The sequence below is a fragment of the Uliginosibacterium paludis genome (genome assembly GCF_039631355.1).
In the GTDB taxonomy this organism is placed as follows: domain Bacteria; phylum Pseudomonadota; class Gammaproteobacteria; order Burkholderiales; family Rhodocyclaceae; genus Uliginosibacterium; species Uliginosibacterium paludis.
Window position 1 is genome coordinate 1 of sequence record NZ_JBDIVF010000006.1, and the last position, 57171, is coordinate 57171.

General features: G+C 64.9%; 47 protein-coding genes (1 of these 47 only partly in view). 17 read left to right on the forward strand and 30 right to left on the reverse strand.

The window, feature by feature from the left end:
- The first annotated feature begins 90 nt into the window (after positions 1-90).
- Entirely contained in the window at positions 91-1335 is a 1245-nt protein-coding gene (lysA, locus tag ABDB87_RS14500; RefSeq protein WP_345928298.1) for a diaminopimelate decarboxylase, read from the forward strand.
- A gap of 245 nt (positions 1336-1580) precedes the next feature.
- On the opposite strand, the gene ABDB87_RS14505 is transcribed toward lysA, so the two are convergent.
- From ABDB87_RS14505 to ABDB87_RS14580, 16 genes are all read right to left on the reverse strand, one after another.
- Entirely contained in the window at positions 1581-2537 is a 957-nt protein-coding gene (locus ABDB87_RS14505; RefSeq protein WP_345928300.1) for an NAD(P)H-dependent flavin oxidoreductase, read from the reverse strand.
- The gene (locus tag ABDB87_RS14510; RefSeq protein ID WP_345928302.1) at positions 2534-4201 is read right to left on the reverse strand and encodes an AMP-binding protein; all 1668 of its coding nucleotides are present in this window, start codon (positions 4199-4201) and stop codon (positions 2534-2536) included. The genes ABDB87_RS14505 and ABDB87_RS14510 overlap by 4 nt, the downstream gene beginning before the upstream one ends.
- 167 nt (positions 4202-4368) lie before the next feature.
- Positions 4369-4950 (reverse strand): chalcone isomerase family protein, encoded by a 582-nt coding sequence (locus ABDB87_RS14515; protein WP_345928304.1) that lies wholly within the window; start codon positions 4948-4950, stop codon positions 4369-4371.
- Entirely contained in the window at positions 4947-5465 is a 519-nt protein-coding gene (locus ABDB87_RS14520; protein WP_345928306.1) for a DUF4442 domain-containing protein, read from the reverse strand. The genes ABDB87_RS14515 and ABDB87_RS14520 overlap by 4 nt, the downstream gene beginning before the upstream one ends.
- Before the next feature lie 2 nt (positions 5466-5467).
- Positions 5468-6670 carry an acetyl-CoA C-acyltransferase gene (locus ABDB87_RS14525; protein ID WP_345928308.1) on the reverse strand — a complete coding sequence of 401 codons (1203 nt, stop codon included), beginning with the start codon at positions 6668-6670 and terminating at the stop codon, positions 5468-5470.
- Positions 6671-6731: 61 nt separating this feature from the next.
- Complete coding sequence (locus ABDB87_RS14530; protein ID WP_345928310.1) at positions 6732-9116, reverse strand: 3-hydroxyacyl-CoA dehydrogenase/enoyl-CoA hydratase family protein; 2385 nt, start codon at positions 9114-9116, stop codon at positions 6732-6734.
- 101 nt (positions 9117-9217) lie between these two features.
- Positions 9218-10507, reverse strand: a complete 1290-nt coding sequence (locus tag ABDB87_RS14535; RefSeq protein ID WP_345928312.1) for an OmpP1/FadL family transporter — start codon at positions 10505-10507, stop codon at positions 9218-9220.
- Between the two features lie 29 nt (positions 10508-10536).
- A complete protein-coding gene (locus ABDB87_RS14540; RefSeq protein ID WP_345928315.1) occupies positions 10537-10935 on the reverse strand; it encodes an acyl-CoA thioesterase in 399 nt (132 codons plus the stop codon).
- Complete coding sequence (locus ABDB87_RS14545; RefSeq protein WP_385917219.1) at positions 10932-12875, reverse strand: 3-hydroxyacyl-CoA dehydrogenase NAD-binding domain-containing protein; 1944 nt, start codon at positions 12873-12875, stop codon at positions 10932-10934. The genes ABDB87_RS14540 and ABDB87_RS14545 overlap by 4 nt, the downstream gene beginning before the upstream one ends.
- Positions 12875-14161 carry an acetyl-CoA C-acetyltransferase gene (locus ABDB87_RS14550; RefSeq protein ID WP_345928609.1) on the reverse strand — a complete coding sequence of 429 codons (1287 nt, stop codon included), beginning with the start codon at positions 14159-14161 and terminating at the stop codon, positions 12875-12877. Before ABDB87_RS14550 ends, ABDB87_RS14545 begins: the two co-directional genes overlap by 1 nt.
- Complete coding sequence (locus ABDB87_RS14555) at positions 14161-16533, reverse strand: acyl-CoA dehydrogenase (protein ID WP_345928317.1); 2373 nt, start codon at positions 16531-16533, stop codon at positions 14161-14163. The genes ABDB87_RS14550 and ABDB87_RS14555 overlap by 1 nt, the downstream gene beginning before the upstream one ends.
- Before the next feature lie 31 nt (positions 16534-16564).
- A complete protein-coding gene (locus ABDB87_RS14560) occupies positions 16565-17248 on the reverse strand; it encodes a TetR/AcrR family transcriptional regulator (RefSeq protein WP_345928319.1) in 684 nt (227 codons plus the stop codon).
- 553 nt (positions 17249-17801) lie between these two features.
- Positions 17802-18749: a CapA family protein gene (locus ABDB87_RS14565; protein ID WP_345928321.1), complete on the reverse strand. Its 948-nt coding sequence runs from the start codon at positions 18747-18749 to the stop codon at positions 17802-17804.
- Positions 18746-19126, reverse strand: a complete 381-nt coding sequence (locus ABDB87_RS14570) for a hypothetical protein (protein ID WP_345928323.1) — start codon at positions 19124-19126, stop codon at positions 18746-18748. The genes ABDB87_RS14565 and ABDB87_RS14570 overlap by 4 nt, the downstream gene beginning before the upstream one ends.
- The gene (locus tag ABDB87_RS14575) at positions 19123-19593 is read right to left on the reverse strand and encodes a cyanophycin metabolism-associated DUF1854 family protein (protein WP_345928325.1); all 471 of its coding nucleotides are present in this window, start codon (positions 19591-19593) and stop codon (positions 19123-19125) included. Before ABDB87_RS14575 ends, ABDB87_RS14570 begins: the two co-directional genes overlap by 4 nt.
- Entirely contained in the window at positions 19590-21839 is a 2250-nt protein-coding gene (locus ABDB87_RS14580; RefSeq protein WP_345928327.1) for a cyanophycin metabolism-associated ABC transporter, read from the reverse strand. Before ABDB87_RS14580 ends, ABDB87_RS14575 begins: the two co-directional genes overlap by 4 nt.
- A gap of 274 nt (positions 21840-22113) precedes the next feature.
- On the opposite strand from ABDB87_RS14580, the gene ABDB87_RS14585 reads away from it, so the two are divergent.
- Together ABDB87_RS14585 and cphA are read left to right on the forward strand one after the other, a co-directional pair.
- Positions 22114-24264: a cyanophycin synthetase gene (locus ABDB87_RS14585; protein ID WP_345928329.1), complete on the forward strand. Its 2151-nt coding sequence runs from the start codon at positions 22114-22116 to the stop codon at positions 24262-24264.
- A 29-nt stretch (positions 24265-24293) separates the two neighbouring features.
- The gene (gene cphA / locus ABDB87_RS14590; protein WP_345928331.1) at positions 24294-26864 is read left to right on the forward strand and encodes a cyanophycin synthetase; all 2571 of its coding nucleotides are present in this window, start codon (positions 24294-24296) and stop codon (positions 26862-26864) included.
- Between the two features lie 59 nt (positions 26865-26923).
- On the opposite strand, the gene ABDB87_RS14595 is transcribed toward cphA, so the two are convergent.
- Positions 26924-27376: a reverse transcriptase-like protein gene (locus ABDB87_RS14595; protein ID WP_345928333.1), complete on the reverse strand. Its 453-nt coding sequence runs from the start codon at positions 27374-27376 to the stop codon at positions 26924-26926.
- Between the two features lie 56 nt (positions 27377-27432).
- On the opposite strand from ABDB87_RS14595, the gene ABDB87_RS14600 reads away from it, so the two are divergent.
- Entirely contained in the window at positions 27433-27957 is a 525-nt protein-coding gene (locus tag ABDB87_RS14600; RefSeq protein ID WP_345928336.1) for a PIN domain-containing protein, read from the forward strand.
- A gap of 73 nt (positions 27958-28030) precedes the next feature.
- On the opposite strand, the gene ABDB87_RS14605 is transcribed toward ABDB87_RS14600, so the two are convergent.
- Positions 28031-28537, reverse strand: a complete 507-nt coding sequence (locus tag ABDB87_RS14605; protein ID WP_345928338.1) for a flavin reductase family protein — start codon at positions 28535-28537, stop codon at positions 28031-28033.
- Positions 28538-28672: 135 nt separating this feature from the next.
- Between ABDB87_RS14605 and mutY the strand changes: the two genes are divergently transcribed.
- Entirely contained in the window at positions 28673-29704 is a 1032-nt protein-coding gene (mutY, locus tag ABDB87_RS14610) for an A/G-specific adenine glycosylase (RefSeq protein ID WP_345928340.1), read from the forward strand.
- A gap of 3 nt (positions 29705-29707) precedes the next feature.
- Here the strand turns inward: mutY and ABDB87_RS14615 are convergent, their stop codons facing one another.
- Positions 29708-30310, reverse strand: a complete 603-nt coding sequence (locus tag ABDB87_RS14615) for an LON peptidase substrate-binding domain-containing protein (protein ID WP_345928341.1) — start codon at positions 30308-30310, stop codon at positions 29708-29710.
- Positions 30311-30407: 97 nt separating this feature from the next.
- On the opposite strand from ABDB87_RS14615, the gene ABDB87_RS14620 reads away from it, so the two are divergent.
- The gene (locus tag ABDB87_RS14620) at positions 30408-31574 is read left to right on the forward strand and encodes a class I SAM-dependent methyltransferase (RefSeq protein ID WP_345928343.1); all 1167 of its coding nucleotides are present in this window, start codon (positions 30408-30410) and stop codon (positions 31572-31574) included.
- Between the two features lie 37 nt (positions 31575-31611).
- Here ABDB87_RS14620 and ABDB87_RS14625 read toward each other — a convergent pair whose 3' ends face one another.
- The 7 genes from ABDB87_RS14625 to ABDB87_RS14655 all read right to left on the reverse strand — a co-directional run bounded on the left by ABDB87_RS14625 (position 31612) and on the right by ABDB87_RS14655 (position 37170).
- Complete coding sequence (locus ABDB87_RS14625; RefSeq protein WP_345928345.1) at positions 31612-31800, reverse strand: hypothetical protein; 189 nt, start codon at positions 31798-31800, stop codon at positions 31612-31614.
- Between the two features lie 251 nt (positions 31801-32051).
- Positions 32052-33038 carry an asparaginase gene (locus ABDB87_RS14630; protein ID WP_345928347.1) on the reverse strand — a complete coding sequence of 329 codons (987 nt, stop codon included), beginning with the start codon at positions 33036-33038 and terminating at the stop codon, positions 32052-32054.
- Between the two features lie 69 nt (positions 33039-33107).
- Positions 33108-33836, reverse strand: a complete 729-nt coding sequence (locus ABDB87_RS14635) for an amino acid ABC transporter ATP-binding protein (RefSeq protein ID WP_345928349.1) — start codon at positions 33834-33836, stop codon at positions 33108-33110.
- 6 nt (positions 33837-33842) lie between these two features.
- Complete coding sequence (locus ABDB87_RS14640; protein ID WP_345928351.1) at positions 33843-34508, reverse strand: amino acid ABC transporter permease; 666 nt, start codon at positions 34506-34508, stop codon at positions 33843-33845.
- Positions 34509-34517: 9 nt separating this feature from the next.
- Entirely contained in the window at positions 34518-35255 is a 738-nt protein-coding gene (locus ABDB87_RS14645; protein ID WP_345928353.1) for an amino acid ABC transporter permease, read from the reverse strand.
- A 97-nt stretch (positions 35256-35352) separates the two neighbouring features.
- The gene (locus ABDB87_RS14650) at positions 35353-36258 is read right to left on the reverse strand and encodes a transporter substrate-binding domain-containing protein (protein ID WP_345928355.1); all 906 of its coding nucleotides are present in this window, start codon (positions 36256-36258) and stop codon (positions 35353-35355) included.
- Positions 36259-36429: 171 nt separating this feature from the next.
- Positions 36430-37170, reverse strand: a complete 741-nt coding sequence (locus ABDB87_RS14655) for a TetR family transcriptional regulator (RefSeq protein ID WP_345928357.1) — start codon at positions 37168-37170, stop codon at positions 36430-36432.
- An 82-nt stretch (positions 37171-37252) separates the two neighbouring features.
- On the opposite strand from ABDB87_RS14655, the gene ABDB87_RS14660 reads away from it, so the two are divergent.
- From ABDB87_RS14660 to ABDB87_RS14700, 9 genes are all read left to right on the forward strand, one after another.
- Positions 37253-38437 carry an efflux RND transporter periplasmic adaptor subunit gene (locus ABDB87_RS14660; RefSeq protein ID WP_345928359.1) on the forward strand — a complete coding sequence of 395 codons (1185 nt, stop codon included), beginning with the start codon at positions 37253-37255 and terminating at the stop codon, positions 38435-38437.
- A gap of 14 nt (positions 38438-38451) precedes the next feature.
- A complete protein-coding gene (locus ABDB87_RS14665; protein WP_345928362.1) occupies positions 38452-41595 on the forward strand; it encodes an efflux RND transporter permease subunit in 3144 nt (1047 codons plus the stop codon).
- Positions 41592-42989, forward strand: a complete 1398-nt coding sequence (locus tag ABDB87_RS14670; RefSeq protein ID WP_345928364.1) for an efflux transporter outer membrane subunit — start codon at positions 41592-41594, stop codon at positions 42987-42989. The genes ABDB87_RS14665 and ABDB87_RS14670 overlap by 4 nt, the downstream gene beginning before the upstream one ends.
- Before the next feature lie 316 nt (positions 42990-43305).
- On the forward strand, positions 43306-43902 hold the full coding sequence (gene msrA, locus ABDB87_RS14675) for a peptide-methionine (S)-S-oxide reductase MsrA (protein ID WP_385917202.1): 597 nt from the start codon (positions 43306-43308) through the stop codon (positions 43900-43902).
- A 279-nt stretch (positions 43903-44181) separates the two neighbouring features.
- Complete coding sequence (locus tag ABDB87_RS14680; protein WP_345928366.1) at positions 44182-44946, forward strand: tRNA threonylcarbamoyladenosine dehydratase; 765 nt, start codon at positions 44182-44184, stop codon at positions 44944-44946.
- Positions 44939-45316, forward strand: a complete 378-nt coding sequence (locus ABDB87_RS14685; RefSeq protein ID WP_345928368.1) for a sirohydrochlorin chelatase — start codon at positions 44939-44941, stop codon at positions 45314-45316. Before ABDB87_RS14680 ends, ABDB87_RS14685 begins: the two co-directional genes overlap by 8 nt.
- A 79-nt stretch (positions 45317-45395) precedes the next feature.
- Positions 45396-48986, forward strand: coding sequence for a PAS domain-containing protein (locus ABDB87_RS14690; RefSeq protein WP_345928370.1), 3591 nt, complete (start codon positions 45396-45398; stop codon positions 48984-48986).
- Entirely contained in the window at positions 48983-49888 is a 906-nt protein-coding gene (locus ABDB87_RS14695) for a response regulator (RefSeq protein WP_345928371.1), read from the forward strand. Before ABDB87_RS14690 ends, ABDB87_RS14695 begins: the two co-directional genes overlap by 4 nt.
- Entirely contained in the window at positions 49885-51450 is a 1566-nt protein-coding gene (locus ABDB87_RS14700) for a SpoIIE family protein phosphatase (protein ID WP_345928373.1), read from the forward strand. The genes ABDB87_RS14695 and ABDB87_RS14700 overlap by 4 nt, the downstream gene beginning before the upstream one ends.
- Before the next feature lie 23 nt (positions 51451-51473).
- Here the strand turns inward: ABDB87_RS14700 and ABDB87_RS14705 are convergent, their stop codons facing one another.
- The 4 genes from ABDB87_RS14705 to clpS all read right to left on the reverse strand — a co-directional run bounded on the left by ABDB87_RS14705 (position 51474) and on the right by clpS (position 56255).
- Positions 51474-51863: a SpoIIAA family protein gene (locus tag ABDB87_RS14705; RefSeq protein ID WP_345928375.1), complete on the reverse strand. Its 390-nt coding sequence runs from the start codon at positions 51861-51863 to the stop codon at positions 51474-51476.
- Positions 51864-52067: 204 nt separating this feature from the next.
- A complete protein-coding gene (gene aceA / locus ABDB87_RS14710) occupies positions 52068-53369 on the reverse strand; it encodes an isocitrate lyase (RefSeq protein ID WP_345928377.1) in 1302 nt (433 codons plus the stop codon).
- A 291-nt stretch (positions 53370-53660) separates the two neighbouring features.
- Positions 53661-55946, reverse strand: a complete 2286-nt coding sequence (gene clpA / locus ABDB87_RS14715; protein WP_345928379.1) for an ATP-dependent Clp protease ATP-binding subunit ClpA — start codon at positions 55944-55946, stop codon at positions 53661-53663.
- Entirely contained in the window at positions 55947-56255 is a 309-nt protein-coding gene (gene clpS, locus ABDB87_RS14720; protein ID WP_345928382.1) for an ATP-dependent Clp protease adapter ClpS, read from the reverse strand.
- Between the two features lie 397 nt (positions 56256-56652).
- On the opposite strand from clpS, the gene ABDB87_RS14725 reads away from it, so the two are divergent.
- Both ABDB87_RS14725 and ABDB87_RS14730 read left to right on the forward strand, forming a co-directional pair.
- The gene (locus tag ABDB87_RS14725; RefSeq protein ID WP_345928613.1) at positions 56653-56859 is read left to right on the forward strand and encodes a cold-shock protein; all 207 of its coding nucleotides are present in this window, start codon (positions 56653-56655) and stop codon (positions 56857-56859) included.
- Between the two features lie 69 nt (positions 56860-56928).
- Positions 56929-57171, forward strand: the 5' portion of a protein-coding gene (locus ABDB87_RS14730; protein WP_345928384.1) for a pseudouridine synthase. 294 nt of this gene lie beyond the right edge of the window; 243 of the gene's 537 nt are visible here — the first part of the coding sequence; the start codon lies at positions 56929-56931; its stop codon lies beyond the right edge, outside the window.

The window sequence follows — 57171 nt, forward strand, 5'->3', positions numbered from 1 at the left end:
CAGCACCCAGCACCCAGCACCCAGCACCCAGCACCCAGCACCCAGCACCCAGCACCCAGCACCCAGCACCCAGCACCGGAAATCGTCATCATGCAAAAGCCCCTCGACACCGCCCGCCTGACCCGCCTCGCCGACCGCTTCGGCACCCCGCTCTGGTGTTACGACGCTGCGGTGATTCGCGAGCGTATCGCCGCCTTGCGCAGCTTCGACCACATCCGCTTCGCCCAGAAGGCCTGCTCCAACACGCACCTCCTGCGCCTGATGCGTGAGGAGGGCGTGGTGGTGGACGCCGTTTCACCGGGCGAGATCGCCCGTGCCCTGGCGGCGGGCTACAGCTCGCGGGGCGGCAGGGACGAAATTGTCTTCACCGCGGATCTCGCTACCGAAGAAACGCTGGATGTCGTCGTGCGCGAAGAGATTCCGATGAATGCCGGCTCCATCGACATGCTTCGCCAGCTGGGCGAACGCGCGCCGGGGCATCGCGTATGGCTGCGCATCAACCCCGGTTTCGGCCATGGTCACAGCAACAAGACCAACACCGGCGGCGAGCACAGCAAGCACGGCATCTGGCATACCGACCTGCCGGCCGCGCTGGCGGTAATCGCGCAGTACGACCTGCATCTGGTAGGGCTGCACATGCACATCGGGTCCGGCGTGGATTACGGCCACCTGCAGCAGGTCTGCGGCGCGATGGTGCAACTGGTGAAGGACTCTGGTCAGGACATCGAGGCCATTTCGGCGGGCGGTGGTCTGTCGATTCCCTATCGTGAAAACGATGCGCAGATCGATACCGCGCACTACTTCGGCCTGTGGGACGCCGCGCGCAAGGAAGTCGAGGCGCATCTGGGCCACACGGTGAAGCTCGAAATCGAACCGGGCCGCTATCTGGTGGCCGAATCCGGCCTGCTGCTCAGCCGCGTACGCGCCAGCAAGGATGCCGGCCGCAATCACTTCGTGCTGGTCGATGCCGGCTTTTCGGATCTGATGCGCCCGTCCATGTACGGCAGCTACCATGCCATCAGCATTCTTCCGGCAGATGGCAGTGAATCAGGTGCCCGTCCCCTGCGAGACACGGTCGTGGCCGGTCCGCTGTGCGAGTCGGGCGATGTGTTCACGCAGGGCGATGGCGGTGTGGTCCAGCCGCGCAGCCTGCCGGCCGCCGAAGTGGGCGACCTGCTGGTCCTGCATGACACCGGCGCCTACGGCGCCTCGATGTCATCGAACTACAACAGCCGCCCGCTGATCGCCGAGGTGATGATCGATGGCGATCAGGAACGCCTCATTCGCCGCCGCCAGACCATCGAGGAATTGCTGGCGCTGGAAGCGGGGCTCTGAGGGCTCGCCGGGGGGCATCCGCTCGCGCTTGCCGCACCGTAGGGCGCCGTGAGCGCAGCGAACCGCGCCGAACCCGATTGTGGGGACGTTGCTTGTGCAGGGGGCTGTTCGTGCAGCGGGGGCGGGTTGTGCGAGGCGTCTGCGGCGCGCTTCGCTTCGCTCAGGGCGCCCTACGAGCGAGTATCCTCTTGCGCACCCAGCGCCCAGCACCCAGCACCCAGCACCCAGCACCCAGCACCCAGCACTCAGCACCCGGCACTCAGTTTCTCCCTCGCCGCACGGTATTCCTGCTCGAGCCGGTCGACGATCGTGGCGACCGGCGGGGCGTCGTGGATGTTGCCGACGCCCTGGCCTGCACCCCAGATATCACGCCAGGCCTTGGCATCTTTCTTCGTGAGGCTCAGTCCTCCGGCTTCGGGGGCGGGCAGGGCATCCGGATCCAGGCCGGCGGCGCGCACGCTGGCCTTCAGATAGTTGCCGGGAATGCCGGTGAAATAGGGCGTATAGACTATGTCGCCGGCATGGCTGGCGAGGATGCAGGCCTTGTATTCATCGCTGGCGGCGGCTTCGCGACTGGCGATGAAGCGCGTGCCCATGTAGGCGAAGTCCGCACCCATCGCACGGGCGGCGAGGATGTCCTCACCGCGTGAAATCGCGCCGGCCAGCGCGACCGGTCCGTCATAGAAGCGACGGATCTCGCCCAGCAGCGCGAAAGGCGAGAGCGTACCGGCATGACCGCCGGCTCCCGCGCAGACCAGAATCAGCCCGTCCACGCCGGCCTCCAGCGCTTTCTCCGCATGCCGCACGCTGATCACGTCATGCAGCACCTTGCCGCCATAGGCGTGCACCTTGGGCACGATGGCGCCGGGCGCGTGCAGGCTGGTGATGATCAGCGGCACGCGGTGCCGGATGCAGCTTTCCATGTCCTGCTCCAGCCGGCCATTGGTGGGATGCACGATCTGGTTCACCGCGAAGGGCGCGATGCGACGCGAGGGGTCGGCCGCACGGGCGGCTTCCAGAGCCGTGCCGATCTCGGTCAGCCATCCATCCAGCATTTCCTGCGGGCGAGCATTGAGTGCCGGAAAGCTGCCGGCGAGGCCAGCGAGGCACTGCGCGATCACCAGCTCCGGGCGCGAGAGGATGAACATCGGCGCACAGATCACCGGCAGGCGCAGCGGGTGATCGAACAGGGGGCGGCTCATTGCGTGCTCTCCTCCTTCAGGGCGCGGCGCAGGATCTTGCCGACGTTGGTGCGGGGCAGGTCGTCGCGGAACTCTACCCGGTGCGGCACCTTGTAGGCGGTGAGCTGGGTGCGGCAATGGTCGATGATCATCTGTGCGGTGAGGCGCGGATCCTTGCGTACGACGAAGATCTTCACCGCTTCGCCGGTGCGCTCATCCGGCACGCCGATGCAGGCTACGTCCTGCACCGCCGGGATCATCGCGACTGCCGCCTCCACTTCGTTGGGATACACGTTGAAGCCGGAGACCAGGATCATGTCCTTCTTGCGGTCGACCAGATACACATAGCCGCGCTCGTCAACACGGGCGACGTCTCCGGTCATCAGGAAGCCATCGGCATGGAAGACATGCGCGGTCTCATCCGGCCGGCCGTAGTAGCCCGCCATCACCTGCGGCCCGCGCACGCACAGCTCGCCCGGCTCGCCGAGCGGGAGTTCATTGCCGTCCGCATCGCGGATCGAGATCTCGGTGGAGGAGATCGGCAGGCCGATGGAACCGTTGAAATCGCTGTTGTCGAAGGGGTTGATGCAGACTGCGGGCGACGTCTCGGTGAGGCCGTAGGCCTGCACCAGCGGCACGCCGGTGACTTCCTTCCAGCGCCGTGCCACCGGCTCCATCACCGCCATGCCGCCGCCCAGCGTGAGGCGAAGTTCGGCGAAGTCGAGCTTGCCGAATTCCGGGTTGTTCAGCAGCGCATTGAAGAGCGTATTCACGCCGGTGATGGCCGAGAAACGATGGCGCGAGAGCGTCTTGATGAAGCCGGGAATGTCGCGCGGATTGACGATCAGCAGATTGGTCGCGCCGAGCCGCAGGAAGGTCAGGCAGTTCGCGGTGAGCGCGAACACATGGTAGAGCGGCAGCGCGGTGACGATCACTTCGTCGCCGCTGCGGGTGACCGGCCCGATCCAGGCATCGGCCTGCAGCACGTTGGAGACGATGTTGCGGTGAGTCAGCATGGCGCCCTTCGACACACCGGTGGTGCCACCGGTGTATTGCAGGAAGGCAATGTCTTCATGGCCGAGTGCAATCCGCTTGAAGCCGTAGCGATGACCGGTGGCCAGCGCCTTGCCGAGGCGGATCGCGCCGGGCAGCGACCATGCCGGGATCATTTTCTTCACATGCCGCAGGGCGAAGTCGACCAGCGAGCCCTTGAGCGCGCCGAGCATCTCGCCGATGGAAGTCACGACGACATGCTTCACCGCCGTGCCGGGGAGCGCTTCCTGCAGCGTGTGCGCGAAATTCTCGACGATCACGACGACTTCGGCACCGCTGTCGGCGAGCTGGTGCTGCAGTTCGCGCGGCGTGTAGAGCGGATTGCAGCTCACCACCGTGCAGCCAGCGCGGAGGATGCCGAAGAGGCAGACCGGATACTGCAGCAGGTTGGGCATCATCAGCGCCACCCGCGTGCCGCGGGCGAGGCCCAGGCTCTGCAGCCAGCCGGCGAAGTCCGCGCTGTGGCGCTCCAGCTCATGGAAGCTGAGGCTCGCCTCCATGCAGAGGTAGGCGGTCTTGCGTGCAAAGCGGCTGCAGCTTTCCTCGAAGATATCGACCAGCGATGCGTAGTCCGCCGGGTTGATGTCCGCCGGCACTTCGGGCGGATAGTGCTTGAGCCAGATCCTGTCCATGCTTGTTCTCCTCGGGCTGCGCGTTGTTCTGATCCTGCTGCTCGCGCTTGGTTGGGTGCTGCGGATGCTGCGGTTCCGGAACGTGCTGCGGAAAGCCGCCGGTTCTGCTCTGACAGGCTCCGGCGGACTTCATTCCGTGTCGTGCCCTTTCATGCCGCCTGCGCGGGCTACTGGCCGAGCAGGGCGGACTTCAGCGAGGCTTCGGCGGGCTTTTCTCCCAGCCACACCCGCAACAGGCCCCGGCCCAGCGCCTCGCTGGCGATCTGGCCGCGCGGTGTGCCATTTACCGCGATCGCCAGGCCGGCCTGGCTGATGTCGAGCTGGATGATGTCGCCCTCGCGCGCCTTGCCCAGTGCCTTGAAGACTTCCGAGAGCCGGGCCAGCGGTGCCTTGATGGCATCAAGTTCGGCGCTGCCAAGGTTGTTGCGCAGGCCTTCGTCGAGCGCCTCATGCAGCGTGTCGCCATCGACGTTGCGCATCATGCGCAGCACCATGCGGCGGGGCCCCTTGCCCTGCAGGATCGCGCTGGCATTGCTTTCCTTCTGCGGCAGGTAGAGCGCGGCCACATAGACCTTGAACACGATCTTCGTGCGCAGGCCCGCGCCATTGAGCAGGAGCTCGCCCTGCTCGCTGCGCACCGTGTCTTCGACCTTCACGCCGGCCACTTCGGCGCAGAGGGCGGCCGGGGCGGTGAAGGCCAGGGCAAGTGCCAGCGCGCTGGCGGCCCGGGTATGACGAGGGGATTTCATGCCTTGTTCCTTTCAACTTTCTTCTGCTTGTAGTGCGCCTTGTGCGCGATGTAGAGCGTGCGTTCGACCTGCGCGTGCACCACGCCTTCCTCGTCCCGCAGCTCCACCAGATAGGTGCAGTCCAGTTCGGGTTGTGTCTCGAGCGTGCGGCGGATCCGGGCGACCTCTTCGGGTGGTACGCGAAAATCGGCGAACAGGGTGCCATATCCCGGCTTGCGGTAGCGGATGGCGGCGGACTTGTCCCACACGATGTAATCCGGCCCGAGGGCATGGATCAGCATGGCCGGATGCGGGCCGTCGGTCACGGCAAACAGCGAGCCGCCGAAGATCGAGCCGACCATGTTGCGCGTGCGACGCGAGAGCGAGAGCCGCACGCGGATGTGGTCGATGCCTGGCGACACATGGATGACGCGCCCACCCGTGCCGCGCCAGGCCGGGTGATGGTTGAAGCCCCAGCGCACGATGCGTGCCTGCCATGACGGCGGGATGCGGGCGAACCAGTCCGAACGCATCATGCTCAGACCCGCTCGAAGAGGCCGGCCGCACCCATGCCGGTGCCGATGCACATGGTGACCATGCCGTACTTCACCGCCGGGTCGCGCTGCATGGCGCTCATCAGTGTCGCTACGCGGATCGCGCCGGTGGCCCCCAGCGGATGGCCCAGCGCAATCGCACCGCCTTGCGGATTGACCTTGGCCGGATCCAGCCCCAGCGTGCGCATCACGGCCAGCGCCTGGGCTGCGAAGGCTTCATTGAGCTCGATCCAGTCCAGCGCATCCTGGCTCACGCCGGCGCGTTGCAGCACTTTCGGAATCGCCGCGATCGGGCCGATGCCCATCACTTCCGGCGGCACGCCGGCCACCTCGAAGCCGCTGTATTTCGCGATCGGCGTCAGCTTGTAGCGCTTGAGCGCGGTTTCGCTCATCAGCAGCACCGCACCCGCGCCATCCGACATCTGCGAGCTGTTGCCGGCCGTCACGCTGCCCTTGGCGGCGAAGACCGGGCGCAGCTTGGCCAGGCCTTCGAGCGAGCTGTCCGGCCGCGGGCCTTCGTCCTGCTCGACGAGCTTCTCGACGATGCGCACGGTGTTGCTGGCCAGATCGGGCTGATGCTCGCGCACCAGGTAAGGCGTGATTTCAGCGGCAAAATGTCCGGCGGCGATCGCGGCGCAGGCCTTCTGGTGCGAGGCCATCGCGAAGGCGTCCTGATCGTCACGCGAGATGCCGTATTGCTGCGCGACCTTTTCGGCGGTGAGGCCCATGCCATAGGCGATGCCGAGGTTCTCGTCGCGCTCGAAGATGGCGGGGTTCATCGAGATCTTGTTGCCCATCATCTGCGGCATCACGCTCATCGATTCGGTGCCGGCGCCGATCATCACATCGCATTCGCCGAGCTGGATGCGGCGGGCGGCGTCCGCCACCGCATTCACGCCGGAGGAGCAGAAGCGGTTGATGGTGATGCCCGGCACCGTGTCAGGGAAGCCTGCCAGCAGCAGGCCGATGCGGGCCACGTTCATGCCCTGTTCCGCTTCCGGCATGGCGCAGCCCACGACCACGTCGCCGATGTCGGCGAGTTCGAGGCCGGGGGCTTTGGCGACCACCGCGCGCAGCACATGGGCCAGCATGTCATCGGGCCGCACATTGCGGAAAGCCCCCTTGCGCTTGGCGACCGGTGTGCGGGTGGCGGCGACGATGTAGGCGTCCTGGATCTGTCTGTTCATGTCTTGTCTCCTTGTCGGGGCGGGCACGCTGCGTGGCGCAGCGTGCCACGCCTTACGGGTGTCAGTTGCGCAGCGGCTTGCCGTTTTCGACCATGTGGACCAGGCGTGCGCGGGTCGCGTCGGTGCGCAGCAGATCGACGAAGAGCGCGCGCTCCACATCGAGCAACCACTGCTCGCTGACCTTGCTGCCGGCATCAATCTCGCCACCGCAGAGCGCGGTCGCCACGCATTTCGACACGCGGTAGTCGTGTGCCGAAATCATGCCGCCCTCGCGCATGTTCACCAGCATCATCTCCAGCGTGGCAATGCCGTTGCGGCCCGCCACCGGAATGCCGACCGGGGCGAGCGGTGGCCGGTAGCCGGCGTTGGCGATGGCGCGTGCCGTGCGGCGGGCCACATGCAGCAGCTCGTTCGGATTCATGATGACTTCGTCATGCTCGCGGAGCAGGCCCATTTCCTTCGCGTTGAGCGCGCTCTTGCTGACGTTACCCATCGCCAGATTCTGGAAGGCGCCCTGCAGCCAGTTCATCGGATCGTTGGTCGCGGTGCGGGCCGCCATCGCCGCACTGCGGATCGCGAATTCCTTGCAGCCGCCACCGGCCGGAATCAGTCCGACGCCGACTTCGACCAGACCGATGTAGCTCTCCAGCGCACATACCGCGCGGGTGCTGTGCATCACGATTTCGCAGCCGCCGCCGAGTGCCATGCCATTCACCGCGGCCACCACCGGCACCTGGGCGTACTTGAGCGTCTGGCTCATCTGCTGGAACTTGGCGACGATGCCTTCCAGCCCGACGAAATCGCCGGCTTCGAGCAGCGGGCGGATCTGCTTGAGATTGGCGCCGACACAGAAGGGGCCGGCCGGCTGCCAGATCACCAGGCCTTCATGCTCGCGTTCGGCACGATGCACCGCCTCGATGATGCCGTCGAGCACCACCGGGCCGACCGCGCTCATGCGGCTCTTGAAGGAGAGCACCGGCACATGGCGGCCGTCCTCGTCGTCCAGCGTCCACATCCGCACTTCGTCGTTTTCCCACAGCGTGCGGCCCTGGGTCTGCACTTCGCCGAACACGCGCTCGGGGAAGAGCTGGCGCTGGTAGACCGGCAGCGTGGAGCGGCCCACGAAACCGGCGCTGGTGGCGTCCCAGGAGCCCTCGGCGCGGTGTACGCCATCGAGTTCGAAGACCCAGGCCGGCAGTTCGGCGCCGCTCATTGCGCGGCCGGCGGCGATGTCATCGCGGATCGCTTCGGCCAGCGTTTTCCAGCCGGCGGCCTGCCAGGTCTCGAAGGGGCCCTGTGCCCAGCCGAAGCCCCAGCGCATGGCGAAATCCACATCGCGTGCGGAGTGCGCAATGCTGCCCAGATGCACCGCCACATAATGGAAAACGTCGCGGAAGATCGCCCACAGGAACTGCGCCTGCGGATGGCTGCTTTCGCGCAGGCGCGCGAAGCGGGCGGCCGGATCCTTTTCCTTCATGATCGCGGCGACTTCTTCAGCCACCTCGGCACCGCTGTCGCGGTAGTCCTGGCGGGCGAGGTCCAGCACGCGGATCTGCTTGCCCTCCTTGCGATAGATGCCGGCCTTGGTCTTCTGGCCCAGCGCACCCTTCGCGATCAAGGCCGAGAGCCAGGCCGGCGTGGCGTAGTGCGCCGCCCAGGGGTCATCCGCCAGATGGTCGGTCATGGTTTTCACGACATGGACGAGCGTATCCAGACCGACCACGTCGGCAGTGCGGTAGGTGGCGCTCTTCGGCCGGCCGATCAGCGGGCCGGTCAGCGCATCGACCTCATCGAAGCCGAGCCCCAGGCGCTGGGTGTGATGCATCACCGCGAGGATGGAGAACACGCCGACCCGGTTGGCGACGAAGTTGGGCGTGTCCTTCGCGCGGATCACGCTCTTGCCGAGCGAGGTGGTCAGGAAGCGTTCGAGCCGGTCGAGCAGCGCGCCGTGCGTGCCGCGGCAGGGAATCAGCTCCACCAGCGCCATGTAGCGCGGCGGGTTGAAGAAATGGACGCCGCAGAAACGCGGCCGCAGGGATTCGGGACAGCCTTCGGCGAGGGTGTTGATCGACAGGCCGGAGGTGTTGGTGGCGAAAATCGCATGCTCGCGCACATGCGGTGCCACGCGTTCATAGAGTGCGTGCTTCCACTCCATCTTTTCGGCAATGGCCTCGATGATGAGGTCGCATTCGCCGAGGCGGGCGAGGTCGCGGTCATAGTTCGCGACTTCGATGTGTTCAAGGCGGCTGGCGGTGGCCAGCGGTGAGGGCTCCAGCTTTCTCAGTCCATCGAGCGCACGACGCACGATGCCATCGGGATGACCTTCCTTTGCCGGCAGATCGAAGAGGATGACCGGGATGTCGGCATTGGCACAATGGGCCGCGATCTGCGCGCCCATGACCCCGGCGCCCAGCACGCCGACCTTGCGGATGATGAACTTGCTCACGACTTGTCTCCTGTTTCAGGGTGAGCCGCTCCCTCCCCGCTCTGTTGGCGGGGTATTGGTGTGAGGGAGCGGATGCCGCCCTGCCCGGGCGGCCGGGGGCATCAGAAGGCCTGCGAGTACTGCAGACCCAGGATGGCGATGCTGCCTTCATAGGTACCGGAGACACGACCACGACCCTGGCTGGTCTGGTTGTTGTCGATGTTGGTGTCCTTGATGATCAGGTAGGCGGCACCCACGTCGATGCGGGATGCCTTGTTGATTGCATAGCCGGCACCGAGCGACAGCCAGATGCGGTTGTTGTCGGGCAGCGAGGTCAGGCGTGCGGAATCGCTGCGCACCGGGGACTGGTCCCAGGCGATGCCGTAGCGCAGCTTCCACTTGTCATCCACGCGGTAGTTCGCGCCCAGGGCCACGCGCCAGGTGTCGCGGAAGTCGGCTTCCAGGGTCTGGGCGGTGGAGCCGGCGGCCGAACCGCTGGTGCGGACGATGTCGATGTTCTGGACCGAGCTCCAGCCGGTGCGCGACACGTCACCCAGCATTTCCCACTTCGGGCTGATCTGCTGTGCGACCGACAGGATCCAGGTGTCCGGCAGTTTCACGCTGGCGGAGGCCAGCACGTCGGGCGAGATGGCCTGGTTCGAGGAGGTCAGCGTGCCTTCGAGGTCATGCTTCACGGCCGAGCGGTAAGAGAGGCCGATCTTGGTATTCGCGCTGGGCTTGAAGAGCACGCCGGTGTTCCAGCCCCAGGCTTCGCTGCTGGCGCTCAGGGCGACGCGGGTGTTCTGCACGACCGGGTAGAAGGAGGCCGGCAGCGAGGACGAGGCGACGGCGGCCATGCGCTCGTACTGCGCTTCCATGCGCTGCCAGTCCAGCCCGAAGCCGAAGGACAGCTTGTCGGTCATGCGCCAGGCGATCGAGGGGTTGATGTTCATCGTCTGGATGTCGAACTTGACCGAGTGGAAGCGGCCGACCCAGTCCGGGTCATATTCCGTCTTCAGGCCGAAGGGGGCGCCGATGCCCAGGCCGAGATACCAGTCCTTGTTCAGTGCCATCGAGAAATAGGCATTGGGCAGGGTGGCGAGGTCACCCGCGTCACCGCCGTTGCCGCCGGTGGCGGCCGGTGCGACGCTGGAGCCGTTGTTCTTGAACTTGTAGCTGGGCTTGATCAGCGAGGCGCCCAGTGAGACTTCGCGGTCCTGGAGCTCGGTCATGCCGGCCGGGTTGTAGAAGATGGTGCTGGCGTTGTCGGTGGCTGCTGCGGAGCCGGCGTAGGCATTGCCCAGACCGCTCGCGTTCTGTTCGAGCAACTGGAAGCCTGAAGCACTGGCGGCTTGCGACAGGGCGAAGCAGCCAATGGTGGCAAGGCTGCGTGCGATGATGGTCTTGTGCATGTCTTTCTTATCTCCAGAAATCGGGCGGGTCATGAAGCGAGGGTGTGCAGCGGCGGCAGCGGGCGCTTCTTCCCGCTGTCGTCAATGGCAACATGGGTGAGCGTGGCCTCGGTGAGCTTGACGACCACCGGGTCGGCCGGATCACGCTCCGAGCAGACTTCGACAGATATCGCCTGCGAGGTGTTCCCCTCGCGTACGACATCGGCATGGAAACTCACGAGATCGCTCTTGAAGACGGGCTGGTGGAACATGAAGGCGTTCACCGCCACGGTCACGACCCGGCCACGCGCACGGCGGGCTGCCGGGATGGCGCCTGCCATGTCGACATGGGCCATGATCCAGCCGCCGAAAACATTGCCGGCCGCGTTGAGGTCCTTGGGCAAGGGCCGCACGCGCAGCACGGGTTCGTGATCTGGAAGGCGGGTCATGACCGGGTCGCGGCGTAGTGTAGCGGCCCGCCCGTCCAGGGCGAGAAGCCGGTGCCAAAAATCACGCCCGCGTCGGCCAGATCTGCGTCACTTACAACACTGCGATCGACGCAGCCCTGTGTCGCGGCCAGCAGCGGGCTGACCAGACGGTCAGCAAGTCCGGCCGGGGCCGGCCCTGCAGCGCCTTTCCGGACCTTGCCTTCGCTCCAGTGGTAATAGCCCTCGCCGCTCTTGCGACCCAGCTTTCCGGCGCTGACCAGCGCCTGCAGACGGGCAGGCACTTCGCTCGCGCCGGTCAGCGCGCGGCCGGTGGCCATCGCGATATCGAGGCCCACGGTGTCGGCCAGTTCGATCGGGCCCATCGGCATGCCGAAATCGGTGGCGGCGCGGTCGACCGTTTCGGGCGCGATGCCTTCTTCCACACAGCGCATCGCTTCGAGCAGATAGGGACCGAGCACGGCATTGACGAGGAAGCCCGGGGCGCTTTTCACCGGCAGCGGCAGCTTGTCGAGTTTCTGCACGAAGCTCATCGCCCGCTTCAGTTGTTGCGGATCGCTGGCTTCACCGGCCACGACCTCCACCAGCGGCATCATCGCGACCGGATTGAAGAAGTGGATGCCGACCAGGCGCTCGGGCTGGCGCAGGGCCTGTGCAATGTCTTCGAGCCTGAGGCTGGAGGTGTTGCTGGCGATCACTGCATCGGGGCGTGCGCGCTGTTCGATGTCGCGGAAGAGGGCGTGCTTGGCTTCCAGATTCTCGAAGATGGCTTCGATGATCACGTCGGCGCGGCGGATGCCGTCGCCCTTCGGGTCGGCGATCAGGCGGTCAAGCGTGAAGCGGACCTGCTTGCGGTCGCCGCGGAACTTCTTCGCATAGCTCTCGGCCGCCCGTTTGATGGCGGGTGCGATGCGTTCGATGCTCTGGTCCTGCAGCGTGACCGTCATGCCGCGCAAGGCGCACCAGGCCGCAATGTCGCCACCCATCACGCCGGCACCCACCACATGCACATGGCGCGGCGCGAAGTCGGTGGCCTCATCCTTGCCCATCGCCTTCAGGCGCTGCTGCAGGAAGAACACCCGCACCAGATTCATCGCCGTGCCCTGGCCGAGGATGTGCTCGAACGAGGCGCTGTGACCGGGCGGCACGGCCAGCGAGTTGCCACCGAAATGCTGCCAGGTGTCGATGATCGCGTAAGGCGCCGGGTAGTGCGCCGGGCTGGCCTTCCTGGCGACCTGCTTGCGTGCGCCATTGGCCACCACGGCCTTCAGCGGGCCGTTGAGCAGACGCTGCATGAAAGGCAGGCGGCGGGCCGGACGGGCGGATGCCACCAGCATGCGCGCGGCATCATCCATCACGCGGGGCGGCACGCACTCGTCGGCGAGCCCCATCTTCTTCGCGCGTTTCGCGTCGATCTGCTTGCCGGTCAGCATCATGTCGAGTGCGGCGGCCGGACCCACCACCCGCGGCAGGCGCAGCATGCCGCCCCAGCCCGGCACGATGCCCAGCATCACTTCGGGCAGGGCCAGGCGCGTGGCAGGTTCATCCACCGTGATGCGATAGCGGCAGGCCAGCGCGAGCTCCAGACCGCCACCCATGCAATGGCCGCGGATCAGCGCCAGCGTGGGGAAGGGCAGGGCCTCGATGCGATTGAAAAGATCCCAGCTGCGCTGGACCATCGCACGCGCGGCCGCGCCGTCGGCGAGCTGCGTGAATTCCTCCACGTCGGCGCCGGCGATGAATCCGGCGGCCTTGCCGGAGCGGATCACCAGGCCGGCAGGGCGGCTGCGCTCCAGGGCGTCGACATGCAGGGCCAGCTCGGTGATGACCGCGCTGCCCAAGGTGTTGGTGCTCGCGCCAGCACAGTCGAGCGTCAGCCAGGCGATGCCATCGGCATCGGTGCTGAGCGTCCAGTGCTTCGAGAGCGTTTCGTTCATCATCATCACAGGGCCTCCACCAGCATTGCGCCACCCTGACCCCCGCCGATGCAGATGCTGGCGATGCCGCGTTTGCCACCGGTGCGGCGCAGGATGTGGAGCAGGTGCAGCACGATGCGCGCGCCGCTGGCCCCGACCGGGTGGCCCATGGCCACCGCGCCGCCGTCGATGTTGAGTTTCGATTCGTCGAGCTTGCCGAGCGCGCCGTCGAGCCTGAGCTGCTCGCGGCAGTAGGCCTCGTCTTCCCAGGCGCGCTGGCAGCCGATCACCTGGGCGGCGAAGGCTTCGTTGATTTCCCAGGCATCCAGATCGTTGAGGCCCAGACCATGTCTTTGCAGGATGGGGGTGGCCGCGTGCACCGGGCCCAGCCCCATCTGCTCGGGTGCGAGGCCGGCCCACTGGCTGTCCGCGATGCGGCCGATCGGCGTGAGGCCGTACTGCTGCACGGCTTCTTCGGAAGCGAGGATCAGCCAGGTCGCGCCGTCAGTGACCTGGGAGCTGTTGCCCGGCGTGACACGGCCGAACTTGCGGTCGAAGAAGGGTTTCAGCTTGGCGAGGTTGGGCAGCGAGGAATCGCGCCGCAAGCCATCGTCATGCTGGTAGGCGTTGCCTTTCTCGTCGACCAGGGCAGTCATCTCGTCGGCGAAGTGGCCGGCGTCGTGTGCGGCCATGGTGCGCTGATGGCTGCGCACCGAGAAGCGGTCCATGTCTTCGCGGGTGATGCCGAAGCGCCAGGCGAGATTCTCGGCCGTCTGCCCCATCAGGAGCCCCACCACCGGATCGGTGAGGCCCTTGACGATGCCGATCACCGGCGCCAGCAGGCCGGGGCGGAACTTCTTCAGCATCGCGAATTTGGCGCCGGCGCCTTTGGCGGCGTACCAGCCGGAGAGCCAGCGCACCATCGCGTCGGAAAACAGCAGCGGTGCGCGCGAGAGGGCATCGACGCCACCGGCCAACACCAGTTGCGAGCGACCGGCCTGGATGTTGGTGATGGCCGAATCCAGCGCCTGCATGCCCGAGGCGCAGTTGCGCATCACCGTCCAGCCCGGCACGTCGATGCCGCAGCCCATGCGCAGCGCCACCACGCGGCCGATGTTGACCTCGTCCGGCGAAGGCGAGGCGCAACCGAGGATCACTTCGTCGAGGTCTTCCGGTGCGAAGGGCTGGCGGGCCAGCAGCGCACGGCCAGTGATCGTGGCGATGTCGGAAGCCGCGAAGGGGCCCGGCGCGTTCTTCGCCTTGAGAAAAGGCGAGCGCGCTCCGTCGATGATGTAGACCGGGCGGAAGCTCATCATGCAGCCTCGCGATGGCTGGCCGGTGCGGCGGGCACTTCTGCGGGGCGGACATGGGCCGCCGGGTTGCCGATGCCGAAGTCCTGCGGGAAGTCGTCCACCCGGATCGCTTTCTGGCGCAGCACTTCGCGGCGCTCCAGCAGGGCCTTGTCTTCAGCCGTGACGATGCCCTTGGCGAGCGCGTCGGCCAGCAGGGATTCGAAGCTGCGGCCGGCGATCTGCTTCGCTTTCTGTGCCGCACGGATGCGGGCTTCGATGCTCTCGGCCTGCATGGTGAGACCCAGCGCCATTTCGAGTGCGGCGACCGGATCTTCCTCATTGCCGAAGTCACAGAAGCTGTCGGCGATGAGGCGGTCACGCGTGGCGGACGGCGTGATCAATATGCTGGCGACCTGATGGCCCAGCTTGTCGCTCGGTGCCACGCAGGGCTTGCCGAAGGGGAAGATCAGCGCCCGCAGGCCGGCCGCGATGAGGCGGTTGGGGAAGTTCGCCAGCACGCCCTCGAAGGCATTCTGGGTGCGCAGCAGGGCGTCCTGCATGGACCAGTGCATCAGCGGTGCGTCGGCGGCCTGGCAGCCTTCGGCTTCATAGCGGCGCAGCGTGGCCGAGCACAGGTAGGTCAGTGACAGGATGTCGCCCAGGCGGGCCGAGAGTTTTTCCTTGCGCTTGAGGTCGCCGCCCATGGTCAGCATCGAGACATCGGCGAGGAAGGCGAAGGCCGCGGAGAAGCGCGAGAGCTGGCGGTAGTAGGCACGCGTTTCGGCAGCCACGCCGGCAGGCGCTGCGGCAAAGGCCGCACCGGTCAGCCCCATGCCCAGCGTGCGCAGGGCATTGCCGATCGAGAAGCGCACATGGCCGGCCAGTGCTGCGTCGAATTCGACGAGGCCGCGCGCCGCATCCGGATTCTGTGCAGCGCGCATTTCACGCAGCACGAAGGGATGGCAGCGGATCGCGCCCTGACCGAAGATGATCAGGCTGCGGGTAAGGATGTTGGCGCCTTCCACCGTGATGCCGATCGGCAATTGCTGATAGGCGCGGCCGAGGAAGTTCTGCGGGCCGAGGCAGATGCCCTTGCCGCCGAGGATGTCCATGCCGTCATTGACCGACTGGCGGCCGCGTTCGGTGACGTGGTACTTGATGATCGCGGAGACCACAGAGGGCTTCTCGCCCAGATCCAGCGCACCTGCGGTCATCACGCGGGCGGCGTCGCTCATGTAGAGATTGCCGCCGATGCGGGCCAGCGGCTCCTCGACGCCTTCGAACTTGCCGATGGCCATCTTGAACTGGGCACGCACGCGGGCATAGGCGCCAACGGCACGGGCCGTCATCTTCATCATGCCGGTGTTGCAGCCGGGCAGCGAGATCGATCGGCCGGCGGCAAGACATTCCATCAGCATGCGCCAGCCCTGACCGGCCATGGCCGGGCCGCCGATGATGAATTCCAGCGGCATGAAGACTTCCTTGCCCCAGTTCGGTCCGTTCTGGAACACGGCGTTGAGCGGGAAGTGACGACGGCCGATATTCACGCCGGGGTGGTCATGCGGCACCAGCGCACAGGTGATGCCGAGGTCTTCGGTGGCACCGAGCAGATGCTCCGGATCATAGAGGCGGAAGGCCAGGCCCAGCACCGTGCAGATCGGGCCCAGCGTGATGTAGCGCTTGTCCCAGGTCACACGCATGCCCAGCACCTCGCGGCCTTGATACAAACCCTTGCAGACGATGCCGAAATCGGGGATGGAGGCGGCGTCGGAGCCCGCCTGCGGGCTGGTCAGCGCGAAGGCCGGAATCTCTTCGCCACGGGCGAGGCGAGGCAGGTAGTGCTGCTTCTGCGCGTCGGTGCCGTAGTGCAGCAGCAGCTCGGCCGGGCCGAGCGAGTTCGGCACCATCACGCTGATCGCCGAGGCCGAGCTGCGGGTGGCGAGCTTGGTGATGACCTGGGCGTGGCCATAGGCCGAGAAGCCCTTGCCGCCGTATTCCTTCGGAATGATCATGCCGAGGAAGCCCTTCTCCTTCACATACTTCCAGGCTTCCGGAGACATGTCCTGATGCACATGGGTGGTCTGCCAGTCATCCATCAGACGGCACAGCTCATCGGTTTCGTTGTCGAGAAAGCTGCGTTCTTCGGGCGTGAGTTTCGGCCAAGCGTAGTCCAGCAGCTTCTGCCAGCGCGGCCGGCCCGAAAACAGCTCGCCTTCCCACCAGACGGTGCCGGCATCCAGCGCGGTCTTCTCGGTGTCGGACATGGCCGGCAGGATTTTCTTGTAGGTGGCAAAGAGGCTGCGCGTGATCAGCGCACGACGCAGCGGTGCGATGAGCACGGCGGCGCTCACGAGGGCCAGTGCGGCGAGGATTGCCAGGTTCAGCGTGGTCATTCTTGTCTCCGTTGTGGTCGGGGGCGAGCCGTCATTGCGGTTCGCTGTTGTGGTGCGGGGCCGGCAGGGGTGCGCGCAGGCCGCCAAGCAGAAAACTCATCAGGCGCGGGAGCAGCAGTTCGACGCTGTGCTCCTGCTCGCTTTCGCTGACCTGCCAGTCGGTGACGAGGTCCAGCGCATCGGTGCCGGCGATCGCGTAGGCCGTGGCGCCCAGCATGAAATGCAGGCGCCACACGATTTCGGCCTTCGGCACATCCGGCAAGGCGCGGTAGAGCGCGATCTTGAAACGCTCCAGCACATCGTTGTATTCCGCGGCAAACAGCGTGTGGATCATGTTGCTCGGGCTGTTGAGCGTCCGACCGAGCAGGCGCAGGAAGGTTTCACCGCCATGCTCCGGACGCGTCGCCATGCGCAGCACGGTGCCGAAGAAGGCATCCACGATCTGCGAGGGCTTGAGCGGCTGGTCGCCGGCCGCTGCTTCCATTGCGTCCAGCACGCGCAGGCGCTCGGTGTTGAGCCATTCGAGCCGCCGCTTGAACACCGCCTGCAGCAGCGCCTCCTTGCTGCCGAAGTGATAGTTCGCCGCCGCCAGATTCACATTGGCTTCGCCAGTGATCTGGCGCATCGAAGTGCCTTCGAAGCCGTGTTCGGTGAACAGGCGTTCGGCGGCATCCAGAATGCGACTGCGGGTATCGGTGGGCGCGGGTGCGTTCATCGGCTCGGGCATGTTGTTCAAACGTTTGTTTGAATCATGGGCCGACAGGCCTCCCCTCGCGATAGGGATTTACCTGAATACGGGGCGGTATGGGGCGTGCGGGGTTCGAGATCCGCCCGGGCGAAGGCGTTCAAGGGCGTGGTGCAGCGGGGTCATCCCGTGACGCTATGGACTTCGCCGGCCGGGAAGGGCATCGGAGGCGGGACGGGGGAGGATGGGGCGCGCCAGAGAGCAGGGCGCATCAAGCGATGTACAGTGCGCCGCATGACGAACGAGCCGGTTCGGCGCAGGGCGCCGTGAGCACAGCGAAGCGCGCCGCATGAGGGGGCGGGCGACGCGGGTTCCGTGAGCTTCGATACGGCTGCTCCGTCCCGATCAGGGAGGCAATTTGAGGGCGCTCCGGTGGATTTCGACTTGTTCAGGCTTCTTCTGCGCGCTTTGCTTCGCCCGGTTTCTGTGGCGTGTCTCGCTTCGTTCGACTTCTGCGGCGCGCTTCGCTTCGCTCAGGGCGCCCTACGAAAAGCATCCTCTTGCGTACCCAGCACAGCTGCGATCAGCACATTCCCGGCCGGGTGTCGCCGCGTTGGCCGCAGGGGCTCGGGCCGGGCAGGGGGTGGGGGCTGCCGTCGGCGTCCATGCGGGCGGCGCGGGTGTCCCAGTGCAGCACGCCCTGGCGGTCGAGCGTCAGGCGCAGCAGCCAGCCGGTGGTTTCGGCTTCGGTGTCGAAGCCGTCGAACACGAAGTTGCCGAGGCTGTAGATCACCGGCTTGCCGTGGATGTATTCGATGTCCTGCGTGACATGCGGATGACCACCGACGACGGCGTCGGCGCCGGCCTCGATCATCAGTCGTGCGAGCTGGCGCTGGCGGGCGCCGGCGAGGCGTTCGCGCTCCCAGCCCCAGTGCATGAAGGGAATCACCAGATCCGCGCCGGCTGATTTTGCGGCGCGGATGTCGGCCAGCACGCGGCTGTCTTCCGACCACGCACTGCCGGGCCAGTCCGGGCCGGCGGCAAAGCTGCGCGGCTTGTACTCGTTGTAGGCCAGCAGGGCGATCTTCAGGCCCTTGAGCTCGATCCAGAGCGGACGATGCGCTTCGTCGAGATTGCGGCCGCCGCCGAAATGGCGGATGCCGGCGGCATCGAGCAGGCTCATCGTCTGCAGGAAGGCTTCATGGCCGAAGTCGCCGGAGTGATTGTTGGCCAGCGCTACCGCATCGAAGCGGCCCTTGAGCACGCGCAGGCTGTCGGGCTCGGCGCGGAAACTGTAGATCTTGTTCGGATGGGCCTTGCCGACCGAGGCGACCGAGGTTTCCAGATTGCCGATGCGGTAGTCGGCGTCGCGCAGCAGGTGATCGACCGCGGCCAGCGGATCACCGCCCTGTGCGATCAGGCGGCCGGGGCCGTCGGCCAGCATCAGGTCGCCGGCGAAGAGCAGGGTGACCGTGTCGGCCGCGCGCACCGGCAATGCCAGACACAGCAGGGTCAGCAGCAGGATTTTCATGGTCGCACCTCGCACCAGTAGACCAGCTCGCTGTCGCGGATCGGCTCATAGACGCGTTGCTCGCCGGTGAAGCCGAAGCGTCCGCGCCGGGCGGTGTCTGCCGGCCAGCGGTAGCGCGCCTGGTGCAGCAGCACAGGACCGTCCGGATGGTCGGCGTAGGTGTAGAGCTTGATTTCGTCCGGCTCGAAAACCGGGCGGAACATCAGGTAGGAACCGATGTGCGTGGCAGCAATGCCGTCGGCATCCTGCACTCGCGCGAGGCGTGCCTGGCTCAGGCTGTGCGTTTCGCCGCCGTAGTCGTAATGGCAGACGAGGCGAGGCGCGGCCAGTGCGGCCGGGGCCAGGAACGCGCAGCAGAGCAGGGCGAGGGTTTTCACAGGAAGCGGTCGAGCAGCTTGCGGGAGTGGCGGTCCAGCGCGGAGAGCCTGCGGATCATGAACTGTATGCCGTGAGCATCAGAGATCAGCAGCACGCCGCCGGGCAGTCGGCGGATGTCTTCCTCGCCCTTGAGGATGAAGCGCGTCGGTCCGCGCGAGGTCTGCACTTCCCAGGCGCTCGGCGTGGCGAAACTCGATACCCGGTCGAGGCGCTGGATCTCGGGCATGAATTCGCGGCTTTCCAGTTCCTCTTCGATCAGCGCGCGCAGCCCGGCCGGCAGCGTATCGAGATGCTCGATCCAGGCGGCTTCATGACCATCGCTGCCGACCAGTGCGATGCCTTCGAGCGGCGCGGAGACCGGGTGGGCGCGCACCGGCAGCACGCCTTCATGACGCTGGCCTGCCGCGTCGATCAGGATCAGCTGGCCGAAGGCGTCGCGTTCGAGAGAAAAGGCGGCCGTGCTCATGCTTCGTTTCCTTCGAGGAGTTGTTCGGCGTTGCGCAGTTGCGCCTGATAGAGCCGCCAGTAGGCCCCTTCGCTCGCCATGAGTTCGTCATGATTGCCGACCTCCACGATTACGCCGCGATCCATGACCACGAGGCGATCCGCCTTGCGCAGGGTGGAGAGGCGGTGCGCGATCGCGATGGTGGTGCGGCCCTGCACCAGGTTGTCCAGCGCGCGCTGGATTTCCTTCTCGGTTTCGGTATCCACCGCGGAGGTAGCCTCGTCCATGATCAGGATGCGCGGGTCGATCAGCAGTGCGCGGGCGATCGAGATGCGCTGGCGCTCGCCGCCGGACAGCCCCTGGCCGCGTTCGCCGACGATGGAGTCATAGCCCTGCGGCAGCCGCAGGATGAATTCGTGCGCATGGGCCGCGCGTGCGGCGGCGATGACTTCGGCACGGGTCGCGCCCGGCTTGCCGTAGGCGATGTTCTCGGCGATCGTGCCGAAGAACAGGAAGGGCTCCTGCAGCACCAGGCCGATGTTGCGGCGGAAGTCGGCCAGCGCCACGTTGCGGATGTCGACGCCATCGATCGCGATCGAGCCGCCCGATACATCGTAGAAACGGCAGATCAGATTCACCAGCGTGCTCTTGCCGGAGCCGGAGTGGCCGACCAGACCGATCATCTCGCCGGGGCGGATGTCGAGCGAGAGGTTGCGGATGACCGAGCGGTTGCCGTAGCGGAAATCGATGTCGCGCAGGCTGATCGCGCCGCTCACGCGCGGCAGGGCGACCGGATTGGCGGGCTCCGGCACGCTGGAGACGTGGTCCAGGATGTCGAAGATGCGCTTGGCGCCGGCCGCGGCCTTCTGTGTGACGGAAACGATGCGGCTCATCGAATCGAGCCGGGTGTAGAAGCGGCCGATGTAGGCGAGGAAGGCGACCAGCACGCCGACGGTGATGTCATTGCGCGAGACCTGCCAGATGCCGAAGGCCCAGACGATCAGAAGGCCGATTTCGGTGAGCAGCGTGACGGTGGGCGAGAACAGCGACCAAGTCTTGTTGATCTTGTCATTGACTGCCAGGTTGTGGCTGTTGGCCTCGCGGAAGCGCTGGGTTTCGCGCGACTCCTGCGCAAAGGCCTTGACCACGCGGATGCCGGGAATGGTGTCGGCCAGGATGTTGGTGACTTCGCCCCAGACGCGGTCGATCTTCTCGAAGCCGGTGCGCAGGCGGTCCCGCACGGTGTGGATCATCCACATGATGATCGGCAGCGGCAGCAGGGTGACCAGCGCAAGCCACGGGTTGATCGAGAACAGGATTACCGTGGTCATGCCGATCATCAGCACGTCGGTGATGAAGTCCAGCGCATGCAGCGAGAGGAAGACGCTGATGCGGTCCGATTCCGAGCCGATGCGGGCGATCAGGTCGCCGGTGCGCTTGCCGCCGAAATACTCCAGCGAGAGCTTGATCAGGTGCTCGAAGGTGGTGGTGCGCAGGTCGGCCGAGATGCGTTCGGAAACCAGTGCGAGGATGTAGGTCTTGGCCCAGCCCAGCAGCCAGGAGAGCAGCGCCGCGCCCAGCAGGCCGGCGAGCAGCCTGATTTCAAGGGCGGTATTGATCGGCTGGCCGTTCTGGTAGGGGATCAGTACCTTGTCCATCAGCGGCATGGTCAGGTAGGGCGGCACCAGGGTGGCGGCGGTCGCGCCGGTCATCAGCGCGAAGCCCGAAATCAGCTGCCAGCGGTAGGGACGGGCGAATCGCCAGAGGCGGAACAGGGTCCAGGTGGAGGGTGCTTCATGCAGCTCGCGTGCGCAGACCGGGCATTCGTCCTCCCCCGGAGGCAGCGGCGCCTTGCAGCTGGCACAAATTTCCTCGTCGCGCAGGCGCGGGGCTTCGCCGGTCCGCAGCGCCTCGATCTGGCGTTCGAACTCGCCGATCAGGCGCAGCGCGGCCAGATTCTGATTCAGTGTGTAACGCCAGCGGGCGAGACGCCCGGCCGGCGTGACCAGCTCCAGACTGCCGACGCCGGCATGGTCGGCATGGCGCATCTCGAGTGCGGCCGCCAGCGGCCATTCCTGCCAGTCCTCGCCGGGGGCGCGGGCCAGCAGGCGGTGCGCGGTCAGTGCAACAAGACCCTTGCCGAAAGCCAGCCTGCCGTCGAGATCCAGCTCCATCCAGGCGAGCACGGTTTCGTCTTCCCGGGTGCGGGCGGCGAGTTCGGCGCCGAAGGGGGCGGGCAGCTTGTCATCGGGGGAGGGCAGGAGCATCGGTGTGTGGTGGTGGTGTGAGGGATTGTGGCGGCGGCCTTGAAGGCGACAGACGGTCGGCCGGGATCTCCGTTAAACTGCCTGCCTGGCAGGGCGGATCCGGGTGCGGCAGATGATAAACGCACCGGAGCGCTGAAGGTTTACAGCGTTCCCGCGGCATCGCTCCCGTCAGAGAACACTGCGGGCAGCGATGCCCCGGTAAACCTTTTTGTCGCCTCCATCGTTGATGGACTATCGGCGACCGCCCACAGCATCCGCCATTCCGACCGGTGACATGAGCAAAGACATCCGAATCCTGGGTACGCATTATCTGCGCGGCCCCAACATCTGGACCTATCGTCCGGCCGTCGAGGCCCTGGTAGACATCGGCGACCTCGAAGACTTTCCCTCCAATCTCATCCCCGGTTTCTACGAGCGCCTCTCGGCCTGGCTGCCCGGCCTCATCGAGCACAAGTGCAGCTACGGCGAGCGTGGCGGCTTCCTGCGCCGCGTGCAGGAAGGTACCTGGCCCGCCCATATCCTCGAACACGTCACCCTTGAGCTGCAGACCCTCTCCGGTCAGCGCACCAGCTTCGGCAAGGCCCGCAGCACCTCGCAGCGCGGCGTCTACAAGGTGGCCGTGCGCTCGCGCCACAAGGATGTGACCATTGCCTGCCTCAACGCCGCGCGTGATCTGGTCATGGCGGCGATCGAAGACAAGCCCTTCGACGTGGCCGGCACCACCGCACGCCTGCATGAGCTGGCCGACTCGCTCTGCCTCGGGCCCTCGACGGCCTGCATCGTCGATGCCGCGACCGAAGCGAACGTGCCCTCGATCCGTCTCACCGACGGCAATCTGGTGCAGCTTGGCTGGGGGCGCAACCAGCGCCGCGTGTGGACCGCGGAAACCGACCGCACCAGCGCGATTGCCGAATCGATCGCCAGCGACAAGGATCTGACCAAGAGCCTGCTGATTCCCTGCGGCGTGCCGGTGCCCGAAGGGCGCGTGGTGGCCGATGCCGACGAGGCCTGGGATGCGGCGCAGGACATCGGCCTGCCGGTGGTGGTGAAGCCCTCGGACGCCAATCATGGCCGCGGCGTGTCCCTCGAACTCATGACCGAGGAAGAAGTCCGCGCGGCCTTCCCGGTAGCGGATGCAGAAGGCAGCGACGTGATTGTCGAGCGCTACATCCGCGGCAACGAGCACCGTCTGCTGGTGGTGGGCGGCAAGGTCGTGGCCGCTGGCCGCGGCGAGAACATCGTGATCACCGGTGACGGCCGCGCCAGCGTGCGCGAGCTCATCGAGACCCAGCTCAACTCCGACCCGCGTCGCGGTGAAGCGGAAGAATTTCCGCTCGAAACCATCCGCATCGATACCGATCGCCAGATGCAGCTGCTGCTTGCGCGCCAGGGCTTCAGCGCGGATTCCGTGCCGGAAGCGGGCCGCGTCGTCACGGTGCAGCGCAACGGCAATGTGTCGATCGACTGTACCGACGAGGTTCACCCCGAAGTGGCCGCGGCCGCGTCGCTGGCCGCGCGCATCGTGGGGCTGGATATCGCCGGCATCGATCTGGTGACCGAGGACGTGTCCTATCCGCTTGAGAAAACCGGCGGCGCGATCGTTGAAGTGAATGCCGGCCCCGGCCTGCTGATGCACCTCAAGCCGGCTCAGGGCCAGCCGCGTCCGGTGGGCGAAGCCATCGTGGCCCACCTCTTCCCCGGCGAAGGCAATGACGGCCGCATTCCGGTGATCGGCGTGACCGGTTGCGACTACACCACCCGTGTTTCCCGCGTGCTCGGCTGGCTGCTCCACCTGGGCGGCTACAACGCCGGACTCGCCTGCCGCGACGGGATCTTCCACGACATGCGCGCGGTCGAGCGCCACGACTGTGCCGGCTTTGCGGCCGGGCAGCGTCTGCTGATGAACCGCACCATCGACGCGGCCGTGTTCGAAACGCCTGCCGTGTCCATCCTGAGCGAAGGCCTGCCTTATGACCGCTGCAACGTCGGTGTGGTGACCAGCCTGCGCGTGCTGCCCGAGCTCGAAGCCTTCGACGTGCGCGAAGCGGGGCAGATGTCCGGCGTGCTGCGCACACAGGTCGACGTGGTGCTGGAGACCGGTGCAGCGGTGCTCAACGCGGACGACGCCGATGTGGCGGATCTGGCCGAGCTCTGCGACGGCGAAGTCGTCTTCTATGCGCTTGAGGGCAGCAACGAGGTCATCCACCGGCATCTGGCCGCCGAAGGTCGTGCGGTCTTCATGCAGGAGGGGGCTGTCGTGCTGGCTACCGGCAATCGCTTCCAGCGCGTGGCCACCCTGCCTGGTCTCGAGGGCGAGGCGCTTGCCGCCACGCTCGCGGCCGCAGCGGCGGGCTGGGCTTTCGGCATTGCGCCGGAACTGATTGCCAGCGCCATCGAAAGCTTCGAATCCAGCCGGGCTCTCTGAGCCGGCATTTCCGTACAGGACACGAGTCAATGGAAGTCTCCCGCATCCGTGCGCTTCGCGGCCCCAATCTGTGGAGTCGCCATACGGCCATCGAGGCCGTCGTAATCTGCGAGCCGGCCGAGCGCGCACTCAGCAACATGGCCGGCTTCGATGTCCGTCTGCGCGAGCTTTTTCCGCTCATCGGCGAAGTGCGTCCAGCAGCCGGTGGCGAGGTGCTGTCGATGGCGCATGCCATCGAATTTGCCGCGCTGGGGCTGCAGGCCCAGGCCGGCTGCCCGGTCACCTTCAGCCGCACGACCGAAACCAGTGACGCCGGCGTGTATCTGGTCGTCGTCGAGTACAGCGAAGAAGCCGTGGGCCGCAAGGCTTTCGAAATCGCCGAAGCGCTGTGCCGCGCCGCCGCTGCCGGCGAAGCCTTCGACACCAATGCCGCACTGAGCGAGCTGCGCGAGCTGGATGAGGACGAGCGCCTCGGCCCGTCCACCGGCTCCATCGTCTGGGCCGCCGTCGCTCGCGGCATTCCCTATCGCCGCCTGACCTCCGGTTCCATGGTGCAGTTCGGCTGGGGAAGCAAGCAGCGTCGCATCCAGGCCGCCGAAATCGACCGCACCAGCGCGATTGCCGAATCGATTGCGCAGGACAAGGATCTGACCAAGAAGCTGCTGGACGCCGCCGGCGTGCCGGTGCCCAAGGGCCGCCCCGCGAATTCGCTGGAAGACGCCCAGGCCGCCGCGCTGGAAGTCGGTTTCCCGGTTGTGCTCAAGCCGCAGGACGGCAACCAGGGCAAGGGCGTGACGGTGAACATCACGACGCCCGAAGGCGTGGCGGCGGCCTATCGTGCGGCGACCGAGATTTCCGACGAAGTGCTGGTCGAGAAATACCTGCCGGGCCATGACTTCCGCATGCTGGTGGTGGGCGACAAGCTCGTCGCCGCGGCGCGCCGCGAGCCGCCGCTGGTGATCGGTGACGGCGTGCACACCGTGCGCGAACTCGTCGACGAAGTGAACCGCGATCCGCGTCGCGGCACCGGCCATGCGACCTCGCTGACCAAGATCCGCTTTGATGACATTGCCCTGGCACGCCTGGCCGAGCAGGGCATGAAGGCCGACAGCATTCCGGCCAAGGGTGAGCGCGTGATCCTGCGCAACAACGCCAACCTCTCCACCGGCGGCACCGCGACCGACGTGACCGATGACGTTCATCCGGATCTCGCGGCACGCGCCGTGGCGGCCGCACAGATGATCGGTCTCGACATCTGCGGCGTCGACGTGGTCTGCGAGTCGGTCCACAAGCCGCTGGAAGAGCAGTCCGGCGGCATCGTCGAGGTGAATGCCGCCCCGGGCCTGCGCATGCACCTGTCGCCCTCTTTCGGAAAGGGCCGCAATGTGGGCGAGGCGGTGATCTCGACGATGTTCGAGCCGGGCGATGACGCCCGCATTCCGGTGGTGGCGGTGACCGGCACCAACGGCAAGACCACGACCGTGCGCCTGATCGCGCACCTGCTGATGAAAGCGGGCCTGCGCACCGGCATGACGAACACTGACGGCGTGTATGTGCAGGGTCGCCAGATCGACAGCGGCGACTGCTCCGGCCCGCGCAGCGCGCGCAACGTGCTGATGAATCCGGACGTCGATGCCGCGGTGTTTGAAACCGCGCGCGGCGGCCTGCTGCGCGAGGGGCTGGCTTTCGACCGCTGCAAGGTGGCGGTCGTCACGAATATCGGCATGGGCGACCACCTGGGCCTGAACTACATCAACACGCTGGAAGACCTGGCGGTGCTCAAGCGGGTCATCGTGCAGAACGTGGCCGAAAGCGGCTATGCCGTACTCAACGCGGCGGATCCGATCGTTGCCGCGATGGCGGCAAACTGCCCGGGTCAGGTGATCTACTTTGCGGCAGACCGCAGCAACCCGGTGATGGCCACGCATCGTGCCCAGGGCAAGCGCGTGGTCTATGTCGACAATGACGCCATCGTGGCCACGGAGGGCCGCAAGTCGGTACGCATCTCGCTCGCCGGTGTGCCGATCACCCGCGATGGCACGATCAGCTTCCAGGTCGAGAACGTGATGGCTTCGGTTGCGGCCGCCTGGGGCGTGGGTCTGGAGTGGGACGTGATCCGCGCCGGTCTGGCGAGCTTTGTGAACGATTCCGACAACGCCCCCGGTCGCTTCAACGTGTTCGACTACCGCGGCGCCACGATCATTGCTGACTACGGCCACAATCCGGATGCCATGCTGGCGCTGGTCAAGGCTGTGGACGCGATACCCGGCAAACGCCGCTCGGTGGTGATTTCCGGCGCCGGCGACCGTCGCGATGAAGACATCACGATGCAGACCGAGATCCTCGGCAAGGCGTTTGACAATGTCATTCTGTATCAGGATGCCTGTCAGCGCGGCCGCGCGGATGGTGAAGTGCTGGCCCTGCTGCGGGAAGGCCTGAAGGGCGCCAGCCGAACCTCCTCCGTCGAGGAGATTCATGGCGAGTTCGTCGCCATCGACCGTGCGCTGGCGCAGCTGCAGGCGGGTGATCTGTGCCTGATCCTGATCGATCAGGTCGAGGAAGCACTGGCGCACATCGCCGCCCGCGTGAAGGAAGGCTGAGGCTTTTCTGCTCCGGGCAAGGCGGCCTGCGGGCCGCCTTTTTCATGGCCGTGTGGTGCTCAGCGCGCGTGCCGCTTGCGGCGCGGCCTGGCCGGGGCACGCGGCGGCAGGCCGAGTGCGGCACGGGCCAGTTCGTCGGCCTGGGTGTTCCGGTGCTGCGGTATCCACTTCAACTCAAGCTGCGCGAACTTCGCCATTTCGTGCCGGATGTCCGCCAGCAGCGGCGCGAGCCGCACCGCCTCCATGACGGAGGCATCCCGGGCCAGGCGTACCACCACATCACTGTCGCATGCGACCCGAAGGCAGGTCGCGCCCAGCGCGTGTGCCCGTTGCAGCGTGGCGAGCAGGGCCAGCGCCTCGGCTTCGTTGTTGCAGCCCTGTTGCGGACCGGGTTCGGAGAGCCGGTACTCCTGGCCGTCAGGTGCGCGCAGCAAGGCACCCAGTCCGATCCGGCCCGGGTTGGGGCGCGCGCAGCCATCGCACCAGGCGAGCCAGCAGACTTCGTCGCTCATGACGCAGCATCCGGTGAATGCGGTGACGTGCCCTGCGGCGCGCGTAGAATCACCTCATGAACGAAAGCGGACATTCCCTGCGCGACATCCGTCGGCTGGTGCTCGATACCAATGTGGTCATGGCCTTGTGGCATTTCCGTGATCCGGCCCTGGCGCGTTTGCGCAGTCATTGCGAAAGCGGCGAAGCGGTCCTGCTGTGCCGCGCGGACAGTCTCGACGAGTTGCGCCGCGTGCTGGCCTATCGCCAGTTCGGCGTCGAGCCGGCGCGGCAGGCGGAAATTCATGCCGGCTATGTCGCAGCAAGCCATTGTCTGCCTGATCCGGACGAGGCGTTGCGGGCGACGCTGGCGACATTGCCGCGCTGCAGTGACCGGGACGACCAGAAATTCCTCGAAATCGCCTGGGCAGGCGAGGCGGGCGTGCTGCTGACGCGCGACAAGCTCCTGCTCAAGCTGGCGCGCAAATCTCCGTTCCGCGAGGCCTTGCGCATCATGACACCCGAGAGTTTCGAGCGGTCTCTGGAGGATGCGGGCCAGAGGCCGGCTCAAGAAAACGCTGGCGAGGCCGTCAAGAATGCGTGAGCGCCTGCTGCTGGCGTTTGTCCGGCGGCGATGTCGGTGACGCTGGCGGCGGGTTGCTCGCCTGCCCGCCGCTTCAGGCGCTGGCGGGATTGCCGGCAAGACTGGCGTAGCGGCCGTTGAAAAAGATCAGCGGCTCGCGCTCCGAGCGGTCACAGCGCTCTACCTCACCCACGAAGATCACATGATCTCCACCCGGATAGCGCAAGGTGTTGCGGACCTCGAACACGGCGCAGCAACCGGCGAGCACCGGAGCTCCGCCGAGACCCGGCTCCCACTCCACATCCTTGAAGCGGTCTGCCGTCTTGCTCGCGAAGAGATTCGAGATTTCCATCTGGTCGCGCGCAAGCACGTTCACCGCGTAGTACTCGCAGGTTTCCAGTGCCTCGCGCACCGAGCTGGTATTGGCCAGACTCCAGATGATCAGCGGCGGATCCAGCGACACCGAGTTGAAGGAATTCACCGTGAGGCCGATGAGGCTGCCGTCCCGGTTGCGGGCGGTAATGACGGTGATGCCGGTGGCAAACATGCCGAGCGTGCGGCGGAAGGTGGTGGCATCGAAAGCCAGAGCGGGGGAGTTCATCGTTGTTATGGACAGCAGGCGACCGGCCGATTATCCGCCACTTGCCTGCCAAGAGGAACCGCACACCGATCAGGGCTTTGCCTGAGCCTGCAGAAGGCGGTGCGCCGCCCGCCGCGGCAATGGTAGGCTCGCGGCATGACCGATTTTGCAGACCGACTCATTGCCTGGCATCGCAGCCACGGCCGGCACGACCTGCCCTGGCAGGGCACACGGGATCCCTACCGCGTGTGGCTTTCCGAAATCATGCTGCAGCAGACGCAGGTGGATACGGTGATGCCGTATTACCGGCGTTTTCTGGCGCGTTTTCCGGATGTGGCGAGCCTGGCCGCCGCGCCGGCAGACGATGTGCTGGCGCTGTGGAGCGGGTTGGGTTACTACGCGCGGGCCCGCAATCTGCACAAGGCGGCGCAGCGCGTGATGAGCGACTTCGGCGGTGTGTTTCCGCAGTCTGCGGCTGCGCTCGAAACCCTGCCCGGTGTGGGGCGCTCCACCGCTGCAGCGATTGCCTGCTTCTGTTTTGATGAGCGAGTGCCGATTCTGGATGGCAACGTCAAGCGTGTGCTGTGCCGGCATTTCGGCATCGAAGGTTTTCCCGGCGAGCGGAAGGTGGAGCAGGCGCTCTGGGCGCTGGCCGGCACGCTGCTGCCGGCGCGTGACATCGCGCTTTATCCGCAGGCCCAGATGGATCTGGGGGCCACGCTGTGTACCCGGAGCAAGCCCTTGTGCCTGCATTGCCCGGTCAGCGAGACTTGCGTGGCGCGGCGCGAGAGTCGTCAGGCCGAGTTGCCCGCGGCCCGGCCGCGCAAGGCGGTGCCGCGGCGCAGCTGTGAGTGGCTCGTCCTGCAGGCGGATGACGCCGTCCTGCTCGAGCAGCGCCCGGCAAGCGGGATCTGGGGCGGGCTCTACAGCCTGCCCGAGCTGGTCGAGGGCGAGACGCCGGCAGAGGCCGCTTTGCGGCTGACCGGTGAAGCGCTGGAGGGCTGGCAGGCCATGCCGGCGATGGAGCATGTCTTCACGCATTTCCGGCTGGCCATCCAGCCGTGGAAACTGCAGGTGGCGAAGCGCCCGCTGCAGTTGCGCGAAGGCCGTCTGGGCTGGATCGAACGCTCGCGTCTCGACAGCCTCGGCTTGCCGACGCCGGTACGCCGCGTGCTGTGCGGCGAATGAGGATCAGGCCTTGCCGAGAAGCCCTTGCTGGCGCAGGTATTCCTGGATGATGTTGAGTCGCAGGTCGGTGTCTTCGAGCTCAAGCAGGCGCTGCTTGGCGAGTGCCTGCACCGGCAGCACTTCGGCATAGCGGTAGCCGACCCAGGCGGCGTCATCAAGGTGGTGGGGCGGTGGAATCACGCGTTCGCCTGCGTCCCGGATGATCATGTTCATCAGTGGCAGCAGGGCGGAGTGGCGATCCGCTACCGGGGCGGGCGGGGCTTCGTCGAACCATTCGATGCGGCCGCTCAGCAGGCCGTCTTCCGCCGCGATCTGCTCCAGCACGCGGAAGCGGCGAACGCCACGGATGGTGAGCCCGAGGATGCCGGGCTCGCTCATGTCCCAGTCCACGATTTTCGCTTCCGTGCCGACGCCGTGCGCCAGTGCGGGCTTGCCGACTTCTTCACCCTCGGCGATCAGGCAGACGCCGAAAGTCGTTTCGGTGCGCATGCAGTGACCCACCATGTCGAGGTAGCGGGCCTCGAACACTCTCAGATTCAGCACGCCACCCGGAAACAGGACGCTGTGCAGCGGAAAGAGGGGGAGCGGCTGGCTGGATTCGGACATGATCTGCGAAAGCGGGAAGGGGCGCTCATTGTAGCCGCGGCTTCCGGCTGCCGAGAGCTTGCGCGGGACGGCGAGTGCCGGCAGGTAGAATGTCGGGATGAAAGATCGCCTGCCACCTCCCGGCGCGGATGCGCTGGAACATTCCACACGACTGGCCGAGCGCATCGCCTGCGCGATCCGCGAAGAGGGCGGCTGGATCGGTTTTGACCGTTTCATGGCGCTCGCCCTGTTCGAGCCGGGGCTGGGCTACTACAGCGGTGGATCGCGCAAGTTCGGGCCGGAAGGCGACTTCGTGACCGCGCCGGAGATCTCTCCCCTTTTCGGGCATGCGCTGGCACGTCAGGTTTGCCAGATCATGCAGGCTGCCGGCCCCCGGATCATCGAAGTCGGCGCCGGCACGGGGCGCCTGGCCTGCGATCTCCTGCAGGCGCTGGAAGGTCTGGACTGTCTTCCCGAGCGGTATGCGATTCTGGAGCTCTCGGGCGAGCTGCGCGTGCGTCAACAGGAGAGCCTGCGGGAACACGTTCCGCATCTGGCAGATCGGGTGGTGTGGCTGGAGGGTTTGCCGGACACGTTCTCCGGCGTGGTGCTCGCTAACGAGGTGCTGGATGTGATGCCCGTCCAGCTCGTTGCGTGGCATGACAGAGGCATTTTCGAACGAGGCGTCGTGCTGGACGCCGACGGCGCTTTCTGCTGGGAAGATCGTCCGGCAACCGGGGGGCTGCTTGCAGCGGCAAGGCAGTTGCCGGTCAGCATGCCCGAAGAGGGCGAGTATCTCAGCGAGATCTGCCTTGCGGCCCGCGCCTGGGTGGAGGCCTGGTCAGACCGGCTCCTGCAGGGCGCGATGATCCTGATCGACTATGGCTACCCGCAGGCCGAGTACTACCTTCCGGCCCGCAGCAGTGGCACTCTGCAGTGTTATTACCGGCACCGGGCACATCCTGAAGTGCTGTTGTGGCCCGGCCTCAACGACATCACGAGCTTTGTCGATTTCACCGCCATTGCCGAAGCCGGGCATGGCGCGGGATTCACGGTGGCGGGCTATACCAGCCAGGCGAGCTTTCTCAACAACTGCGGATTGCTCGCATTGCTGGCCGAGGCAGGCCCGGTGGATTCGGCGGCGTATCTGCGGGCCTCCCGCGCGGCGCTGCGGCTGGTTGCGCCGCACGAGATGGGCGAGCTCTTCAAGGTGCTCGCCCTGACTCGCGGCATCGACCAGCCCTTGCTGGGCATGCTGCGCGGAGACCGTACGCACGCGCTCTGAGCGCCTGCGTACGGGGCCGTGAAGGCTGGCCGGCCATTCACTCCTGAACGCGGTAGATGCGCTGCAGGAAGGTTTCGGGATCGGCTACGGCCTGACTGCGCGCTCGCGCGGTCTGGACGGAGAGCTCAGAAAGCGTCAGCGCGGGCTGCGGCAGCCAGCTTGCATTGAGCACCTCATCGCTGTAGGCGGGCGTCTCCGTGGGGGCGGAATGTGCGTCGAGTGTCATGGCGTCACCATCTTCGTGGTCGTGGCCCGGACGGATGTCCAGACTTCCTGCTGACGCTGGGTAGGCGTCATTCCGGCTCAGAACGGTTGCAGCCAACCCGACTTGAGTCAGGGTTTGGGGCAGATCTGCAAAGCATTGTTTCGCACGAAATTGCAGCGGGATGGACTGATTCAATCGCCAGCCCGGGAGCCTCGCAAGGCGACCAGTGGGCATGACGCGGAACTTTGCGGGGCGGCCCGACGAAAGGCGTGTCAGTCCGGCGAGAAGAGCCCGGCGAGGCGGCTTCGCGTGATGTCGGGGAGGGCTGCGAGCGCCAGCATGAGAAGCACGCGGGCCTGTTGCGGCGTGTGAGGCCCGGCAGCGATACAGCCGCAGGCTTCGTCGTCTTCGTTGCAGCCCGGCCACACTCCGCCAGCGCTGATCCGGCTGGCCCGCACGACCTGGACGCCGGCGCTGCGGGCTCGATCCAGCGCGGTACGCCAGTCCGCCGGGATGCTGCCGTGGCCGGTGAGCGCCAGGACGAGGCCGCGTGCGCCCGCGGTGACGCAGAAGTCGATCAGGTCCGCCGATGCGCCGGCGTGGGCGCTGAGGACGTCTACCCGCGGAAGTTGCACGCCGGCCGAGAGGGCGAGCAGCTCGGGCAGGCCAAGGCGCTGCGGCGCGGCGGTCTGCCAGCGAACCGTGTCGGCCATGATCTGCCCTGCCAGACCACGGCCTTCGATGCAGCGCAGGGCGTCGGTCTTGTGGGTGTGAGCCTTGAGCAGATCTGCCGCGTGAATGACGCTGGCATCGGCCGTCACGAGTACGCCGTGAAGGGCGGCGAGCGGGTCCAGCGCCGTGCATGCAGCATGAAGCAGGTTCAGCGGGCCGTCGGCCGAGCGCGCGCTGGCGGGGCGCATCGCGGCGGTCAGGACCACCGGTTTGGTGGTTTCCACCAGCAGATGCAGCGCAAAGGCGGTTTCTTCTAGGGTGTCGGTGCCGTGGGTGATCACGATGCCATCGACTGAGGGATCGACCTGCAACTGCCTGATGCGTGCGGCCAGATCCAGCCAGTGTGCCGGTTGCATGTCGCGGCTGTCGATCGAGAAGGGCTGCTCAACCTGCCATGCCGCCAGCGCGGCCAGCTCCGGCACCGCCGCAAGCAGAACGGAGGCATCCAGCACGCCGGCGGTGTAGTGGTGCTGCGGACCACTTCCGGCAATCGTGCCGCCGGTGGCGATGAGGGCGAGGGTAGGCATCGTGTCTGCGGGTTAACGAAAACGCGCCGGTCAGGCCGGCGCGCTGATTCTAGCGGGTCTCGCCGAGGCTCAGTGATTGAGGATCTTGGAGAGGAACTGCTGGGCGCGATCCGAGCGGGGCTTGCCGAAAAAGTCGTCCTTCGAGGCGTCTTCCACGATCTGGCCGTGATCCATGAACACGACGCGGTGAGCCACCTTGCGGGCAAAGCCCATTTCGTGGGTCACGACCATCATGGTCATGCCTTCCTGCGCGAGTTCGACCATCACGTCGAGCACTTCGTTGATCATTTCCGGGTCCAGCGCCGAGGTGGGCTCGTCGAAGAGCATGCAGATCGGGTCCATCGACAGCGCACGGGCGATGGCCACGCGCTGCTGCTGGCCACCCGAGAGCTCGCCGGGGTACTTGTTGGCATGCGCCTTGAGGCCGACGCGATCGAGCAGCTTGAGGCCGCGCTCATGGGCTTCGTCCTTGCTGCGGCCGAGTACCTTGATCTGGCCGATGGCAAGATTGTCGGTGATGCTCATGTGCGGGAAGAGTTCGAAGTGCTGGAATACCATGCCCACATGCGAACGCAGCTTGGGCAGATCGGTAGCCGGATCATTGATCTGGATGCCGTTGACGATGATCTTGCCCTGCTGGATCGGCTCAAGGCCGTTGACGGTCTTGATCAGCGTGGATTTGCCCGAGCCCGAAGGGCCGCAGACGACAACCACTTCACCCTTGGAAATGCTGGTGGTGCAATCGGTCAGGACCTGGAACTGGCCGTACCACTTGGAAACGTTCTGGATCTGGATCATGGTGACTTACCGGATGATGGCGATGCGCTTGTTCATGTACTTGACGAACATGGACAGCGAGAAGCAGATGACGAAATAGATGACGGAGACGAACAGGTACATCTCGACCGTACGGCCGTAGAGCATGCCTGCGTTTTCCGCCGCCTTGAGCATGTCGGTGGCGCCGATGGCATACACCAGCGAGGTATCCTGGAACAGGATGAAGGTCTGGGTCAGCAGCACCGGCACCATGTTGCGGAAGGCCTGGGGCAGGATCACATGGCCCATCGCCTGCCAGTAGCTCATGCCGATGGCCAGTGCCGCATTGACCTGACCGCGCGGAATGCTCTGGATGCCTGCGCGCATGATTTCGCTGTAGAAGGCCGCTTGGAACAGCGTGAAGGTAATGATCGCGGACTTTTCCTGGCCGATCGGCGAGCCGGTGATCAGCGGAATCAGGAAGAAGAACCACAGGATCATCATCAGCAGGGGGACTGACCGCATGATGTCGACATAGATCTTGGCTGCGCTGGCGAGGAACTTGCCGCCGGAAAGGCGGGCGAGTGCCAGCAGGGTGCCGAGGATGACACCACCGATCATCGAGATGATGGTCAGTTCAAGACTGAAGGCGAGGCCCTTGAGAATCGACTGCCAGGCCAGCGCAATGACTGAAAAATCGAGATTGCTGAGCATGTCCGTTCCTTATTTCGCCACGATGAAGCCGGGCACATGCGTGCGGCGTTCAATCACGGACATGATGCGGTTGGCTGCATAGGAGCAGAGGATGTACAGCACGGTCGGCACCAGCAGAGACTCGATGACCTGGCCGCCGGTTTCCTCGACCATCTGGCGCGACACGAAGATCAGCTCCCAGACGCCTACGGCATAGGCCACGCCGGAGTTCTTGAAGGTGTTCATGAACTCGGAGGTCAGTGGCGGGATGATGATCCGGAAAGCCATCGGCAGCAGCACGAAGCGATAGGTCTGGGCGGTGGTGAAGCCCAGCGCCAGACCCGCGTTGCGCTGGCCGCGGGGCAGGGCCTGGATGCCAGCACGCACCTGTTCGGCGACACGTGCCGAGGTGAAAAGGCCCAGTGCCAGCACGGCAGTGATGAATTCCTTGGCGGGCATGTCCTGCTTGACCCACAGCGAGAGGTCGCGCGGCAGCAGTTCCGGAACGACGAAGAACCACACGAAGAGCTGCATCAGCAGCGGGACATTACGGAAAAATTCGACCCAGGTATGGCCGATCATGGCGATGCCGCGGTGCGGCACCGTACGCAGCGTGCCGACAATGCTGCCCAGCACCAGCGCGATGATCCAGGCCGACAGCGAAATGGCGACAGTCCAGCACAGGCCGTGCAGGACCCACGTCAGGTAGGTCTCGTCGCCTGAAGGAATGGTCTGGAAAAAAATTCCCCAGTTCCAGTGGTAATTCACTCGGTTTCTCCCCGGACGGGCCTCTGAACGCCCGTCTTCCTGCAACACGAAGGGGAACGGCGCACGCGCCGTTCCCCCGATTTACTGCGAGCAGCGCTTACTTCTTGTACGACTCGGCCGGATTCTCATTCGGGCTGGCAATCGCACTCTTGAGCGTATCGCTCATGGCGAAGTTCAGGTTGATGCCCTTGGGCGGGATCGGCGCCATGAACCACTTGGCGTAGAGCTTGTTGAGCTCGCCGCTCTTGGCCATGGCCTTGACCGTGTCGTCAACCACCGCCTTGAACTGCGGGTCGTCCTTGCGCAGCATGATGGCGATTGGTTCGATCGACAGCGGCGAGCCAACCAGCGCGTAGTCCGCCGGATTCTTGGAACTGGCGATGAGGCCCGCCAGCAGGTTGTCGTCCATCACGAAGGCCACGGCGCGATCGGTTTCGAGCATCAGGAAGGAGTCAGCGTGGTCCTTGCCATAGACTTCCTTGAAGTCGACGTTCTTGCCCTTCTCATGGGCGCGCATCAGCTGCACGCTGGTGGTGCCGGTAGTGGTTGCAACCGGCTTGCCGCCAAGCTGATCCAGATCGGTGATGCCGGAGGCCTTCTTCACCGCCATGCGGACGTTGGTCACGAAGGTCGTCGGTGCGAAAGCGACCTGCTTCTGACGATCCATGTTGTTGGTCGTCGAGCCGCACTCGAGGTCAACCGTGCCGTTGACCACCAGCGGGATGCGGTTCTGCGAGGTGACGGCCTGGGTCTTCACTTCCAGGCTGGCCAGTTTCAGCTTGGCCTTGACGGCATCAGCAATCGCGTTGCAGATGTCGATGTGGTAGCCGATGGGCTTCTGGCTTGCATCGAGGTAGGAGAGCGGGAACGAGGATTCGCGGATACCGAGCGTGATGGCCTTGCTGTCGGCAACCTTCTTGAGCGTGCCATCGACTTGCTGGGCGCCGGCGAGGCCGATGCTGCAACCGAGTGAGAGGGCGACGAGCACGTGCATTTTCTTCATTGAGTTCTCCTGTTCATTGCATTGAACCGGTCCGGGCGTGCCGGGCTGGCGGTGCGATTTTCATGCGAAAACCGTACCAACGGGCATAAAACCCTGTTATGGAAGCTGTTTCCACGGGGACGAGCAACTGCCGCCGGGCATTCGCCTGGCGCGCGCGTGCAATATTGCACCTTATTGCACTGACTTGGGGCGTGAGGACTTTCCCTCGGCCTGCAGGCCTCGCAGGTACGCCCTGACCGCGTTACGCGTGGTTTCGGCGATCAGGAAGCGTTCGGGCTGGATCAGCCAGTGAAAGCATATCCCGTCCGTCAGGCCGAAGAGGCCCATGGCAGCCTGCTCCGCGTTGACGCAGGGCGCCAGTCTACCGGACTTGATGGCGACTTCGAAATGCTGACGCACCTCGCCGATGCATTCTTCACGGATGTTCAGAAAGTGCGTGCGTGCGCTCGCGGTTTCCGTGGCGAACTCGCAGCGCAGCATCAGGATGTTCATCAGCAGGCGGATCCGATCATTTTTTTCTATATTGTCAGCGATCCAGCACGATTTTCGCTCGATGAGCAGCAGGGTGTCGTTCCCCACATCCCGGTCGGCGTCGGCAAAGGCCTGCTCGATTGGCAGGGCGACGCGATCCCAGAGCGCCATCAGCAGGTCGCTCTTGTTTTCGAAATGCCAGTAGACAGCGCCCCGCGTCAGCGCAGCGGCCCGGGCAATATCGTTCAAGGAGGTCGCACTGACGCCGTTCTCGCTGAACAGGCGTTCTGCAGCGTCAAGAAGTTGTTCGCGGGTAGCCTGGGCCTCCTCTTTTGTCTTGCGGACCATCAGGCCTCCTTTGTGTGTCACCAGAACCGATTTTATCGCAAGACTTACATACATGCATGGATGTATGTATAGTTCGGTGCGATCAGGATGCAAGATCTGTATCCGTATCCGGAGTTGTGCAGGCTGCATTGAAATCCGGCTGGTGGCCGGTCAGTTCCCCGTCATGGAGAGTGTCATGAAGCAATCCCCCTACAAGAAAACGATTCCCGCAGCGGTCATGGGCGCCCTGGTCGTGCTGGCGCTCGGTGCGTGTGGCAAGAAGGACGGTGCCGGCGCGCAGCAGGGCGGCCAGATGCCGCCCGCCGAAGTCGGCGTGGTGAGCGTCACTCCCACTGCCGTCGGCATGGAGACCAGCCTGCCGGGACGCACGTCGCCCTTTGCCGTGGCTGAAATCCGGCCCCAGGTTGGCGGAATCGTGCTGCAGCGACTCTTCAACGAAGGCGGCGAAGTGAAGGCCGGACAGACGCTCTACCAGATTGATCCGGCCAGCTTCCGCAACAGTGTGGAAAGCGCGAAGGCCGCGCTGGCGCGCTCCGAAGCGACCCTGGTGACGGCGCGTCAGAAGGCGGAGCGTTACAAGGAACTGGTGAGCATCAAGGCCGTCAGCCAGCAGGACTACGACGACGCGGATGCCGCACTCAAGCAGGCCGAAGCGGATGTGGCCGCCAACCGGGCGGCCGCTTCGACCGCGGCGCTGAACCTCGGCTATGCGGCGGTCAAGTCGCCGATCTCCGGCCGGATCGGCAAGTCCAGCGTCACGCAGGGCGCCCTTGTGACGGCCAGCCAGACAACCGCGCTGGCCACGGTGCAGCAGCTCGACCCGATCTATGTGGACGTGACACAGTCCGTGAGCGAACTGGCCCGCCTGCGGCGTGATCTCGAGTCCGGTGTGCTCAAGCGCACCGGTGACGGACAGGCGAGCGTCAAGCTCGTGCTCGATGACGGAAGCATTTATTCGAAGACAGGCAAGCTGGCCTTTACCGATGTGACGGTGGATGCCGGTACCGGCAGCGTGTCGGTGCGCGCCGTGTTCCCCAATCCGAAGGGTGAGCTGCTGCCCGGCATGTTCGTGCGCGCGAAGCTGGAGACGGGCGTGCGCGAAGGCAGCATCCTGATCCCGCAGCAGGCCGTGACTCGCAACACGAAGGGCGAGGCGACCGTGATGCTCGCGATGCCCGACGGGCAATTCATGCCCAAGGTCATCCAGACCGAGAAGGCCATTGGCGACAAGTGGCTGGTCTCCGACGGACTCAAGGCGGGTGACCAGGTCATCGTCGAAGGCCTGCAGCGCCTGCGTCCCGGTACCGTGATCAAGGCTGTTCCCCTTGCCGCCGCCTCGGCACCGGCCGCTGGCCGCTGAGAAGGAGAGGATTCATGGCACGTTTTTTCATTGATCGCCCGATCTTTGCATGGGTGATCGCACTGGTCATCATGCTGGCCGGTGCGCTTTCCATCGAGAAGCTTCCCGTTTCGCAGTACCCATCGATCGCACCGCCCACCGTGGGGATCAGCGCAAGCTACCCGGGTGCGTCGGCCAAGACGCTGGAAGACTCGGTTACCCAGGTCATCGAACAGAAGATGAAGGGGCTGGACGGCCTGCTCTACATGAGCTCCACCAGCGATGCAGCCGGCAGCGTCAGCATCACGCTGACCTTCGCGGCGGGCACCAATCCCGACATTGCCCAGGTCCAGGTGCAGAACAAGCTGCAGACCGCCATGTCCCTGCTGCCGCAAGCGGTGCAGAGCCAGGGGGTTTCGGTCGCCAAGACTTCCAGCAGCTTCCTGATGGTGGTGGGTTTCGTCTCCGATTCCGATGACATGACCCAGGTCGACCTGGCCGACTACATGGTGGCCAACGTGATCGACCCGATCAGCCGCGTCGAGGGTGTGGGCGAAGTGCAGCTCTTCGGTTCGCAGTATGCGATGCGGATCTGGCTGGACCCGGCCAAGCTCAACAGCTACAAGCTCACGCCTTCGGATGTGAGTTCGGCCATCAGCGCGCAGAACGTTCAGGTGTCTGCCGGTCAGCTGGGCGGTACGCCCGCAGTGAAAGGCCAGCAGCTCAACGCAACGATCAACGTCCAGAGCCGTCTGCAGACACCCGAGCAGTTTGGCGAGATCCTGCTGCACACCAAGGCCGACGGTTCGGCGGTGCGTCTGAAGGATGTGGCGCGCATCGAGCTGGGCGGCGAGAACTACGCCGTGACCGCGCGCTTCGGTGGCAAGCCGGCATCCGGTCTGGCCGTCAAGCTCGCTGCCAATGCCAACGCGCTCGCCACTGCGACGGCCGTGCGCGCCAAGCTCAAGGAGCTGGAGCCTTTCTTCCCGGCTGGCGTGAAGGCGGTCGTGCCGTATGACACCACGCCTTTCGTGAAGGCCTCGATCAAGGAAGTGATCTGGACGCTGATTGAAGCGGTGATCCTGGTTTTCCTGGTGATGTGGCTCTTCCTGCAGAACTTCCGTGCCACGCTGATCCCGACGATCGCGGTGCCGGTCGTGCTGCTGGGGACCTTCGGCGTGCTCGCGGCCTTCGGCTACTCGATCAACGTCCTGACCATGTTCGGTCTGGTGCTGGCAATCGGTCTGCTCGTCGATGATGCGATCGTGGTGGTGGAAAACGTCGAGCGGGTGATGAACGAAGAGGGCCTGTCGCCCTACGAGGCCACGCGCAAATCGATGGATCAGATCACCGGAGCCCTGGTCGGTATCGCGCTGGTGCTCTCTGCGGTGTTCGTGCCGATGGCCTTCTTCGGCGGCTCGACCGGCGTGATCTATCGCCAGTTCTCGATCACCATCGTGTCCGCGATGATCCTTTCGGTGGTAGTGGCGCTGGTGCTGACGCCGGCCCTGTGTGCCACGCTGCTCAAGCCGGCCGCTCATGGCGGGCATGAGTCGCACAACTGGTTCTTCCGTGGCTTCAACCGGGTTTTCGAAGCCGGCGTGCTGCGCTACACCCGCGGTGTGGGCAATATCCTCGGCCGTCGCGGACTCTTCATGTTCGTGTATGCACTCATCATTGCCGGGGTCGCTGCGCTGTTCATCCGGCTGCCGACATCCTTTCTGCCGGATGAGGACCAGGGCGTGCTGTTCACCCTGATCCAGCTGCCGGCGGGCGCCACTCAGGAGCGTACGCTCGAGGTGGTCAAGCAGGTCGAGGAGCACTTCCTGACCAAGGAGCCGGCCGTACAGTCGGTGTTTGCCGCGGCGGGCTTCAGCTTCGCGGGTAGCGGTCAGAACACCGGTATCGCCTTCGTGCTGCTCAAGCCCTGGGAAGAACGCAAAGGCGCCGGACAGAACGTCAAGGCCGTGGCCGGTCGCGCGATGGGGGCTTTCTCCCGGATTCGTGACGCAATGGTCTTTGCCATCGTGCCGCCGGCCGTGAGCGAGCTCGGCAACGCATCCGGCTTCGACGTGAAGCTGGTGGACCGCTCCGGTGTCGGGCATGACACGCTCATGGCCGCGCGTAACCAGTTCCTCGGCATGGCCATGCAGGACAAGCGCCTCGTCGGCGTGCGTCCGAACGGTCAGGAAGACACGCCGCAGTACCAGGTCGACGTGGACTCGCATCGCGCCTCGGCACTGGGCCTCTCGCTGTCCGACATCAACACCACGCTGTCGACCGCCTGGGGGAGCGCTTATGTTAACGACTTCATCGACAAGGGGCGTGTGAAGAAGGTCTACATGCAGGGCGAGGCGGATTCACGCATGCTGCCCAGCGATCTGGACAAGTGGTTTGTGCGCAATACCTCGGGTGACATGGTGCCTTTCTCGGCTTTTGCCACCGGCCGCTGGACGTTCGGCTCGCCTCGCCTCGAGCGCTACAACGGCAACCCCTCGGCGGAAATCGTCGGCCAACCCGTGCCCGGCCTGAGTACCGGTGCAGCGATGCAGGCGGTGGAGGAAATCGCAGCCAGGCTGCCCCAGGGCGTCGGCTATGAGTGGACGGGCATCTCGTATGAAGAGCGGAAGGCCGGCTCGCAGGCGCCCGCGCTCTACGCGATCTCGCTGCTGGTGGTCTTCCTCTGTCTGGCGGCGCTCTATGAGAGCTGGTCGATCCCGTTCTCGGTCATGCTGGTCGTGCCGCTGGGCGTGGCGGGCGCGCTGCTCGCCGCAACCGGGCGCGGTCTGTCGAACGACGTGTTCTTCCAGGTGGGTCTGCTGACCACCGTCGGCCTGGCAGCCAAGAACGCGATCCTGATCGTCGAGTTTGCCAAGCAATTGCAGGAAGACGGGCATGAGCTGGTCGACGCGACCATGCAGGCCGTTCGCATGCGTCTGCGTCCGATCCTGATGACCTCGCTTGCGTTCGGCCTTGGCGTGCTGCCGCTGGCACTGGCTTCGGGCGCAGGCTCCGGCGGTCAGAACGCGATCGGTACCGGCGTGCTGGGTGGCGTGATTTCCGCCACCCTGCTGGGTATTTTCTGGATTCCCCTGTTCTTCGTTGTCGTGCGCAGCATCTGGAAGTACACGCCGCCCCAGCGCGGTCAGATCGAAGCCGGCAAGAAGGAGGAAGCATGATGAAGCATCGTTTTTCACTGCTCGTCCTGAGCGCCGCCGTGCTGAGCGCCTGCTCCATGGCACCGCACTACGAGCGCCCTGAAGCACCGGTGCCGCAGACCTGGAAGGCTGCTGGCGGGGGCGATCGCGCAGCGGCCGACATCGGCTGGCGCGAGTTCTTCGCCGACGAGAAACTGCGCCGTGTCGTCGAGCAGGCGCTGGCCAACAACCGTGACCTGCGTGTGGCAACGGCCAACATCGAGAAGGCGCGCGCGCAATACGGCGTGCAACGCGCAGCACAGCTGCCGACCATTGCGGCCACAGGAGCGGAATCCGCCTCGCGCACGACGGCCGCAATGTCTACGACCGGGCAGGAGCGGGTGAGCCGCAGCTACACGGCGGGTGTGGGCATTTCGAGCTGGGAACTGGACCTCTTCGGTCGCATTCAGAGTCTCAAGGAACAGGCGCTGGCTGCTTACCTGTCGACCGAGGAAACGCAGCGCGCGACGCAGATCAGCCTTGTGGCGGAAGTGGCCAATGCCTGGCTGACGCTGGCCGCGGATCGTGAGCGGCTGGCGTTTTCCCGTCGCACGCTGGACGCACAGCGCGAGAACCTGAAGCTGGTGCAGCGCCGCTTTGACGTTGGCACGGCTTCCGGCCTGGTTCTGGCGCAGGCGCGGACGACCGCGGAATCGGCGCGTGTCGATGCGGCGAGCTACACCGCGCTGGTCGAACAGGATCTCAATGCGCTCAACCTGCTGGTGGGCGCACCGGTGTCCGACGATCTGCTGCCGGCGAGTCTGGGTGGGGCGGCAGTGACCTCGATTGCCGAGCTGCCGGCGGGCCTGCCCGCCGAAACCCTGCTGCGCCGGCCGGACGTGCGCGCTGCGGAGCAGAACCTGATTGCGGCGAACGCCAACATCGGCGCGATGCGCGCGGCCTTCTTCCCGCGTATCAGCCTGACCTCCTCGATCGGCTTTGCCAGCCCGTCGCTGGAGAACCTGTTCCAGGGCGAGTCCCGCACCTGGTCGTTCGCCCCGCAGATCAGCATCCCGCTGTTTGCCGGCGGAGCGAACAAGGCCAATCTCGATGCAGCGGAAGCCAGCCGGACGGCTCAGGTCGCGACCTACGAGAAAACGGTGCAGAGCGCATTCCGCGACGTGGCAGATACGCTCGCGACCCGGGCGACCATCGCCGAGCAGCTCGACGCGCGTGTGGCCTATGAAAAGGCCGCGAGTGATGCGTTGCGGCTCTCTCAGGCGCGTTACGACCGTGGCGTCGATGACTATCTCACCGTGCTGGACGCGCAGCGCACGCAATATGCGGCGCAGCAGGCACTGATCGGTACGCGCCTGTCCGAGGCGGTGAACCGTGTCACGCTCTACCGCCAGCTCGGTGGCGGCATCAAGGAGTGAGCGTGCTCGTCATGTCAAAGGAAACGCGCCAGTGATGGCGCGTTTTTTTTCGCGGACAGCCAAAAAAACGGCCGTTACCCGGAGGTAACGGCCCCAATTGGACAGATTGGAGACAGACCCGTAGCGGCCTCTGTGAAAACCGAACGGCGGTATCGCACATGCCCGGCGATGCTTTGCCGCACATGTGCTTTACTTCGGAAAGAAATCATTCTGCCGTGCAGTGCTGATTCATGGCAGAACGAAGTCAGTGTATTTCTTGAATTTTATGTTTTTATTGCCTGACAACAACACCCTGAAGGGCGAAAGGAAGAAAAACGTGACAGATGGCATCGATGCATCTTCCGGCGCAATGGCGCTGGCTTCCGGTTCGGGTGAGAAGCAGCTCGCAATACTGGCAGGAGGCTGCTTCTGGTGTACCGAGGCGGTCTTCGCCCGGGTGCGTGGCGTGCTTCGGGTGGAGCCCGGCTATATCGGTGGCAAGTTGTCAGACTCGGCAAATTACGAGGCGGTCTGTGGCGGCGAAACCGGGCATGCGGAAGCGGTCCGGATCCAGTTCGACCCGGCGCAGCTGAGCTACCTGGATATCCTGCGTGTGTTCTTTGCCACGCACGACCCGACCCAGCTCAACCGTCAGGGGAATGATGTCGGCACGCAATATCGTTCTGCGATCTTCTGGTGCAGCGAGGCCCAGCGGGATCAGGCCGAGCATCTGCTGCACGAGCTCGGGTCGACAGGCGTGTTCGATGATCCGATCGTGACCCAGCTTGTGCCGGCGAGCGAGTTCCATGTTGCGGAGGCGTATCACCACGATTATTTCGAGCGCAATCCGGGGCAGGGTTACTGCGCCTATGTCATTGCGCCAAAACTGGCCCGCTTCCGGCAGCGCTTTGCGTCACTCCTCAGGAGCGAGTGAGGGGCGGGCGTCGTCTGTGCGGTTCGTGACCCTCGCGCCTTTTGAAAAGGGACGGGACTCCGGGTTTCGCACAGATGGGGGCCGATGCTGCCGGCGTGGCAGACGCACGCCGCCGGGGCCGTCCTCGTCATGCTGAATGCATTTTCTCGGGTGGCCGTGCGGCGACGCACGCTTCTGTGCTTTCATGGCGAGGGCTGCGCCGGAATGATCCCGCAGCATGCGGAAAGAAAGATCCTGGATTCGCCGTCGTGATGTGCGGGTCCGGCTGAAAGGAAGGGAATGAGTGTGGACGCAGGACGCCGTTTCGGCGGAGTAGGGCGCCTCTACGGCGAGGATGCAGCGCGGGCCTTTGCCGAAGCAAATGTCTGCGTGGTGGGAATTGGCGGGGTAGGGTCGTGGGCCGTTGAAGCCCTGGCCCGCAGTGCCGTCGGGCAACTGACGCTGATCGATCTCGATATGGTGGCCGAATCGAACGCCAATCGTCAGATCCATGCGCTGGATGATGTCTGGGGCAAGGCCAAGGTCGAGGCCATGCGGGAACGCGTGCATGCCATCAATCCGGCGTGCCGGGTGAGGACTGTCGAGGATTTCGTGACAGAGGGGAATCTGGAAGAATTGCTGGCCGGTCATGATGTCATCATTGATGCCATCGACCAGGTTCGCATCAAGGTGGCCATGGCGGCCTGGAGCGTGGCAAAGGATATTCCGCTTGTCATGGCGGGTGGCGCGGGCGGCAAGCAGGACCCTGCACTGATCCGGATGGATGATCTGGCCCGCACGGAGCAGGATCCGCTGCTGGCTCGGGTCCGGGCGCAGTTGCGCAAGCTGCACGGTTTTCCGAAAGATCCAAAGCGGCGCTTCGGCATCCAGACGGTGTATTCCAGCGAGCCGTTGCAGCGGCCCGTCGCGTGCGAGACCGGGGAGGCGCCTCAGGGGCTGTCCTGCGCGGGTTATGGCTCGGCGGTCTGTGTGACGGCACCGTTCGGATTCCTTGCCGCGTCTGCCGCGTTGGGAATCCTGAAGCAAGGGAAAGAGAATGAGTGAAGCGTTGATTCTGTTTGCACATGGCGCGCGTGATCCGTCCTGGGCCGGGCCGCTGGAGCGCCTGCGTGACCGGGTGGCGGCCCGTGCCCCTGCCAGCCAGGTCGGCGTCGCTTTTCTGGAGTTCATGGCGCCCTCGCTGCCGGAAGCGATCGATGCGGCCGTGGCAAGCGGTGCGACGCGCATCGAGATCGTGCCGGTCTTTCTGGCTCAGGGCGGGCATGTGCGCAGGGATGTGCCGGTGATGCTGGAGGCGGCCGCCATTCGTCATCCGCAGGCCGATATCCGCCTGCAGCCGGTGCTGGGCGAAGCGCAAGCCGTTCTTGATGCCATGGCGGATGTCGTTTTGCGGGAGGCTGCACAAGGGCGTTGAGCGGCAGGCGAAGCAGAGCCAGCCATGCAGCTTCGGGTTCGGATCACAGGGTCGTTATCAGGAGCAGGGACACAGGCGCATGCAGACGAGATTGTCGCAATCCTCCGCTTCACCGGCTTCCACTGCCGGGCTGGCATCCGCGCCGGAAGGCGTCGGCCAGCCTTCGCCAGGCGCCGACCCGGCCGATCGCCTCGAGCGCCTGCTGGCCGTTGCGACAGAGGGACTGTGGGAGTTCGATCGTGCAACGGGGCTGCTGTTCTGCTCGGACCGGCTGAAAAGCCTTCTGGGTTTGCCGCAGGAGCAGACGCCCGTGCTGCGTCAGCTGTGGCGTCTGCCCGCTCGCGATGCGCGTCGTCGCATGCTGCGGGCCTTGCGTGCAAGCTGGCTGGACGGATGCCTGGCGGACGAGCTCTTCAGCCTGACCGGATCGGGCGGGCGCAAGGCGTGGTTCCGGCTGCGGGCGAGGGCCTTGCCGGGCGGACGTTATCTGGCCGGAACGCTGGGCGAAGTCAGCGTCGAAATGCAGGCCGAGCGGGAGCTCATGCATTACCGCGCGCTGATGGACTGCGTGGTCGAGTCCCTTCCCATGCCGGTGTCGGTGAAGGATGAAGCGGGCCTCATTCTCTTTGCCAACGAAACCTTCTGCCGGATGTTCGGCTTCGAGCCGGGAACCCTCGAGGGCCGGCGTGCAGCAGCCATGCTGCCCGGGCCCCTGATGGCTCCTTTCACGCGTCTTGATCGTCTGGCCATCGAGACCGGTGTTCCGCAGACGCTGGAGGACTGGTTCGAGCCTCGCGTCGGCGCCGGCATGCGGTTTCTGCGCCTGACCACGAGTCGGCATACCGACCGTGAAGGGCGGCGCGTGGTCATTACGGTGTATGAAGATCAGAGTGCTGTCCGCGACTATGCCAAGCGCATGAGAGAGCTGTCGATGCATGTCGAGGCCTTTGTACAGCGCCTGCTCCGCACCCTGCCCCATCCGGTCTACATCAAGGACCAGGAGAGCCGCTACCTGATGGCCAATGACGCCTTCGCCGAGCAGTGGGGCATGAAGGTTGAGGACATCATCGGCCGCAGTTCGCGCGAGCTCTTCGGTCATGAGCGGGGCGACGCGATCGAGGAGGAGGATGCGCGCGTGCTGGCTGGCGAGCGCATCGAAAAGCAGGATCTCATCGTCAGCAGTGCCGACGGCAGCAAGCGCCACTGGCGCGTGACCAAGGGGCGACTGGAAGACGTAGATGGGCGGATGGTGATTCTCGGCTCGCATTTCGAGATCACCGAGCGCGTGCGTTCCGAAATCTGGCTGCGTGAGGCACTGGATCAGCAGACCGAGCTGCGAAACTTCCTGCAACAGGTTTTCGACGCGATGCCGGATCCGGTCTGCGTCAAGAATGCAGCACATCGATTTGTCATGTGCAACCAGGCGCTGGCCGAGTTGCTGGGCGTGGAGCGCATCAGCATCATTGGCCGCTCGGCGATGGATTTCTTCGATCCGGCACTGGCCGCCCGTTTCGAGCAGCTTGAATCGGCGGTGCAGGGCGAAGGCGGCCGAGTACCGGAGGACGAGAATTTCGTCTGGCGTGGCGCAGACGGACGTGTGCGGCATTTCCGCATGGTCTGCCGGGCCTGTCATGGCGGCGATGGCACGCTGCTGACGGTCAGTCTGCTGGTGGATGTGACCGAGCGACTCGAACACGAGGCGAAGCTCAGGCGCGTCAACCGCTTCATGCAGGATGTGTTCGACGCGATTCCGAATCCGATCGCGGTAAAGAACCGGAATCATGTGTATGTCATGGCAAACCGCGCCCTGGCCGAGGCTCATGGGCTTCAGAAAGAGACTTTGCTCGGCCGGACTACCCGCGACTTCAATCCGCCGGATCTGGCAGATGAAACCATTCGCGCGGACGATTTGCTGTTCGCGACCGGCCCGGGGGTTACCGTGTCCCGCGAGATTCCGCAGTGGTATGCCGATGGTCTGGAGCATCGCATCCTGCTGCGCAAGGTCGTGTGCCTTGATCCGGATGGCGAGCCGCTGATCATCGCGTCCAACAGTGATGTCACCGAACTGACCGCCAAGGAGGCCGCCCTGCGCGAGAGCCTGCAGTTGCAGACAAGGCTGCGCGAATTCACGCACACGGTGTTCGACATGCTGCCGTTGGCGAGCTTCGTGAAGGACGAGTCCCTGCGCTACCTCATGTGCAACCAGGTTCATGCCCGCTTCATCGGCATCGAGCCGGAGGAAATCATCGGGCATCGGGTGGGCGAATTCATGGCGCCGGAGCTGGCTGCCGCGATTGAAGCCATGGATCGCGAGTTGCTCGAGAAAGAAGATGGCTGCGTGCGCGAGCAGGAGATGCGGCTGACCGATGCTGCCGGGCGCATGCACGACCTGAAGCTGCACAAGATGGTCGCCCGGGGCATGAACGGGCAGCGCGTGATCATCGGCATCAACCAGGATCTCACTGCCTTGCGTGAAGCCGAGCGGAGCCTGCGCATGACGCTGGAGCGGCTCGATACGCTGGTCCGCAATGCTCCGCTGGGCATCGGCCGCTGTCACGCCGATGGGCGCTTCCAGCAGCTCAATCCGCTGCTGCAGGACATGCTCGGCTGCGCGCGACAGGGCGGCGCGGTTCAGGCACTGCCCGGGCTCTACGATCTGGTAGATTGCGCCCCGGACCTGCCCAGCCTGCGGGCCGCGGCCAGTCAGCCGCCTGTAGAGTGTCTGTTCCGTCGTCTTGATGGCAGCGTGCTGCATGTGCTGTTCAGTGCGGTGCTTCTGTCGGCAGGCGGAGACGAGGAAGGGTTCTGGGTGCTGCTTGTCGACCAGACCGAGCGTCGTGCGGCCGATGCGGAGCTGCGTCGGCATCGCGATCAGCTGCGCGAGCTCGTGATCGAGCAGACGGCAGACCTTCTGAGCGCCAAGGAAAACGCCGAGCGCGCGAACGCCGCAAAGTCCGACTTCCTGGCGCATGTATCCCATGAGCTGCGCACGCCGCTGCATGCCATGCTCGGCTTTGCCAGACTGGGGGACGCACGCTGCGAGAGCCTGCCTGCCGAACGCCTGCATCATTACTTCGGCCGCGTGGCAGACAGCGGCGAGCGTCTGCTCGATCTGCTCGATGCCCTGCTTGATCTGACCAAGCTGGAGGCCGGCCGGATGCATCTCGAACTGCGCCCGGTCAGCCCGGTGGCAGTGATTGACGAAGTGCTGCGGGAGTTCGAGGCCCTGTTCGCCGCGCATGGTCTGCAGCTCGTACGCAGGATGGATGCGGATCTGCCACTGATCGCGCTGGATGCCACGCGCATGGGGCAGGTCGTACGCAATCTGGTGTCGAATGCGGCAAAGTTCGCTCCCTGTGGCAGCTGCATTACCATCTCCTGCTGGCGTGAAGGCGCCAGCGGCGCAGCCTTCAGCGTTGCGGACGAAGGCCCCGGGATTCCGGCCGCCGAGCTTGAGTCCGTGTTCGACAAGTTCGCGCAGAGCAGCCGCACGCGCAGCGCGACCAGTGGCACAGGGCTGGGGCTCGCCATCTGCCGCGAAATCGTGACGGCACATCATGGCGGGATCGTGGCCCGTAACCGGACGCCGGGCGGATGCGAGATCGTGGTCACGCTGCCGCAGGAATCTGACACATCCCGGAAAGCCGGGTCTGACGAGGAACACTCATGAGTGCATCGATACTGGTTCTCGACGATGAGCCACTGAATCTGGAAATCATCGGCGAATACCTGTCCGATACCGGCTACCAGCTGAGTTTCTTCGAAGATCCCGAGCGGGCCTGGGAGGCGCTGGATTCGCGCCCCTACGACTTTGACCTGATCCTCATGGACCGCATGATGCCCAAGCTCGACGGGCTCGCCATGCTTGGGCGCATCAAGGCTGATTCGCGGATGAAGCATCTGCCCGTCATCATGCAGACGGCAGCGGCGGGGCCGGAGCAGGTCAGCGAAGGTCTTGCGGCCGGGGCGCGCTATTACCTGACCAAGCCCTTTCGCTCCGAGGCCTTGCTGGCGATCGTGCGGGCCGCGCTGCATGACCGCGCGCGCTGGGCTGACGTATCGCAGCGGATAGCCAACCATTCGCGCGCGGTGTTGTTGCTGGACGAGGCGCGTTTCGTGCTGCGTACACTCGACGAGGCGGAGGCCATTGCCGGCTTGCTGGCACTCGGCGCCCGTGAAGCCGAGAACGTGGCGATGGGGCTGGCGGAGCTGCTGGTCAACGGCATCGAGCACGGCAATCTCGGTATCGACTTCGCGACCAAGGCACGCCTGAAGAGCCAGGATTGCTGGATGGAGGAGGTGCTGCGCCGCCAGGAGCTGGAGGAGAACCGCCATAAACTCGTGACCGTGCACCTGCGGCGCGAAGCGAACGAGTGCGTCGTCCTGATCGCCGACCAGGGCGAAGGCTTTGACTGGACGGAGTTTCTCGACATCTCGCCGGACCGGGCGTTCGCGCCGAATGGTCGTGGCATCGCGGTGTCAAGGCAGGTCGCGTTCTCGGCCCTTTCGTATCTGGGCAAGGGGAATCAGGTCGAGGTTCGCTATCGTCGCAGCGAGGAAGTCAGCGCATGAACGCAGAGGCCAATCCGCCGAAGCTTGTCCGGCAGCGCTATCGCGTGTTGATCGCGGATGACACGCAGGCCAACCGGGCCTTGCTGCGAGCCTATCTGAGCCGGCTCGGTTTCGAAACGCTGATGGCCGAGGATGGCGAGCAGGCGCTGGAAGTCTATCGCCGCGAGAAGCCGGATGTGATCCTGATGGATCTGATGATGCCGCGCATGGACGGCTTCACGTCCATCGAGCGCATCCGCGCCGAGGGCGGCACGCGCTGGGTGCCGATCGTGATCGTCTCCGCGATGGATGCCGACTATGACATCGTGCGTGGGCTCGAGGCCGGCGCGGACGATTTCATGACCAAGCCGCTGTCATACCAGATGTTCGCCGCCAAGATGCAGAACCTTGCGCGTGCCCTGGATTTCCAGGTCAGCCGCGAGGAGGCCCGGCGACGCGAAGCCGCCATTTCCGACGCGGTCGTTGATGGCATCCTGACCTTCGACGCCGATTTTCGCATCGTCAACGCAAACCGCGCCGCGACCCTGATCTTTCTGTGCAGCGAAGACCGGCTGGTCGGAACCGATATCCGCAAGCTGTTGCAGGACGGCGGCCCGCAGGGGAGCTGGGATGCGCAGTTCCGTGCCTATCTGGAAGGTGGCGGCGAGGGTTTTATCGGCAGCATGCGGGAGCTGACGGCCCGCCGAGGCAATGCAGACTTCCCCTGCGAGATGGTGGTTACCGAGTTGCCGATTTCGGAAGCGAGGCTCTTCATCGCTGTACTGCGGGACATCAGCGAGCGGCAGCGGGTGGGTCGCCAGCTGGCGGAAAATGCTGCACGCCTGCAGCAGTATCACGATGAGGCCGAGACCGAAGCGGAGCTCGCCAAGGACATCATGGAGCGGCACATCCGTCGCGACGCGCTCGAGCAGAGCGGCGTTCGCCACGCGGTGATTCCGACCCAGCGCTTTTCCGGAGACATCGTGCTCGCGGCACGCTCGCGCAGCGGCAAGCTCTACGCCATGCTTGCCGATGCCACCGGACACGGGCTGGCTGCAGCCATGAGCGGACTGGCGATCGTGACCGATTTCTACCGCGCTGTGGAAGACGAAGTGCCGCTGCGCCGCATGGTGCTCATGCTCAACAACACCCTGGCGCAACTGCTGCCGCGCGGACGTTTTGTGTCGGCGGCTCTGGTGGTGCTTGATCAGGATCGGCGCATGGGTGCGATGTGGCTCGGTGGCATGCCGGATGTCATTCAGCTCGCATCAGATGGCAGCCTGCTGAGGCGGTTCAGCTCGGATCAGTTGCCGCTGGGTATCGAAGCCTGGCATGCATCGGAAATCAGCGTGACCGGGCTGGAGTGGCAAGACGAGTCCCAGTTGCTGCTGTGTTCGGACGGCCTGATCGAAGCGCAGTCTGCGCGCGGCGACGCCTTCGGCTACGAAGGCATGCTGCAGGCCGTGGCGGGCAGCAAGGTCTCCACCAGACTGGACACCTTGCTGGGTAGCCTGGCCGGCCATCTTGGCGGCCAGAGCGGGCACGACGACATATCCATGCTGCTGCTGGATCTGCCGGGCTGAGCCCGTGTTGGGGTGAGCCGGCTTCAGTGCGGCAGGCTGATGTCGAGGTCGCTGTCCTCGATCACGCTGTCACCGTCCAGCCACCTGCGCGCCGCGCGCTCCGTCTGGAAGACGCGGATGTCCGCCTCAGAGAAAAACTGCGTCAGCCAGGCGCTCCAGGTCACCATCTGGTCATCGGTCAGCACAGCCATGCGCCGGAAGTCCGCCCGGTGGGCACGCACATAGCGCAACTCTTCAAGCGCCACTTCCAGCGAGCATTCGGTCATCGCACGCAGGTCGACCAGCAGATCGAGCGGCTGATGCATTTCAACGCGGCGGTCGGAAATCTGTTCGAAGGTCTTGCAGTCCGAGAGCGTGACGATGCCGTAGGCACGCATTTCGACGCGGTCGGGCAGAACGTCGGTGGTGATCATGCTGGGCTCCTTTGCTGACCGGGGGCGGCTGCTCCCGCCCTCTGACTATAGTTTCCGCTCCCGCCGCTTGCCAGGCGCGCAGCAGGCCTTCGCCGGCAGGCTGTGCCGGGTCGGAAATACAGGAGAAGCGTCGGCGTCGGGAAAGCGCCCGGTCCGGGAGCAGGGCGCCAGGTCAGCTGGCGCCCGTGCTCGTTCGAGGTGCGATCAGTGGGTTTCCAGGAACTGCTCGTTCTCTGTCGAGCCCTGTAGTGCGGTGGTGGAAGAGCGGCCCCCCTCAATCACCTGGGTGACTGAATCGAAATAGCCGGTGCCGACTTCGCGCTGATGCTTCACGGCGGTAAAGCCCTTGTCTGCTGCGGCAAACTCGGCCTGCTGCAGTTCGACGAACGCGCTCATGTTGGTGCGGGCATAGCCCCAGGCCAGATTGAACATCGAGTAGTTCAAGCTGTGGAAGCCGGCCAGCGTGATGAACTGGAAGCGATAACCCATGGCGCCGAGTTCCCGCTGGAACCGCGCAATCGTGGCGTCATCCAGATTCTTTTTCCAGTTGAAGGATGGCGAGCAGTTGTAGGCCAGCATCTTGTCCGGGAACTGCCGGTGGATCGCTTCGGCGAATGCCTTGGCATAGGCCAGATCCGGCTTGCCGGTTTCGCACCACACCAGATCGGCATAGGGTGCATAGGCGAGACCGCGCGAGATGGCTTGCTGCAGCCCGGGTTTGGTGCGGTAGAAACCTTCGAGGGTGCGCTCTCCGGTACAGAACGGTGCGTCATTGGGATCGACGTCGGAGGTCAGCAAATCGGCTGCCTCCGCGTCGGTACGTGCGACGAGGATGGTCGGAACACCCAGAACATCTGCAGCGAGTCGCGCCGCCACGAGCTTGGCAACCGCGTCGCGCGTGGGAACCAGTACCTTGCCGCCCATGTGGCCGCATTTCTTTACCGAGGCGAGCTGGTCTTCGAAATGAACGCCCGCTGCACCAGCCTCGATCATGGCTTTCATCAGCTCGAAGGCGTTGAGCACGCCGCCGAAGCCGGCTTCGGCATCCGCAACGATGGGGGCGAAGTAATCAACCCAGTCCGCGTCTTCCGGATTCTTGCCCTCGGCCCACTGGATCTGGTCCGCGCGGGTGAAGGTGTTGTTGATCCGCCGGACGACCGCGGGGACCGAGTCCGCCGGGTAGAGAGACTGGTCCGGATACATCTGACCCGCGAGATTGGCGTCGCCTGCCACCTGCCAGCCCGAGAGATAGATCGCCTTGAGACCGGCCTTGACCTGCTGCATCGCCTGATTGCCCGTGAGCGCGCCCAGGGCGTTGACGAAAGGCGTGGTGGTCATGAGATCCCAGAGTCTCTCTGCGCCGCGTCGGGCAAGGCTGTATTCCGCCTGCACGGAGCCGCGAAGCTTGATGACGTCTTCGGCACCATAGCCGCGCATCACGCCTTCCCAGCGCGGGTTGGTCTGCCAGTCATGCTGCAGGGTTCGGATCTGTTCTGTACGGGTCATGCCGGTTCTCCTTTGGTGGGTGAATTCGCGGGCTGTTGTTTTGAAATCTGCCTGCGAGTTCGCAGTATAGGAGAGGGGTTGTTGCGGTGCAGCGTGTTTTAAGTCAGTACTTATACTGATGTTTTCAAAGGATTTTGTATTCTGATGCTGCGTTGCGGAAGTGGCGTTTGAACGGTTTTTTGTTGCGCGGCGCGGTGTTCCGGACGCCTCCGTACGGAGCGTATGAAAACCCCGGCGCAGAACAAAAAAAGGGCCGCCGCAGCGACCCTTCCGATTCGATAAGCGGATGGCTCAGGCGTGCGCTTCCTCTTCCTCGAACTCCAGCTTGACCTTGCCGTCCTTGTCGAGATCGATCGTCACCTTGCCGCCGTTGGCCAGCCGGCCAAAAAGCAGTTCGTCGGCGAGCGCGGAACGGATCGTGTCCTGGATCAGGCGGGCCATCGGCCGGGCGCCCATCAGCGGATCGAAGCCCTTGTCTGCCAGCCAGCCCTTGAGCGCATCGGTGAAGGAGGCTTCCACCTTCTTCTCCTGCAACTGACCCTCGAGCTGGAGCAGGAACTTGTCGACCACCCGCATGATGACTTCCTTGTCCAGCGGCTTGAAGGAAATCACCGCATCCAGCCGGTTGCGGAACTCTGGCGTGAAGAGGCGCTTGATCTCGCCCATTTCGTCTCCCGCCTCGCGCGTTGCCGTGAAGCCCATCGTGCTTTTCTGGATGGTTTCCTGGCCCGCGTTGGTGGTCATGATGATGATCACGTTGCGGAAATCGGATTCGCGGCCGTTGTTGTCAGTCAGCTTGCCGTGGTCCATCACCTGCAACAGGATGTTGTAGATGTCCGGGTGGGCCTTCTCGATTTCGTCCAGCAACAGTACGCAGTGCGGCTTCTTGTTGATGGCCTCGGTCAGCAGGCCACCCTGGTCGAAACCGACGTATCCCGGCGGGGCGCCGATCAGGCGGCTGACTGCATGACGCTCCATGTACTCCGACATGTCGAAGCGCTGAAGCTCGATACCCAGCGTGTAGGCCAGCTGGCGGGCGACTTCGGTCTTGCCGACCCCCGTTGGTCCGGAGAACAGGAAGGAGCCGATCGGTTTGGTCGGGCTGCCGAGCCCGGAGCGGCTCATCTTGATGGCGCGCGTCAGGGCCTCGATCGATGCATCCTGGCCGAAGACGAGGTTCTTCAGATCACGGTCCAGATTGGCCAGTGCGGCACGGTCATCATTCGAGACCGAGCGCGGCGGGATACGCGCGATCCGGGCCACGATTTCCTCGATCTCGGACTTGCCGATGGTTTTCTTCTGCTTGCTCTTGGGCAGGATGCGCTGGGCTGCTCCCGCCTCGTCGATCACGTCGATGGCCTTGTCGGGCAGGTGACGGTCATTGATGTAGCGGGCCGCCAGCTCGGCTGCACTGGTAATCGCAGCGGCCGAATACTTGATGCCATGGTGCTCCTCGAAACGACTCTTCAGTCCCTTGAGGATTTCAATGGTTTCCGAAACGGAAGGCTCGGTCACGTCGACCTTCTGGAAGCGACGCGACAGCGCATGGTCTTTCTCGAAGATCGTGCGGTATTCCGAGTAGGTGGTCGCGCCGATGCATTTGAGCTGCCCGGACGACAGGGCCGGCTTGAGCAGGTTCGAGGCGTCCAGCGTGCCGCCTGAGGCTGCTCCGGCACCGATCAGGGTGTGGATTTCGTCGATGAACAGGATGGCGTTCTGGTTTTCGACGAGTTGCTTGAGCACGGCCTTCAGGCGCTGCTCGAAGTCACCGCGGTATTTTGTGCCAGCCAGCAGCGCCCCCATGTCGAGCGAATAGACCTGGGCGTCCGCCAGTACTTCCGGCACGCGGCCTTCGACGATATGGCGTGCGAGACCTTCCGCGATCGCCGTCTTGCCTACGCCGGCTTCACCCACGAGCAGCGGATTGTTCTTGCGGCGGCGGCAGAGCGTCTGGATGACGCGCTCCAGCTCCTTGTCGCGGCCGATCAGGGGGTCGATCTTGCCGACCAGAGCCTGTTGGTTGAGGTTCTGCGTGTAGTTCTCGAGTGCGCCGCCCGCGCCCGAACCCTCGTTTTCGCCCTGCTCGCCGCTCTCGCCGTCACCGGATTTCTTTTCCGATGCAACGGGTGGAGTCCCGGTGTGCCCGGGCTTGGTCACGCCGTGCGAAATGAAGTTGACCACGTCCAGACGCGAAATGCCCTGGCGCTGGAGGAAGTAGACCGCATGAGAGTCCTTCTCGCCGAAAATCGCGACCAGCACGTTGGCGCCGGTGACTTCTTTCTTGCCGGAGGACTGCACATGCAGGATCGCGCGCTGGATCACGCGCTGGAAGCCCAGCGTTGGCTGGGTGTCGATCTCGTCGGTACCCGAGACCGTGGGCGTGTGCTCACTGATGAAGGTCGTGAGCTCGCGACGCAGATCTTCGACATTGGCCGCGCAGGCGCGCAGCACTTCGGCAGCGGAGGGGTTGTCGAGCAAAGCGAGCAGAAGATGCTCCACGGTGATGAACTCGTGGCGCTTCTGGCGGGCTTCAACAAAGGCCATATGCAGGCTTACTTCCAGTTCCTGGGCAATCATTTACGCTTCCTCCATCACGCAAGCCAGCGGATGCTGGTTTTGCCGTGAAAAACTGCAAACCTGTTCAACCTTTGTTGCCGCGATATCCCGCGGGAACACGCCACACACGCCCTTGCCGTCGTGATGCACCTGGAGCATCACCCGGGTTGCCTGCTCGCGGTCCATGCCGAAAAATTTCTGGAGCACGATCACGACAAAGTCCATGGGCGTGAAATCGTCATTCAGCAGGCAAACCTTGAACATGGGAGGGGGCGCAATCTTCGCGCGCTCTGCTTCAAGGATAGCTTCGTTCTGTTTGCGTGTTGCCATGCGACAAATTCTAATGACTTGGCTGTCGAGTACAAGCTATTACGATGTTAGTAAAACCGCTTCTTTTCCGGCTTCCGGCCGATCGCAGGCAAGCGGGCGGATGCGGGCGCCCGCCGGGTCCGGAAAACCGGTTTTCCATTGCTCTTGAAGCAATCCACATGCCTGGCACACGGCTTTCCGGGCAGACTCGGCGAAAGCTGTCGTATCCACGCCACGAATGCGGTTTTCCTTGCTTGACGCTCCCTGGGGCTTGCCTTAAAAGCATTGTGTGCTCCACCGCAACGCTTGTCCGGCTTCCGGACGGCAGTCGGTACCGGCTCTGCCGGAAGACCAAGAAGCACGCCGCGAGAGCGGAACAGCAAAAGACAAACCAGAGGAAGAAGGAAGAGGTCAAGGTATGGCTATCGGTACCGTCAAGTGGTTCAACGACGCAAAGGGTTTCGGTTTCATCACGCCTGATGATGGTTCGGAAGATCTGTTTGCGCACTTTTCCGCCATCAACATGAGCGGTTTCAAATCTCTCAAGGAAGGTGAGAAGGTGTCGTTCGAAGTTCTGCAGGGGCCCAAGGGCAAGCAGGCATCGAACATCCAGCGCGCATCCTGAGCTTTTCTTTCCAGGCGCCGAAGGCCTGCCATGCAGATGGCGGGCCTTTTTGTTTCATGCGGATCCATCATGGCCAGAATCATCCTTCTCAACAAGCCCTACGGCGTGCTCAGTCAGTTCACCGGGGAGCCCGGGCAGCGGACGCTGGCCGAGTGCGTCAGCGAGAAAGGCGTGTATGCCGCAGGCCGGCTGGACGCTGACAGCGAGGGCTTGCTGCTGCTGACCGACGATGGCGCGCTCCAGCACCGGCTGGCTGACCCCCGGCACAAGCAGGTCAAGGTCTATCTCGCTCAGGTCGAAGGGCTCGTGACG

Bases quoted from the DNA above. Each gene is read 5' to 3' on its own strand.
- lysA (WP_345928298.1), top strand. From the start codon at position 91: ATGCAAAAGCCCCTCGACACCGCCCGCCTGACCCGCCTCGCCGACCGC.
- ABDB87_RS14505 (WP_345928300.1), bottom strand. From the start codon at position 2,537: ATGAGCCGCCCCCTGTTCGATCACCCGCTGCGCCTGCCGGTGATCTGT.
- ABDB87_RS14510 (WP_345928302.1), bottom strand. From the start codon at position 4,201: ATGGACAGGATCTGGCTCAAGCACTATCCGCCCGAAGTGCCGGCGGAC.
- ABDB87_RS14515 (WP_345928304.1), bottom strand. From the start codon at position 4,950: ATGAAATCCCCTCGTCATACCCGGGCCGCCAGCGCGCTGGCACTTGCC.
- ABDB87_RS14520 (WP_345928306.1), bottom strand. From the start codon at position 5,465: ATGATGCGTTCGGACTGGTTCGCCCGCATCCCGCCGTCATGGCAGGCA.
- ABDB87_RS14525 (WP_345928308.1), bottom strand. From the start codon at position 6,670: ATGAACAGACAGATCCAGGACGCCTACATCGTCGCCGCCACCCGCACA.
- ABDB87_RS14535 (WP_345928312.1), bottom strand. From the start codon at position 10,507: ATGCACAAGACCATCATCGCACGCAGCCTTGCCACCATTGGCTGCTTC.
- ABDB87_RS14540 (WP_345928315.1), bottom strand. From the start codon at position 10,935: ATGACCCGCCTTCCAGATCACGAACCCGTGCTGCGCGTGCGGCCCTTG.
- ABDB87_RS14545 (WP_385917219.1), bottom strand. From the start codon at position 12,875: ATGATGATGAACGAAACGCTCTCGAAGCACTGGACGCTCAGCACCGAT.
- ABDB87_RS14550 (WP_345928609.1), bottom strand. From the start codon at position 14,161: ATGAGCTTCCGCCCGGTCTACATCATCGACGGAGCGCGCTCGCCTTTT.
- ABDB87_RS14555 (WP_345928317.1), bottom strand. From the start codon at position 16,533: ATGACCACGCTGAACCTGGCAATCCTCGCCGCACTGGCCCTCGTGAGC.
- ABDB87_RS14560 (WP_345928319.1), bottom strand. From the start codon at position 17,248: ATGAACGCACCCGCGCCCACCGATACCCGCAGTCGCATTCTGGATGCC.
- ABDB87_RS14565 (WP_345928321.1), bottom strand. From the start codon at position 18,749: ATGAAAATCCTGCTGCTGACCCTGCTGTGTCTGGCATTGCCGGTGCGC.
- ABDB87_RS14575 (WP_345928325.1), bottom strand. From the start codon at position 19,593: ATGAGCACGGCCGCCTTTTCTCTCGAACGCGACGCCTTCGGCCAGCTG.
- ABDB87_RS14580 (WP_345928327.1), bottom strand. From the start codon at position 21,839: ATGCTCCTGCCCTCCCCCGATGACAAGCTGCCCGCCCCCTTCGGCGCC.
- ABDB87_RS14585 (WP_345928329.1), top strand. From the start codon at position 22,114: ATGAGCAAAGACATCCGAATCCTGGGTACGCATTATCTGCGCGGCCCC.
- cphA (WP_345928331.1), top strand. From the start codon at position 24,294: ATGGAAGTCTCCCGCATCCGTGCGCTTCGCGGCCCCAATCTGTGGAGT.
- ABDB87_RS14595 (WP_345928333.1), bottom strand. From the start codon at position 27,376: ATGAGCGACGAAGTCTGCTGGCTCGCCTGGTGCGATGGCTGCGCGCGC.
- ABDB87_RS14600 (WP_345928336.1), top strand. From the start codon at position 27,433: ATGAACGAAAGCGGACATTCCCTGCGCGACATCCGTCGGCTGGTGCTC.
- ABDB87_RS14605 (WP_345928338.1), bottom strand. From the start codon at position 28,537: ATGAACTCCCCCGCTCTGGCTTTCGATGCCACCACCTTCCGCCGCACG.
- mutY (WP_345928340.1), top strand. From the start codon at position 28,673: ATGACCGATTTTGCAGACCGACTCATTGCCTGGCATCGCAGCCACGGC.
- ABDB87_RS14615 (WP_345928341.1), bottom strand. From the start codon at position 30,310: ATGTCCGAATCCAGCCAGCCGCTCCCCCTCTTTCCGCTGCACAGCGTC.
- ABDB87_RS14620 (WP_345928343.1), top strand. From the start codon at position 30,408: ATGAAAGATCGCCTGCCACCTCCCGGCGCGGATGCGCTGGAACATTCC.
- ABDB87_RS14625 (WP_345928345.1), bottom strand. From the start codon at position 31,800: ATGACACTCGACGCACATTCCGCCCCCACGGAGACGCCCGCCTACAGC.
- ABDB87_RS14630 (WP_345928347.1), bottom strand. From the start codon at position 33,038: ATGCCTACCCTCGCCCTCATCGCCACCGGCGGCACGATTGCCGGAAGT.
- ABDB87_RS14635 (WP_345928349.1), bottom strand. From the start codon at position 33,836: ATGATCCAGATCCAGAACGTTTCCAAGTGGTACGGCCAGTTCCAGGTC.
- ABDB87_RS14640 (WP_345928351.1), bottom strand. From the start codon at position 34,508: ATGCTCAGCAATCTCGATTTTTCAGTCATTGCGCTGGCCTGGCAGTCG.
- ABDB87_RS14650 (WP_345928355.1), bottom strand. From the start codon at position 36,258: ATGAAGAAAATGCACGTGCTCGTCGCCCTCTCACTCGGTTGCAGCATC.
- ABDB87_RS14660 (WP_345928359.1), top strand. From the start codon at position 37,253: ATGAAGCAATCCCCCTACAAGAAAACGATTCCCGCAGCGGTCATGGGC.
- ABDB87_RS14665 (WP_345928362.1), top strand. From the start codon at position 38,452: ATGGCACGTTTTTTCATTGATCGCCCGATCTTTGCATGGGTGATCGCA.
- ABDB87_RS14670 (WP_345928364.1), top strand. From the start codon at position 41,592: ATGATGAAGCATCGTTTTTCACTGCTCGTCCTGAGCGCCGCCGTGCTG.
- ABDB87_RS14680 (WP_345928366.1), top strand. From the start codon at position 44,182: ATGAGTGTGGACGCAGGACGCCGTTTCGGCGGAGTAGGGCGCCTCTAC.
- ABDB87_RS14685 (WP_345928368.1), top strand. From the start codon at position 44,939: ATGAGTGAAGCGTTGATTCTGTTTGCACATGGCGCGCGTGATCCGTCC.
- ABDB87_RS14690 (WP_345928370.1), top strand. From the start codon at position 45,396: ATGCAGACGAGATTGTCGCAATCCTCCGCTTCACCGGCTTCCACTGCC.
- ABDB87_RS14695 (WP_345928371.1), top strand. From the start codon at position 48,983: ATGAGTGCATCGATACTGGTTCTCGACGATGAGCCACTGAATCTGGAA.
- ABDB87_RS14700 (WP_345928373.1), top strand. From the start codon at position 49,885: ATGAACGCAGAGGCCAATCCGCCGAAGCTTGTCCGGCAGCGCTATCGC.
- ABDB87_RS14705 (WP_345928375.1), bottom strand. From the start codon at position 51,863: ATGATCACCACCGACGTTCTGCCCGACCGCGTCGAAATGCGTGCCTAC.
- aceA (WP_345928377.1), bottom strand. From the start codon at position 53,369: ATGACCCGTACAGAACAGATCCGAACCCTGCAGCATGACTGGCAGACC.
- clpA (WP_345928379.1), bottom strand. From the start codon at position 55,946: ATGATTGCCCAGGAACTGGAAGTAAGCCTGCATATGGCCTTTGTTGAA.
- clpS (WP_345928382.1), bottom strand. From the start codon at position 56,255: ATGGCAACACGCAAACAGAACGAAGCTATCCTTGAAGCAGAGCGCGCG.
- ABDB87_RS14725 (WP_345928613.1), top strand. From the start codon at position 56,653: ATGGCTATCGGTACCGTCAAGTGGTTCAACGACGCAAAGGGTTTCGGT.